Consider the following 57,350-nt stretch of genomic DNA (forward strand, 5'->3'; position numbering starts at 1 on the left):
ACAGATCCAAAAACACCTTCGCGCCGAGCAGAAGCTCCAGGTCCTTGCGAGCCTCGGTGCCGATGCGCTTGATGGCCGCCCCGCGCTTGCCGATGATGATGCCCTTCTGGCTGTCGCGCTCCACGTAGATGACCGCGTAGATGCGGTACAGGTTCGGCTTCTCGAATTCCATCTCCTCCACAGCCACGCCGATGGCATGGGGCACCTCGTCGAAAAAGTTACGCAGGATCTTCTCGCGGATGAACTCCGCCACCATGACCTCCAGCGGCTGGTCGGTCTCCATGTCGGCCGGGAACCACGCCGGGCCCTCGGGTAGAAGAAACTGCACCTCCTCCACGAAGACGTCCACGTTGCGGCCCGTCTCGGCCGAGAGCGCCACCATGGCGTCCCAGTCGCAGAGCTTCTCGGCCGCCTCGCGCTGGGCGCTGATCTCGGCATCGCTCGCCAGGTCGGTCTTGGAAAGCACGCAGATCTTCGCCGAACCCTTGGCAGCGCGCACCTGGGCGGCCACCCACTCGTCGCCGCGCCCAATGGGCTTGGACGCATCGATGAGCATGGCCACGACGTCCACGTCCTCCAAAGCCTTGATGGCGCTCGTGTTCAGCTCCTCGCCGAGGGCGTCCTGGGGCTTGTGCAAGCCGGGAGTGTCCACGATGATCATCTGCACGGCGTCGGTGGTGTGCACGGCACGGAAGCGGTGGCGCGTCGTCTGGGCCGTGTTCGAGGTGATGGCGATCTTCTTGCCCATGATGGCGTTCAGAAGCGTCGACTTCCCGGCGTTGGGGCGCCCGACCAGCGTCACGAATCCGCTCTTGAAGTCAGGATTGGTGGGAAACGAGCCCCCCATGGGGTTTTCAGCGAAGTAGGCGTCGAGATCCATGAAATTCCTTTCGAAGAGGTGGGGCGTCGTGCGTTAGAGGAGGTCGAGCACATAGGGCGCGAAGACGATGAGCCCGACAATCACCGAGCCCGCTGAAGCCAAAAGCACGGCCCCGGCCGCCGCGTCCTTGGCCGCGCGGGCCAACTCGTGCCATTCGGGCGAGGCGAGATCAACCGCCGACTCGATGGCGGTGTTCACCACCTCGGCCACGGACACGACGATGATGCAGAGCACGATGGCGAGCCAATCGACGCGGCTGATGCCCAAGGCGAATCCGGCTGCGACGGCGGCAAGGCCCAGAACCACCTGGATCTTCAGGTTGCGTTGGGAGCGGAAGGCGTAGGCGATGCCGGCGGCCGCGCAGCGGAAGGCGCACGCGAGCGGGAAGCGCCCCTCCCCGCAACGGCGGCTCTCCCCCGCTCTGCGCACGAGCGATCTCATCTTATCGTCGTCGGCCAACGGGCTGCCCCTCAAGCGCTCAGCGGTTCTCGGAGACAGCGGGCAGGTCGCGCTCGGTCCAGGCCGTGAGCAGCTCGCGCTCGCGGGCCTCCATGACCTCGGCCTCCTCGTCCACGATGTGATCGTAGCCGCACAGGTGCAGAAGCCCGTGCACGATGAGCAGCGACACTTCCTGCTCGAAGGAGTTGCCGAACTCGGTGCTCTGACGCGCGGCCACGTCGGGCGCGATGATGATGTCGCCCAGCTCGTAGACCGGGCAGCTCGGCCCATCGGCGGCGGTGATGTCGTCGTCGATGTTGTCGCATTCGAAGGAGAGCACGTCGGTGGGTCCTTCCATGCCGCGGAAGCGCTCGTTCAGCTCGGCCATGGCCGTATCGTCCACAAAGCTGATGGAGACCTCCGTGTTGATGGGCTTCCCCTCGCGCTCGAGCACGAACAGGGCCAGGTCGCGAATGGGAAGGGAGGCGAGATCCTCCTCGCGATGTCCGTAGGTGATGAGGATTTCCATGGGCTATCTTGCCTTTCCCGCCGCGCGCTCGTAGGCGGCCACGATGGTCGCCACCAGGGAGTGGCGCACGACGTCTTTGCCGGAAAGATCGCAGAACGCGATGTCGTCGATGCCCTCGAGGACGGAGCGCACCTGCACAAGGCCGCTCTCCCCGCGGGGCAGATCGATTTGAGAGATGTCGCCGGTGACGACGATTTTCGAGCCGAACCCCAAGCGCGTGAGCGCCATCTTCATCTGCTCGGGCGTGGTGTTCTGGGCCTCGTCCAAGATAATGAAGGCGTCATTTAACGTGCGCCCGCGCATGAAGGCGAGAGGAGCGATCTCGATGGTGCCGTTCTCGATGAGGGCATTCGTCCGCTCCTGATCGAACATGGAGTACAGCGCGTCGTAGAGCGGCCGGATGTAGGGATCCACCTTCTCGAAGAGCGTGCCCGGCAGAAAGCCGAGGTTTTCGCCGGCCTCGACGATCGGGCGCGACAGCACGATGCGGCCGACCTCCTTGCGCTTCAGGGCCGCCACCGCCATGGCCATGGCCAGGTAGGTCTTTCCCGTGCCGGCCGGCCCTATGGCGAAGGTGACCGTGTTGTCGCGGATGGCGTCGACGTAGTGCTTCTGGCCGGCGGTCTTCGGTCGGATGGCCCGGCCCCTGAAGGTGAGCAGCACATCGTCGCGCAGGGCGGCGGGGGCGAACTCCGCCTGGCGGAGCAGCTCGACGGAACGGCGCACCGAGTCGGTATCGGGGGCCTGCCCTTCCTCCACCGTTTTGAACAGGTCGGCGAACAGCGCGGTGAGCTGCTGCACCTCCACGGCGTTCCCCTCGATGACGATGCGATCGCCCCGCACGGTGAGCCGAGCGTCGAAGGACTCCTCCAGCACGTGGAGGATCTCGTCGGAGGCGCCGACGACGAGGGCCATATCCACCCCGCCGGGCGCCGTGAGCGTTGTCTGCATCAAATCAGTCATGGTAGCCATTGTACCCTATGTTGCGCGCCGTGTTGTGCGCCTGCTCCAAAACTTCTCTTGGCGTTCCCTCTCAAACAAACTTGACGCTTTGGGCGAACACCGTAGAACTTCCCAGCTATGCTTCGGTCGACGAACCCCTTCGGTTTGCATGAGATTGACGGTTATGAGCGTCTCGGGGGTGCGGATTTCGCGAAGTTGCGCACGTACTGAAGTAAGTCAAAGCACTGATCAGGCATTTCCCAAAGCTTGAGACACGACCGTGAAGCACCGCATTCCGCCGAGACGCTCATAGCCGTAAATCTCATGCAGAAACAGCGATGTCAGTTAGCAGAGAAGAGCGCAACGACATAATGCTTCACCCTCTCCCCTTGTCGCACAACAACTTCCGAAGATCCAGCAATTACCGTAAATGTACTGGCACAAGCGATCCCGCGTCTGCGCCCGCAGGGGCAGCTACCTCGTGGTAGCTTTCGGTGGTGGCTACTTCGGGGGTTTCCACGAGGGCCAGCTCGATGGTGCCGGCGCGGGAGGCGCGGTCGGCGGCGGCGAGCTCATCGGAAAGCGCACGCAAGCAGGCGGCCCGGGCGGACTTCGCCTCCGGGGGCACCTGGTCGGCGCGGGCGGCCGCGGGCGTTCCCTCGCGCTTGGAATAGGGAAACACGTGGATCTTCGAGAAGCCGACGTGGCGGACGAGCTCGCAGGTGTCCTGGAAGTCCTCATCGGTCTCGCCGGGGAAACCCACGATGATGTCGGTGGTCAGCGCGATGGAGGGGACGCTGGCGCGCAGGTAGTCGGCCAGCTGGCGGAACTCGTGAGCGTCGTAGGGGCGCGCCATCTCGCGCAGGACCCGGGAGGATCCAGACTGCAAAGGAAGGTGCAGATGGCGGCAGATGCGGCCGTCGGCCTCGGCAAGGAGCGAGACGAACTCGCCGGTCACGTCCATGGGCTCAATGGAGCCGATGCGGAAGCGACAGGGAGGCTCGTCCGGCCCGTGCAGGTCGGCCGTAGCCGCAAGCAGGCGGCGGCAAAGGTCGGCCAGATCTGCTCCACCATCGTCGTAGGAGCCCAGGTTGATGCCGGTGAGCACGATCTCGCGGACGCCGGATTCCGCGAGCGCCACGGCCTCGGCCACCACTTCGTCGGCCGGCCGACTCGTCGCGCGGCCGCGAGCCACGTGCACGATGCAGTAAGTGCAGGCGTTGTCGCAGCCGTCCTGCACTTTAACGCCGATGCGCGTGCGGCCCCCAAATGCCGCGAGATCCTTCGACTTAGCACCTGCGACGCTGCGCTCAGGATGACACGAGGAGGGGTCGTCGGCGTCGCGGCCGAGGTGACGCGGAGCATCCTGAAGCGCAGGCAGCGCTTCTTCTAGGAAGAGGGTCATCTCCGCTTTGGGGACGACGCGCACGCGGGAATCGATAGCTTGGAACCAATCGGGGTCAATGGCGGCGGCGCAACCGGTGACGATGACCTGCGCGCCCTCGTTAGCAGAGAGTGCACGACGGACGGCCTTGCGGGTCTTCTTCTCGGCTTCGCCGGTGACCGTGCAGGTGTTTACGATGATGAGGTCAGCCGCAGATTCTGCCACAGGAGCACCCCCGCGCTCGCCGAGCAGCCGCTCGAAGCCGTCGGCCTCCACGCGGTTCACTTTGCAGCCCAGATTGATGATGGAGAACTTCATGCGTTGCCCATGCCGCCCAGCTCGTAGAGCACGAGGGCCGGGGCCACGATGCCGGCTGTTTCGGTACGCAGGATGGACGGGCCCAGCGTCACGAGGCGCGCGCGGCCGTTGCAGCCGAGAAGAAGCTGCACCTCCTCCTCGGCGAGGCCCCCCTCAGGGCCCACGACCACGGCGATGCGGGCGTCGGCTGCCGGCGTGCACGTCGCGAGGAGCGCGTCCTGCACGGCCTCGCGCAGGCTCGCCGTCCCGGGCGCCTCTTCCCAGCACACGAGCACGGCCGTCGCCTGGTCGAGCATCGCGGCCGCCTCGCGCACGGAGACGGGCTCGGCGACCTCCGGCACCCGGGCCTGCCCCGATTGCATGGCCGCGCTTTTGGCGATGGCCCGCCACCGCTCCGTCTTCGCAGCCGCCTTCTTTGCGTCCAGCTTCACGATGGAGCGGGCGCAGGTAAGGGGAACGAAGGCCGCCACGCCTACCTCGGTGGCATGGCGGATGACAGTCTCCATCTTGTCGCCCTTGGCCAGGCCCTGCAGCAGAATCACCTGCGGGCCGGCCTCGCTCGCGTCTTCATGGCGCGCAATGGAAACGAGGGGCAACTCGTCCGCAAAATCGACGATCTCGCATTCGAAGTAATCCTGGTCGGCGTCGATCACCGCGATGTGCTCCCCCGTCGTCAGCCGGAGCACCCGCGCGTGCTTCGCGTCGTCGGCCTCAAGGCGCAGCGGGAACACTGCCTCCGTTTCGGCAGCGAGCACTTGGTTTTCCAGGAAGAAGCGCGGCAGCGACATGATCGGCGGCCTTATTCGAAAATGTCGCGGAGCTTCTGCAAGGGCGAACGCTTCTCCTCGTTCACGTCCTCGCCCATCTCCGCCGCCAGCTCTTCCAGAAGTTCACGCTCGCGCTTGGAGAGCTTCCTCGGCACCTCCACGGCGATATGCGCGAACAAGTCGCCACGGGCATCGCTTTTCAGGCGCGGCATGCCGAAGCTCTTCACGCGCACGATCTGGTCGTTCTGGCAGCCCTCGGGGATGGCAACCGTGACCTTCTCGTCCTCGTAGATGCCGTCGATTTCGATATCGGCGCCGAGCGCCGCCTGCACCATGGGAACCACGAGCTTGCAGTGCAGGTTGTCGCCGTCGCGCTCGAAGAACTCGTCGGGGGCGATGCGCACGGTGACGATGAGGTCGCCGGCCGGCGCACCCTGCATGCCCGCCTCGCCGAAGCCGTGGATGCGCAGCTGCTGGCCGTCGCGAATGCCCTTGGGAATCTCCACCGAGACGCGCTGGCGGTCGGGCACGCGGCCCTGACCCTCGCACTCGGGACACGGGTTGTCGATGACCGTGCCGGTGCCGTGGCAGGCGGGACAGGTGCTCGCCGATTGCATGTCGCCCAAGAAGGTGTGCTGCACGGTGACGACGCGCCCGGTGCCGTGGCACTCCTCGCAGGTCACTTCCTTGCCGTCCTCGCCCAGACCCGTGCCGTCGCAATCGGGGCACGGCGCCAGGCGGTCGTAAACGATCTCCTTCTTCTCGCCGGTCGCCGCCTCTTTCAGCGTGATGCGGATGCCCACGCCCATGTCGCGGCCGTCCTTGCGCACCTGGCGTCCGCCTGCGGCCGCGCCGCCGAAGAAGGTGGAGAAGATGTCGCCCATGCCGCCGAAGCCGCCACCGAACAGGTCCTCGAAATCGATGCCGACGCCGCCGTAGGGGCCGCCGCCGCTCGCCGCGCCGGGAATCGTGCCAAAGCGGTCGTACTGGGCCTTCTTCTGGGGGTCGGACAGCACGTCGTAGGCCTCGTTCAGCTCCTTGAACTGGTCTTCGGCATCCGGTGCCTTGTTCACGTCCGGGTGCAGCTCCCGCGCCCTGTGGCGAAATGCTTTCTTGATCTCGGCTTCGGAGGCGTCGCGGGAGACGCCGAGGATTTCGTAGAGGTCCTTAGTTGCGGCCATGATAGGTGAATCTTGCCTTTCTTCGTTCGCTCTTCTGTGTTCTTGGTAACGCGCGGCTACTCGCCGTGCAGCGCGCACTGGGCGGCGCGGACGGCGCGGATGGCGCGCTCGTAGTTCATGCGGGTGGGACCGATGACGGCGACGACGCCCTCGGACTCGCCGCGACCGTAGGGGCAGGCCACGATGGAGACGCCGGCCAGCTCCGAGGCGGGGTTCTCGTGCCCGATGCGCACCATGACCGGGCCCCCTTCCGCGGCGGCCTCGTCGAAGGTGCTCAGCAGCACGCGGTCGTCCTCCAGCACTTCTATGACCGGCAGCAGGGCCTTCGAATCGCTGAACTCCGGCTGGCGCAGAAGCGCCGAGACGCCAAGGCTGTGGGCGCGAGCGCTTTCGGACTCGCCCAAGCATTCTATGACCTCGTCGATGATGAGCTGCACGAGCGGGTCGCTGAGGGCCTCCACCGTGCCGGCGTCCATGGAGCGGCGCACGTCGCGGGCCGAGTGTCCGGCGAGCACCCGGTTCAGCAGGTTCTGGGCACTTGCCAGCTCGTCGGCGGAGACCTCGTCGGCGAAGGTGACCGTGCGGTTGACCACCTGGCCGTCCTCGGCCACCACGATGACGATGGCCTGCCAGGACGAAAGCGACACCAGCGTGATCTGGCGAATGCGGCCCGCGAGCACCGAGGGCGCCATGACAATGGACAGGCAGTTGGTGAGCCGCGCGAGGGCCGCCGAGGTGCGCTCCATGAGCGCGTCCAGCTCCGAGGCCGAGGCGCGCAGCTCGTCGACCATGGCCTGGTGTGGGCGCTCCTCCTCGGCCAATCCCGACGAGAGCAGCTCGTCGACGAAGGTGCGGTAACCGGCGTCGGTGGGCACGCGCCCGGCTGAGGTGTGCGGCTGCTGGATGAAGCCGGCGTCTTCCAGGGCAGAGAGGTCGTTGCGCACCGTGGCGGGGCTCACGCCTAGGCGGTGCCGCTCGGTCAGGGTGCGCGAACCGACGGGCAGCGCGTACTCGATGTAGTCCTCGATCAGCGCGCGCAGCACTCTCTGGCGTCGCTCCGACAGCATATCCGCTCCTCTCGCCTTCCCGTACCGTCCCGCGCGCCGGGCGCGGAACCTTCCGTTGTTGACGCCATTTTAGCAACCGCAAGGCGAGAGTGCTAATGGAAGCGCCCATCTCGACGCAAGCGACACACAAGCACAGGTGGAAGGCGGCCCTTCGGGAGCGATTCCGTAGGGGCGGTGCTTGCGCCGCCCTCCCGAGCAAGAAAGATTTTCGGCGTTGAAGAGGGGCGACCAAGGTCGCCCCCTACGAAGGTGGTGGTATGCGAAGCAGGGATGATGGGTTGGCTTACGGGGCAAGGTCGAGGAGGCGGCCGTAGAGCTCGTTGCCGCAGAGCCAGCCGGCGTCGGTGGGGCGCCAACGGCCGTCCGCGTGTTCGACGAGGCCCAGGTCGGACAGCTCGTCGAAGGCGACGAGGACCGAGCTGCTCGCCGCATCGCCGTCGATAATCGCCGCCGCCCGGGACAGGTGCTCGTCGGAGACGCCGCGGGCCATGCGCATGCCTAGCATGAGGTCCTCGGCGGCCATCTGCCGCGCGTCCAGATCGTCCACCACCTGTCCGTCCTGCACCCGCATGCGACGCTCGGCGTTCTGGGTCATGGTGACGGCCGAGCGCCCCAGCCCCAGGTAGGGCTTCCCCGTCCAGTAGGCGGTGTTGTGGCGGCTCTCGAAGCCGGGCCTCGCGTAGCTCGCCACCTCGTAGCGGTGAAAACCCGCGTCCTCGAGGATGAGTCGCGCCTCTTCCATGGCCGCTGCTTCCACGTCCTCGTCGGGCTCGGGCATCTCTCCCCGCATGATAGCGGCATCGAAGGGGGTGTGCGGCTCGATGGTCAGCGGGTACACCGACACATGGTTCGCGCCGAGCGCCACCGCCTCCCGCACGCTTTCCGCGAAGGACTCAGCGCTCTGCCCGGGAATGCCGCACATCAGATCCACCGATACGTTCTTGAAGCGCTCCTGGGCCGCGCGCACCGCCGCCCGGGCAGCCTCGGCGTCGTGGGCGCGGCCCAGGATGCGCAGCACCTCATCGTCGAAGGACTGCACCCCGATGGAAAGCCGGTTCACCCCGAGCGCCCAAATATCCCGCACCATGGGTGCCGTGAGACTTTCGGGGTTCGCCTCCATGGTGCACTCGATTTCAGGCTCAAGATGCATTGACATCGATAGCGCATAAAGGAGCATCGAAAGCCGCCCCATCCCGATATGGCTCGGCGTCCCCCCGCCCAGATACACCGTCTCGATGGCCCCGAGCTTTCCCTCCCTCGAGGCCCGGCGGATATCCATCACGAGCGATTCCACGTACTCGTCGATAATCGGCGAGTCCCGCTCCACCGCCGAAGTGGCGAAATCGCAGTACCCGCACCGTCTCACGCAGAACGGAATGTGCAGGTAGAGTGCCTTATAGGGATTGTAAGCCATGAGGGTCCTCTCTTTCCGACCGAGTAGTCCGACGCTAGGAGGCATTGCAACCGAGCGAGTTCCGCAGATGGTATCGAAGGCGCAGCGATGCGCGGAAAGACTGACCATGGCGCCTTCGATACCAGCGAGGACTGTCTGAGCGAATTGCGATGCCTCCTAGCGTTGGACGGACAACCCTGATGCGAGATGGACAGCAGGAAATCGGAGCGATATTGGTGCGAGACGGACAAATCACGAATGCTCCCGGGCAATCTCCAAAAGCTCGTCGAACACTGCATCGAAGTCGGCCAGGGTCGTGCAGTAGTTGATGCGCCCGCGGGCAGCGGCGGCGCCGGGCAGCCCCGCCATGTACCACATGGCGTGCTTGCGCATGCGCACGATATTGCGCCCCTCGCGATGGGTGAGCAGCTCCGCATGGCGACGCGCCATGGCGATACGTTCCTCAACCGTAGGCGGTGCAGGTTCCGCCTCCCCGACAAGTGCGGCCTGCACCTGGGAGAACAGCCACGGGTTGCCCTCGGCGCCCCGGGCGATCATCACCGCGTCGCAGCCGGTCTCGGCCGCCATGCGCACGGCATCGGCACCGCTGCGGATGTCGCCGTTGCCCACGACGGGCACGGACACCGCCTCGCGCACGCGCCCGATGACGCCCCAGTCGGCACTTCCCCGGTACAGCTGCTCGGCGAACCGCCCGTGCACCGTGACCCCGTCGGCTCCGGCCTCTTCCATGAGGCACGCGAAAGCGGGCGCCGTCTCGTCGCCTTCCGCCCAGCCCCGCCGGAACTTCACCGTGACCGGATGCTCCACGGCCCTCTTCACGGCCCGCACGATGGAGGCGGCCAGCGCGGGATCCTTCATGAGCGCCGAGCCGTCCCCCTTCGACACGATCTTGCGGGCGGGACATCCCATGTTGATGTCCAGATAGGCCAGTCCCTCCCCCATCTCCTGCTCGATCCAGGCGGCCTGGGAGGCCATGACGTCCGGCTCGTGGCCGAACAGCTGCACGGCCACCTGGGACTCGCCGTCGGCCAGGGCCAGCAAGTGGCGCGTCTTCTCGTTGGCGAAGGAGAGCCCCTTGGCCGAGACCATCTCCGTGAAGGCCATATCCGCCCCGGCCTCGCGGCACAAGGTGCGGAAGGCGATGTCGGACACGCCGGCCATGGGCGCGAGCAGCACCCGGTATTTCCCGAAGAGCCCTTCCACGACTAAAGAATCCCGAACAGCAAAAGCCCGATGAGCACGATGAAGCCCAGCACGAACAGAAGGCAGCCGATGCCCACGAAGGTCTTGGACGTGCCGCTCATGCCCATGCGCTCCCGCTCCTCGGCGATCTTCTTCTCGTCGAAGGGATCGTTGATCCAATCGTAGTCTTCTTTTGGTTCCCTGCTCATCGGTGCTTCTTTCGACTGCTGCGTTTAACGGTGTAGAATGAGCATAGTTTAATGGATGCGCGCCGAGGACGCGTCGAGATCACAAGAAGAGGAGACGATCGTGAAGGTACTGCTCATCAACGGGAGCCCGCGCTGGAAGGGCAACACGAGCCGGGCGCTGGAGGAGGCTGCGGCCGCCCTTCAGGCCGAGGGCGTGGAGACCGAGCTTGTCTGGATCGGCAACAAGGAAATCCGCGGGTGCATCGCCTGCGGCATTTGCGGCAAGACCGGCGAGAAGCGCTGCGTGTTCGGAGAGGACTGCTGCAACGATCTCATCGCCAAGGGCGCCGAGTGCGACGGCTTCATCGTGGGGTCGCCGGTGTACTACGCCGGCATGGCCGGATCGCTGCGGGCGCTCATGGACCGCATGTTCTACGCCGGCGGGGCGAACTTCCGCTTCAAGCCCGCCGCCGGCATCGCCGTGGCGCGGCGGGCCGGGGCCATCGAGGCGGCCGACCAGATCAACAAGTACTTCCAGATCAACTGCCAGCCCCTCGTCTCCAGCTCCTACTGGAACCTCGCCTACGGACGCACCCCCGGCGAGGCGGAAGGCGACGGCGAGGGCTTGCACACCATGCGCGTGCTGGGCCGTAACATGGCCTGGATGCTCAAGTGCATCGAGGCCGGCCGCGCCGCGGGCATTAATGCGCCGGAGATGGAGCCCAAAGTCATGACCAACGTGGTACGCGAGGATCTGCTGGGCGAATAGCCCTCTTGCACCGCACGCAACCCGTAGAGGGGCGACCTTGGTCGCCCCTCATCAAGTGAGGTACTCATACGTGAAGAGGGCTGACCAAGGTCAGCCCCTACGGAGAATATCCCGGCAGAGAGGCAGCTCCTACTCGTCCACCTTCAGGATCGCCATGAAGGCCTCTTGGGGCACCTCCACGTTGCCGATGGCCTTCATGCGCTTCTTGCCGGCCTTCTGCTTCTCCAGAAGCTTGCGTTTGCGGGTGATATCGCCGCCGTAGCACTTGGCGAGCACGTCCTTGCGCTTGGCCTTCACGGTCTGGCGCGCGAGCACCCGGCCACCGATGGCCGCCTGGATGGGCACCTCGAACATCTGGCGCGGGATGATCTCCTTCAGCTTGTCGCAGAGCACGCGCCCGCGGTCGTAGGCCTTGTCCTTGTGCACGATGAACGACAGCGCGTCGATGGGCTTGCCCGAAAGCAGGATGTCCAGCTTCACGAGCTGCGAGGGCTTGTAGCCGTCCATCTCGTAGTCGAGGGACGCGTAGCCCTTCGTGTTCGACTTCAGCTTGTCGAAGAAGTCCAGGATGAGCTCGGACAGAGGGATCTCCCAGAGCATTTCGACGGTGGTCTGAGAGAGGTAGTTCATGGTGACGAAGTTGCCGCGCCGGCCCACGGCCAGATCCATCACGGCGCCCACGTAGTCGGGCGGGATGAGGATCTTCGCCTTCAGGTAGGGCTCTTCCACGTGATCGATGGAGCCGGGATCGGGCATCTCCTGGGGCGAGTGCAAAGACACCATCTCGCCGCCCTTGAGGTACACGTGGTACTCCACCGAGGGCGCCGTGGCCAGAAGATCCAGCCCGAACTCGCGCTCGAGCCGCTCCTTGATGACCTCCATGTGCAGAAGGCCCAGGAAGCCCACGCGGAAGCCGAAGCCGAGGGCATGGGAGGTCTCGGGCTCCCACACGAGCGCCGGGTCGTTCAGCGACAGCTTCTCCAGCGCCTCCTTCAAGGGCTCGTACTGGTCGCCGTCGATGGGAAACAGGCCCGTGAACACCATGGGCTTCGCCTCGCGGTAGCCGGGAAGCGGATCGTTCACGCCGCCGTCGGCCACGGTGATCGTGTCGCCCACCTTCACCTGGCTCACATCCTTGAGGCCCGTGACGAGATAGCCCACCTCGCCCACGTAGAGCGCCTCCTCGGGCACTTCCTGGGGGTGCCGAGCGCCCACCTCTTCTACGAGCGTCTCCGTGCCCGTGGCCATCATGCGGATCTTGTCGCCCTTCTTGATGCGACCGTCGACCACGCGGATGAGGGCCACCACGCCGCGGTAGGCGTCGAAGTAGCTGTCGAAGATGAGGGCGCGCAAGGGGGCCGCGCCGTCGCCCTCGGGGGCCGGGATGTTGTAGACCACGGCTTCAAGAAGATCGTGGACACCCTCGCCGGTCTTGCCCGAGGCGAGCACCGCGTCGTCGGCGGGAATGGCCAGGCCGTCCTCGATCTCGGCCTTCACGCGCTCGGGCTCTGCGGCCGGCAGGTCGATCTTGTTGATGAGCGGGATGATCTCCAAATCGGCGTTCATGGCGAGCATCGCGTTGGCCACGGTCTGCGCCTCCACGCCCTGGGTGGCGTCCACCACGAGCACGGCTCCGTCGCAGGCGGCCAGGCTGCGGGAGACCTCGTAGGTGAAGTCCACGTGGCCCGGCGTGTCGATGAGGTTCAGCTGGTAGGTCTCGCCGTCGTCGGCGGTGTAGCTCACGCGCACGGCCTGGCTCTTGATGGTGATGCCGCGCTCGCGCTCGATGTCCATGGAGTCGAGCAGCTGGGCCTGCATGTCGCGCTTGGCCACCGTGCCCGTGAGCTCCAGGATGCGGTCCGAGAGCGTCGACTTGCCGTGGTCGATGTGCGCGATGATCGAGAAGTTGCGGATATGGGAAAGCTCGTGGGTCATAATGTCTTTCTTATCGGCGGCGGTCTTACCGGGCGAGCGGGCCCGCGAGGCCCCTCTCCCCTCCCAATGTGTGCGTCTCGCGAAGATTCGGGGCCGCAAGACCACTTTCTTCGCCGCGCTCACGGGAATCTTTGGTATTCTACCGCATTGTGTATCCAGCGATACGTGCACGCGGTGATTCCACCGCCAAATCTGCAGACGTGGCTGCGCTTTAAGATTACGGTTGCTGGCGGCTTTCCGAGGCATTCGGCCTCGGGGCTGAGGAAGCGGAGAAATCCCGCCGCTTTCCGATCCGCACGATGGCCCGCAGCGGGGTATACCGCCGCGCGTTCGTGTCGTTGGATACCACCGAAGATGGGAAACGACCGAATCAGAAAGGGCTAGCATTCATGGCTAACATCAAGTCCCAGAAGAAGCGCATCATCACCAACGAGAAGCGCCGCATGCGCAACCGCGCCGTCAAGAGCGAGCTGAAGACCGCCGTCCGTCACGTCAAGGACGCCGTGGCCGAGGGCAACGGCAAGGACGCCTACGCCTTCGCCTGCGAGGCCTGCCGCCTGATGGACAAGGCCGCCTCCAAGGGCGTCATCCACAAGAACCAGGCCGCCAACCGCAAGAGCGGCATCATGCGCCTGGCCAACACCGTGGTGACCGCCGAGGATATCGCCGCCTACGAGAAGCCGGCGCCGAAGCCGCAGAAGACCGGCTCCAAGAAGGCCGAGGCCAAGGCCGCCCGCAAGGCCGCCATGGCCGCCGCTTCCGAGGAGAAGGCGAAGCGCCGCGAGAAGCAGCTGAAGGAGGAGAAGAAGGCCGCCGAGCGCAAGGCCAAGGAGGCCGAGGAGGCCGCCAAGGCCGAGGCTGAGGCCGCTGCCGCCGAGGCTGAGGAGGCTTCGGCCGAGGAGGCCGCCGAGTAGCCTGCGCGATTTGCCGCGATTCATGGCGCCGCTCCTTCGGGGCGGCGCTTTTTCTTCCAGGAACGGAGCTATCATGGACGAGAAGCTCGAACGAAAAGACGCGCCGTGCCGCGAGCGTGGGCGCATTACGCCCGACGAGGGCGCGGTGCTGGCGGCGGAGACGGCCCGCAATGCCGATTTCGGCAAGCCGGTGCTCATCTACCCCAATCTCTACCTGGTGCGCGTGCCCCTTCCCCACAATCCGCTGCGCGCCCTCAACTCCTACTTCATTCTGGACGACGACGGCACCACCACCATCGTGGACGTGGGTTTCAACCACCCTGACTGCGAGCAGGCGCTCGACGACGCCCTGGCCGCCCTCGGCCGCTCTTGGGACAAGGTGCAAGTGGTGCTCACCCATTCGCACCCCGATCACACGGGCAACCTCGACCGCATTTGGCGCGAGGGCATGCCGGTGCTCGCGAACCTTCACTCGTTCCAGGAGGTGAAGAACCTCATGGAGATAGAGGACAATGTCTACGGCCCGCTGCTCTTGCAGGCGGCCACCTTGGAGCAGCAGCGCGACCTGACCTTCGACGAGAAGGGGCCGCGGCTGCACGTGTCGGCGGAGCTTCTGCCACTTTCCACCTATCCGGTCATGACTTATCTGGCCAACGGCGACTGCCTCAAGGTCGGCGAGTTCGAGTTCGAGGTGATCGAGACGCCGGGCCACGACCCTTGGCACATCTGCCTCTACGAGGCGGCGCACAAAATCCTCCTCTCGGGCGATCATGTGCTGGAGCGCATCACACCGTCGGTTTCCTCGTGGTTTCCGGCCTACAACGCCTTGGCGGAGTTTCTTGAGAGCCTCGAGAAGGTAGGCGGCTACGATGTGGACCTGGTGCTCCCGGCCCACGGCAAGCCGTTCACCGGCATGCGCGAGCGGGTCGACTTCCTCATCGAGCACCACCACAAGCGCCTGGAGGAGATCTACGAGCTGGTGGCCGGCGGCCACGACGACATTGTTCAGATTTCCCAGCATGCCACGTGGCGCTACCCCGATTGGAAGAGCTGGCCGCTCGATCAGAAGTACTTCTCCATGGGCGAGACGCTGGCGCACCTCATCTACCTCGTGCGCGAGGGCCGCGTGTTGCAGGGCATCTGCGGCCACGAGTACTACTTCCGCATGCCCTACGACCGCAAGAACCTGGCCTTGGCGCCGGGGGCGGCTAGCTAGCGCTTGAGGGTTTCCACGAGCCAGCGGTAGAAGACCTCATCGGGATCGCTGCCGCTCTTCATGGCCTGCTCGGCGTCGCGGGAGGAGGCGAGCGCCCGGCGCAGCTCCTCGGGACGCCATTGGCGCGCCCACGCGCCGTGGTTCTTCACGCGCCAGTCGGGCGCGCCGAGGGCTTTGGCGAGGCCGCGCGGGTTGCCGCGACGGGCCATTGACTGGGCCGCCATGAGCTCGCGAAGGCGCGTGGTGCACAGGGCGATGAGCACATGGGGCGAGGTGCTCTCCATCTTCGCTCTGAGGGCGAGGCATTTACCGAGGTTGCGCTCGGCGAAGGCCGCCGTGAAATCCCATGGCTTCACCTCGGAGGTGCGGGCCACGAGCGCGCGCACCTCGCGCTCCCCCACCCCATCGGCCGTGCCGTGAGCCAGGGCGATCTTCTTCAGCTCGTTGTCAAGGTGCACGGTGTTCTCGCCCACGAGCTCCACCAGAGCCGAGGCCGCTCCCTCGGTAAGCGTGATGCCGTGGGTGCAAGCCATGGCACGGACGCGCTTGGGCAGCTCCCAACTCTTGGGCGGGGCGCAGTCGATGACGGCCTTGGGGCCCGCGGCGGCGAGCGCCTTGTACAGCCGCGTGTTCTTAGCGAGCTTCTCCGCCTCGCAGGCGAGCACCGTGGTGGCGCTGGGAGCCTTGAGGTAGTTGACGAGCTCCTCGGCGTCGGCCTTTTTCAGCTTGTCGGCGTTGCGCACGTAGACGAGGCGCACGGGACTTGCGAAGGGCATGGTGTTGCAGGCGGCTGCGATGGCGGCGCCCTCGGCCACCTCCCCATCGAACTCGTCGGAGTTGAAAGACAAATCGCCCATCGTGGCCAAGCGCGCCTTGAGGCGGGCGATGACCGCCTCGCGCTTGAGGGCGTCCTCGCCCACGGCCAAATAGGCGGGAAGGAGATCGGTATGTTGGCTGTCGCTCATGGCCTCATTGTACCCCATCGCTACTGCATCCCCTACCTTTGGGTGGAGACCGTGAGCGTATCTTCGGAAAACGCCACGACCACATCTCCCGACTCGTCGCTGCAGTAGGTGGCGCACCCGGTTTTCTCAAGGAAGTCCAGCGTGTTTTGCGAAGGGTGACCGTAGCGATTGGCCTCGCCGACGCCGATGAGCGCCACCTTGGGAGACAGGAGCTCCGCCAAAGAAGCATCGAGGCTCTTTTTCGAGCCGTGGTGGCCCACCTTCAGCACCTCCACCCCGCTTGCGGGCAGCTTGTTGGTCAGCTGATCCAGCTGCTCGGCCTCGGCATCGCCGGTGAACAGGGCCGTCCACTTCGCTGCCCCGTCGCCATCGCCGTCCCAGGCGGCGAGCAGGCAGAGGCTGTCGGCGTTGCCGCCGCCGTCGGCCAATCGCTCGGGCCAGAGCACCGTTATCGAGAATTTGCCGCAGCGCACCGTATCGCCCGGCGACAGCTCGACGAGGGCGTCGGCGAGTCCCTCTGTCCGCGCTGCGGCCATGAGCTCCGAGCATGCTTTGCAAGAGCAGTCGGGAAGTCCCTCGGGCACCAGCAGCGCCGATGCGGGAGCCACATCCCCGAGCACGGAAAGCGATCCGCAGTGGTCGTCGTCGCTGTGGGTGACGGCCACAGCGTCGAGGCGGCCCACTCGCTGGCGCGCCAGGGCGGCCTTGAGCAGGGAATCCTGGTTGCCGGTGTCGATGAGCAGCGCGCTCGCGCCGCTTCGCACGAGAAACGCGTCCCCCTGGCCCACGTCCAGCATGACGATGGCATCGGTGGGCATGCCGAGGGGAAGGCGCAGCACGAAAAGCGCCAAAACGGCCGCGGCCGCCGTCCCCGACAGCCCCCCGATGCTCACTCGCGGCCACCAGGCCCACAACCCGATGCAGAGTGCGCCGGAAAGCACGGCCGCCGCCAGAGGCGCGGCATCGATGGGCACGCAGGAGCCCTGCAGCGAAGCGAGGGCGTTAACGACGGCCGAGAGCGGGACGCATGCCAGGGCCGCTGCGCCGATGAGCCCCGGTGCCGCAGCGGGGGCAAGGCATGCGAGCAGTACGGCGACGAACCCGACGAGGCACGCCAAGGAAAACAGCGGCCCCGCTACCAGGTTGGCCAACGGCGACAGGAGCGGCAGTTGAGAGAAGAGCGCCGCCGCATAGGGCTGCGTCGCCAGGGCCGAGGAGCCGGTGAGGGCGAGAGGATCGCCCACGACCTTCTTCAATCGAGGGAGCCCCGCGAAGGCCGAGGACAGCAGCGGTGCGAATAGAACGATTCCCAGGGTGGATCCCGCCGACAAGGCGAAGGAGGCCGAAAGGGCGCAGGCTGGATCCGCCCCCACGAAAAGCAGAAGGCACAGCCCCAACGCGCTGAGCGCCGAATTACGGCGGTTGGCCCAGAGCGCGAACAGTCCCGTCGCGGCCATGACCGCCGCCCGCAGTGCCGATACCGGCATCCCGGTGAAGGCGACGTAGCCGACAAGAAACAGGGCGCTGGCCACCGTCGTCGCTTTGCGGCCGAGCCGCAGCAGCTTCAATCCTCCCGCAACGAACAGAACCACAATGGAGAGGTGCGCCCCCGATACCGCCACGAGATGGGCCAGCCCCACGGCCTTGAAGCAATCGTAGAGCCCCGATTCCTCGATGGCCGGCCGCCAACCGCACACAAGAGCCTGTAGAAGTGGCGCATTGTCTCCCCCGCACGCGGCGATGAGATCCAGGGCGCATCGCCGCAGATGGACAAAGGGGCCGCTATCGAGCGCTGCTTCTTCCGAGACAAACGCGCTTTCGCTCGCGGTGAGAGAGCCGGCCAGCCCGGCGTCCCAGTAGTATGCTGCCACTGCCTCTGCGGGCGGCTTGAGCGTTCCGGATACCGTCATAGACTGCCCTTGCAGCAGCGCCGCATCCTCGGGCAGGTTAAGCCGCATCCGTAGCACGCGGCCATCTGCGCCACGAAGCCGCGCCTCGGCGTGCCATCCGAAATCTCCGCGACGGGCATCCTCGGTGAGCTCGGCGTGCCAGGTCGCCGGCGCCGAATCGCCTCCCTGCGCCTCTGCGTAGGCCATAGAGCCGCGAAGAGCGCCGCACCAAAAGGAGCAGAGAGCCACGGCAGCGGCGAGGGAGAGCACCGCCAGAGCGCCGAGCGAGAAACCGCCGCCTCGGGCCGCGCGCAAGGCATGGGATGCCAGCCACACGGCAGCGCCCAGCGCAAGCATCCCCAGTACGGGAAGGGCCGCGGTGGGCGCAAGGCGCAGGGTCGGCCAAATCAGCGCCGTTGCAGCCCACAGGACGAGCCCTGCCACCAGCAAGGGCGGCAGAAAGGGGCGCGGCGGCCTGCTGTCGAGATCGCCCGTCACAGGCAGAGCCGATCCCGCATAGCCGCGAGCTTCTTCTCGCCGATGCCGGAGACCCGCGTCAAATCGTCGATGGACGAAAACGGCCCGTTCGCCTCGCGGTCGGCCACGATCTTCTCCGCCGTCGCCGCGCCGATGCCCTTGAGCGTTTCGAATTCCTCGGCCGTGGCCGTGTTGATGTTGACCATCCCGTCAGCCCCTGAGGAGGACGCGCCTTCCCCAGAGCCCTGCGCGCCGCCGGAAGCTGCCACGGCGCCCCCATCGGAGGGAGTCGCCTGGCTCTCGCTGCGGGAGGGGATGACGATCTGCTGGCCGTCCTGCAGCTCCTGGGCCAAGTTCACCGCATCGGTCCGCGCCTTTTCGGTGGCGCCGCCGGCCGCCGTCACCGCATCGATCACCCGGCTGCCTGCGGGCAGATAGTAGACGCCGGGCGATGCCACGCACCCGTCAACGTGAATGCAAAGCTGCCCCGTCTCATCGCCGCTCGAGGGGAGCACCACGTTCTCGACGCTTTGGCCCGACGCGGCCTTCTCGGCGTCACCCTCCTCGCCTTCGACGGCTTGCACCGCTTCGTTGCCAGCGTCCCCCGATACGCTCGCCGAGGCCGCATCCTGCGCCCTCACCTCGAATCCGCCGCCGAGCGAAGCGCAGAAGGCGTACCCTGCGAGTACGATCATGAGCACCAGCGCCAATGCCACAGCGACGAAGACCGACCGGGGCACGCGACCCAGATGCAATCTCTCCGCGAGCGATTCCGCACGATCTTGAAAGGCCATGATCTCCTCCTTCTCCCGAATTGAAAAAAGGATACGAGCACACGACCGTATTTATGACGCGGGAATGTCTCGATCCGTTCCCCGCGCCGACCGTGGTCGCGTCCCGCCTCTGTCCCAATCCTCATCCCTTGGTACCATCCGTAGGGACAGACCTTGGTCTGTCCTCGCGAGTGGAACAGAGGCGCGTGACAAAAAAGGGGCGACCAAGGTCGCCCCCTACGGAGAAGCGCGATTGAGACACGGAAATCCGAAGCTCTCTATCGTCGGGATTTGCTGGGCGGCTTGTAGGCCGGGCAGGCGTAGTCATGGGGCTCGGCCGCATCGGCGAGGGCGGTCACCCATTCCTCCACAGGGAAAGCGACCTCGGCCTCGCGCACCGCCTCCAGTTTCGCGTGGGTCTCGGGGTTGCGCGGCATGAACAGCGTGCAGCAGTCCGGCGCGTCCATGGACGAGATCTCGAAGGTGCCCAGCTCCTGGGCCGCCTCGATGATCTCCAGCTTGTCCGAGCCAATGAGCGGCCGCAACACCGGCAGTTCTACCGCGTCGTTCGTGGCGCGGATGTTGTCGAGGGTCTGCGAGGCCACCTGCCCTAGGCTCTCCCCGGTCACCAGCGCTCCGGCCCCTTCCCGCCGCGCAAGCTCCTCGGCCACGCAGAACATGAGGCGCCGGTACAGGATGACCCGCAGAGAGGGTGGGCAGGAGAGAGATATCTCGCGTTGGTAGTCGCCGAAGGGCACCACGTAGACGCGCCCGATGCAGCCGGTGCGCTCGAGCACGTGCGCGATGTCGTCCACGAGGTACTCCGAGGCGTCGGAGGTCTGGGGGCGTCCCGAGAAGTGCACGCCGATGGGCACGGCCCCGCGGCGAGCCATGCGCCAGGTGGCCACGGGCGAGTCGATGCCCGAGGACAGAAGGCACACCACCTTGCCCGACGAACCCACGGGCAGGCCGCCGATCCCGCGGACGGACCGCGCGTACACGTAGGCGGTGCCCTCCACGGCCTCGACGCCCACGGTGACGTCCTGGCCCTTCATCTGCACCCGCTTCTCGGGGAACCGCTCGCAGAGCACCTCCCCGATGTCTCGGTTCATCTGCATGGAGTCGATGGGGAACACCGTGTGGTTGCGCCGCGCGGACACCTTGAAGGTGGAGAAGGGCTCCGCCTCGGCCAGGGCGATGCAAGCGGCGCGCCCCATGACCTTGATGTCCAGATCGCACTTGAAGCCACAGGATGCGCGGGCCACGCCGGGCACGCCCAGAATGGCATCGGTGCACTGGTTCGCTACCTCAAGCGTGGTTCCCTCCCGCAAGAAGACGAGCAGGCGCCCGGAGATGCGGTGGATGGTGACAACGGGATACGCGCCAAGAAGCGCCTCCAGGTTCTTCTGAAGGCGCTTCTCGAATACTCCGCGGTTGCGTCCCTTGAGCCCGATCTCGTGATAATGCACGAGAATGATTCTCTGGAACTCTTCCATTTAGTGGTTTTTCACGTCGATCGACTCAGGATCGTACGAAACCTCGCCACGGGCGATCTCGTTGAAGGCCATGGACAAGGGCTTCGTATCGGCGGCACGGGCGATTTCCACGGCCGTCTGCAGCTGGATGGCGCGATCGCGCTGGCCGCGCATCATGTCGTTGATGTCGTGCGCACGCTTGGAAGCCAGCGCGCACAGAAGAAAACGGTCGTTGTCGGTGCGGTCAAGCAGGACGTCGATCTTCGGTTCGATAATGCTCATAGGGCGGATATCCTCTTACTGTTGCTCGGCGATTTCGTTGACGTAAGCGACGAGCTGGCGAGTGGCCTCGTCCAAATCGTCGTTCACAAGCCGATAATCATACTCCATTTTCTGGGAAAGTTCCACCAGAGCGGTGCGCATGCGCATATCCACCACGTCATCGGTCTCGGTGCCGCGCCCGCGCAGGCGCCGCTCCAGCTCCTCGAGCGAGGGGGGCTCGATGAACACGAGGTGCGCCTCGGGCATCTTCTCGCGCACCTGGAGTGCCCCTTGAACCTCGATCTCGAGGATGACCTGGCGTCCCGCCGCCATCTCGCGCTCCACCGAGGCGCGCGGGGTGCCGTAGCAGTTGCCGGAGTACTCGGCCCATTCCAGAAACCCGCCCTCCTCCGCCAGGCTTAAGAACTCCTCCTTCGTGAGGAAGTAATAGCTGACGCCCTCCTCCTCACCGGGACGAGGGCGCCTTGTGGTGGCGGAGACGGACAACCAAGCGTCGGGCACTTCCTCGAGAAGACGCGCGATGAGAGTTCCCTTGCCGGTCCCGGACGGACCGCTTACGACGAAGAGGTTTCCGTGTCTCATGAATTCCTTTGTGACGTTGACGTTCTACTTGGACAGGCGCGCAAGCAGAGCCTCGCGCTGACGCTCGCCGATACCGCGGATGCGGCGGCTCTCGGCGATCTGCAGCTCCTTCATGATGCGCTCTGCCTTGGCCTTGCCGTACCCGGGCAGCGTCTCGATGAGCGTGGAAATCTTCATACGGCCCACGACAGGGTCGTCGCGCATATCGAGAACCTGAGCGACGGTGAGCTTGCCCGTCTTCAGCTCTTCTCGTACCTCCGCCCGCTTGATGCGTGCGGCCTTTGCCTTTTCAAGCGCTTCAGCGCGGGCCTCGGGGCTGAGTTGGGGAATTGCCATTTCTGTTCTCCTTCCAGTTCGGGCTGAGGGCATAGTACCACGCATTGATGAGGAATCAACACCTAATTTACTCGGAATCAATAAATGCGGCATTTTTCCCCAATTATCGGCTATACACGGGCCTTATTCAGGGATAAAACGCTTTGGAGCTACTCCAATTCCGCGGCGATGGCCTCGAAGGCCGCCACGGGATCGTCCGCCTCAGTGATGGGCCGGCCCACCACGATGTGTGACGCTCCGTTCGCGAAGGCCTGGGCGGGCGTGGCCACGCGGCTCTGGTCTCCCAGGGCGGCGCCGGCCGGGCGCACGCCGGGGGTGACGATGAAGGCGTCGGGGCCCAAGATCTCGCGCAGGGCGGCCGCCTCCTGGGGCGAGGCCACCACGCCGGAGATGCCCGCCTCCTTGGCCTGGGCCGCGAGGGCCGCCACCTGTTCGGGCAGGGGTCGGGCGACGCCGGTGGCCGCAAGCGCCTCGGGACTCATGGAGGTGAGCACCGTGATGCCGAGGGTCGCCGGCACGTCCCCGCCGTACTCCGCCGCGCCCTCCTCGGCGCCGCGCTGGCCCGCCTCCATCATGGCGGTGCCGCCCACGGTGTGCATGGTGAGCATGTCGGCCCCGCTGGCCGCCGCCGAGCGCGCCGCGCCCTGCACCTGGTGCGGGATGTCGTGGAACTTCAGGTCGAGGAACACGTTGAAACCGCGGCGCTTGAACATCTTCACGATGGCCGGGCCCTCGGCGTAGTACAGCGTCATGCCGATCTTGAGCCACTTCGCGTGGCTCTCCAGCTTGTCGGCAAGGGCTATGGCCTCCCAGGCGTCGCAGTCGAGCGCCACGATGACGCGGTCGCGAGCAGGAATGGAATCGAAGGCGGTTAGCATTGCAGGGCTCCTATCAGCTCGTTGACGTCTTTGACGCCCTGGGATTCGCAGTAGTCGATGATGCCGTCGATGACGTCGACGGTGGCGGTGGGATTGACGAAGTTCGCCGTGCCCACGGCCACCGCGGTGGCGCCGGCCAGCATGAACTCCACGGCGTCCTCGCCGGTGGATATGCCGCCCATGCCGAGCACCGGCACGGAAACGGCCTGGGCTACCTGCCACACCATGCGCAGGGCCACGGGCTTCACGGCCGGTCCCGAGTAGCCGCCCACCACGCGCGCCAGCTTCGGGCGGCGGGTGCGGGCGTCCACGGCCATGCCGAGCAGCGTGTTGATGAGCGAGATGCCGTCGGCTCCGGCGGCCTCGGCGGCCTTCGCGATCTCGGTGATATCGGTGACGTTCGGCGTGAGCTTCACGATGAGCGGGCGCTTCGTAGCGGCGCGGCAGAGCGACACCACCTTCTCCACGCTGGGCACATGGCAGCCCATGGTCATGCCGCCGGCGTCCACGTTGGGGCACGAGATGTTCACCTCGTAGGCGGCCACGGGGGCTTCCTCCAAGGCCTCGATGACAGCCACGTACTCGTCGAAGCTGTGGCCGGAGACGTTCACCATGGCCGTGGCGCCGATCTCGGCGAGCCACGGCAGCTCGATGTCCTTCAAGTGCTGCACACCGGGGTTCTGAAGGCCGATGGAGTTCAACATGCCCGAAGCCGTCTCGGCAATGCGGGGGCTCGCGTTGCCCTCCCAGCCGTTCAAAGACACGCCCTTGGTGGTGACGGCGCCCAGGGCCGCCACGTCCACGAAGTCGTGGTACTCCATGCCGGCGCCGAAGGTGCCCGAGGCCACGGTGACCGGGTTCTTCATGGCCATGCCGCCGAGGTTCACGGACAGGTTGACGCTCGTCTCTTTCGGTTTGCGCTGCATTACCACACCACCTCGCTCGCACAGAACACCGGGCCGTCCACGCAGGCGCGGCGCTTGCCGGCCGTCGTATCGACCACGCAGGACAGACAGGCCCCCACGCCGCAGGCCATGCGCCTCTCCATGGACACCTCGCAGAACACGCCGGCCGCATCCGCCATGCCGGCCACGATCTTCATGAGGGGCTCCGGGCCGCAGCAGGCCACGTAGTCGTAGGGCGCGCCTTCCGCAGCGGCCGCCGCCAGGGCCTCTTCCACAAGCGGCGTGCAGAAGCCGGCGCGGCCGTAGGTGCCGTCGTCGGTGGAGCAGGCAGGCTCGCACCCGAGCACGGCCCCGTAGCGCTCGCGGGCCACCAACGCATCGATGGTGGAGGCGCCGAGGATGGCGTCGGTGGCAACGCCCGCCGCCGTCAGCTCCTCGGCCAAGGGGTACAACGGCGCGCTTCCCACGCCGCCGGCCACGATGAGCGCGCGCTTGCAGCCCTCGGGCGGCTGCCATCCGCGACCGATGGGGCCGATCATCTCCACAGCGTCGCCGACCGCGAGCTCTGTCATGTGCTCAGTGCCGAAGCCGAGCACCTGGTACATCATGTCCACCGTGCCCGCCTCCGCATCGGCCGCGTACACGCCGAAGGGGCGGCGCAGGATGTGGGCCTCCATGCCCGGCACCTTCACGTGCACGAACTGCCCCGGCCGCGCCGTCGTCGCGATTTCCGGCGCGCGCACGGTCATGAGCCAGATGTTGCACCCCATCTCCTCGTTCACCAGAATGGGCGCGTTCTCGTTGCAAAGCGTCATAGGCTCTCCTGTCGCGTCAGCGGAAAAATGCATTTGATGATATTCTAACGCATGGCATATTAGTTATCGAATTCGCCATGCCACAAAGAGCAGAAATCCTAGGAGATTTGCATGGAGGAGTAGCCTCTTGCTTTGCTGCTCCTCCGATAAGCTTAGAACTACAGCTCCTGCAAGGGGGCGACGTCGAGCTCGCCGGCGCGGGCGGCTTGCATGCCGGCTATGAGGGCCTGGGCGGCGGCCAGGGTGGTGGCATAGGTGATGCCGTGGCGGACGGCGGCGCGGCGCAGCTCGTAGCCGTCGTCGCGGGTGGCCACGCCGAGCGGCGTGTTGATCATGAGCGAGATCTCGCCGGCGGCGATGGCGTCCACCACCGAGCTTGCCCCCTCGTGGATCTTGCCCGTCACCTCGCAGGGCACGCCCGATGCGCGCAGCACGGCCGCGGTGCCCTCGGTGGCCAGAAGCGAGAAGCCGAGGCGCACAAGCTCTCGGGCGATGAAGGCCACGGCGCGCTTGTCCTGGTCGTTCACGGAGATGAAGGCCACGCCACCCTCCGGTTCGGCGTAGTCGATGGCCATCTGGGTCTTCATATAGGCCGCCGGGAAACTTTCCGCGATGCCCATGACCTCGCCGGTGGAGCGCATCTCCGGCCCCAGTAGCGCGTCGGCCCCCGGGAACCGCCCGAAGGGCATGACGGCCTCCTTCACGAAGTAGCGGCCCGGCTTCGCGAAATGCTCCGAAAGGTTGAGCACGGCCAGCTTCTCCCCCGCCATGATGCGGCTCGCGAGCTTCGCCAAGGGCACGCCTGTGGCCTTCGAGATGAAGGGCACCGTGCGGCTCGCCCGAGGGTTGGCCTCAATGACGTAGACGACCCCGTCTTTCACGGCGAACTGGATGTTCACCAGGCCGCGCACGCCCAAGGCCAGCGCGATCCGACGGGCGACGCTCGCCATCTCGTCCTGCACCTTCGCCGACAGCGAGAAGGGCGGCAGGCAGCAGGCCGAGTCGCCCGAGTGGATGCCGGCCATCTCGATGTGCTCCAGAATGCCGCCGATGTACACGTCCTCGCCGTCGCACAGGGCGTCCAGGTCGCATTCTACGGCACCTTCGAGGAACTTATCCAGGTAGACCGGGTGATCTGGAGAAACGGCGGTCGCCTCGGCCACGTAGCGCGCGAGCCCCGCGTCATCGTAGACGATGCCCATCCCTCGGCCGCCGAGCACGTAACTGGGACGCACGAGCAGCGGGTAGCCGATCTCGCGGGCGGCGGCGCGGGCCTCATCGAGCCCTGCGGCCATGGCCGAGCGCGGATAGGCGATGTCGAGGGAATCGAGCAGCGCGGCGAACCGGTCGCGGTCCTCGGCCAGATCGATGGCGTCCGGGCTCGTGCCCATGATGGGCACCCCGGCCTCCTCCAAAGCACGGGCCAGCTTCAGCGGCGTCTGACCGCCGAGGGTGACCACGACGCCGTCGGGATCGGTCGCGTCGATGACGTCCATGACGTCATCGTAGGTGAGCGGCTCGAAGAACAGCATGTCGGAGGTGTCATAGTCGGTGGAGACCGTCTCGGGGTTGCAGTTCACCATGATGGTCTCGTACCCGGCGTCGGCCAGCGCGTAGCTGGCGTGCACGCAGCAGTAGTCGAACTCGATGCCCTGGCCGATGCGGTTGGGGCCCGCGCCCAGGATGAGGGCGCGCGGGCGCTCCTTGGCCGCCACCTCGGACTCGTCGGCGTCGTAGGTCTTGTAGTGGTAGGCGGTTTTCGTGGGGAACTCTGCCGCGCAGGTGTCCACGGTTTTGAAGGCCGGGCGCACGCCGAGGATCTTGCGGCACGCGCGCACCGTGCGCTCGTCGGACCCCGTGAGCACGGCGATCTCGGCGTCGGAGAGCCCGTAGCGCTTCGCCATTTGGAAGGCCTCGGCGTCCATGTCCTCCAAGGCGCACCCGCGCAGGGCCTCCTGCACGGCCACCATATCGGCCATGCGCGCGCAGAAGAACGGGTCGATGGCCGTGCGCTCGTGCAGCTCTTTCGCGCTCATGCCCCGGCGCAGGGCCTCGGCTGCCAAGAAGATGCGCTCGGCCGTGGGGCGCGAGAGCGCGGCGAAGAGCTCCTCGTCGGAAAGCGCCGCCTCTTCCCCGCGCCCGTCGGCCCCGAAACCGGCGCGGCCCGTCTCCAGGGAGCGCAGAGCCTTCCCCAGCGCCTCCTCGAAAGTGCGCCCGACGGCCATGACCTCGCCGACGGCCTTCATGCGGGTGGTCAGCGTGTCGTCGGCCCCCTGGAACTTCTCGAAGGCGAAGCGCGGGGCCTTCACGACACAATAGTCGATAGAGGGCTCGAAGCAGGCCGGCGTGGTGCCGGTCATATCGTTCACGATGTCGTCGAGCGTGTAGCCCACGGCCAGGCGCGCCGCCGCCTTCGCGATGGGAAAGCCCGTGGCCTTCGACGCCAAGGCCGAGGAGCGCGACACGCGGGGGTTCATCTCGATGATGACCATGCGGCCCGTCTCGGGGTGCACGGCGAACTGCACGTTGGAGCCGCCCGTGGCCACGCCCACGCGCTCGAGCACCGCCAGCGACGCGGCGCGCATGCGCTGGTACTCCAGGTCGGTGAGGGTTTGGGCCGGGGCCACGGTGATGGAGTCGCCGGTGTGCACGCCCATGGGATCCAGGTTCTCGATGGAGCAAACGATGATGCCGTTGCCGGCCGCGTCGCGCATGACCTCCATCTCGTATTCCTTCCAGCCCTCGATGGACTCCTCCACGAGCACCTCGCCGGCCGGGGAAAGCTCCAGCCCCTGGGAGACGATGCGGACGAGCTCGTCCTCGTCGCGCGCGATGCCGCCGCCGGCGCCGCCCATGGTGAACGACGGGCGCAGTACCACGGGGAACCCGAGCTCGCCGGCGATGCGCAGGGCGTCTTCCACGGAGTAGGCGTAGCCGGCCCGCGAGACCTCGATGCCGAGGTCGGCCATGCATTCGTTGAAGAGTTTGCGGTCCTCGCCGCGCTCGATGACGTCCACGTCGCAGCCGATGAGCTCCACGCCATAGCGCTCGAGCACGCCGGACTTGGCCAGTTCCACGGCCGTGTTCAGGCCCGTCTGGCCGCCGAGGGTGGGCAGGCACGCATCGGGCCGCTCCTTCGCGATGACCTTTTCCACGAAGGCCGGTGTGATGGGCTCCACGTAGGTGGCGTCGGCCAGCTCCGGGTCGGTCATGATGGTGGCCGGGTTCGAGTTTACGAGAACGACCCGGTATCCCTCCTCGCGCAGCACCTTGCAGGCCTGGGCGCCGGAGTAGTCGAACTCGCAGGCCTGGCCGATGACGATGGGGCCGCTCCCGATAACGAGAATGCTCTTGATGTCCTCGCGCTTGGGCATTTACGCCACCTCCCCTTCCGTGTCAGCTCCGAACTTCCAACCGGACAGGCGGTCGGTCGCGATGTCGATGTCCAGGTAGTCCTCGCGTCCCTCCATAAGGCGCGCGAAGGCGGTGAACAGGTAGTGGGCGTCGGTGGGACCGGGGGCCGCCTCCGGGTGGTACTGCACGCTGAAGGCCGGCACATCCAGGAAGGCGAAGCCCTCGGCGGTGCCGTCGTCGAGGTTCACATGGGTGAGCCGAATGCGCCCGAAGCGCTCGTTGGCCACGACGGGGGCGACGCCCTTGCGGCCCCACTCGCGCAGATCCTCCACATGCTCGGTCGCGCCGCCGGAAAGCTCGGGGATCAGCGCGCCCAAGCTTTGGAAGCGGGGGCAGAAGCCGTGGTTCTGGGCCGTCACCTCTACCCGTCCCGTGAGCAGGTTCTGTACCGGATGGTTGCCGCCGTGATGGCCGAACTTCAGCTTGTCGATTTCCGCGCTCGCAGCCTTGGCCATCATCTGGTGCCCGAGGCAGATGCCGAACAGCGGCACCTTCCCCAGCAGCTTCTCCGCCTGTCGGTAGGTCTCCCCCACCGCCTCCGGGTCGCCCGGGCCGTTGGAAAGGAACACGCCGTCGGGATTCATCGCCAGCACCTCTTCGGCCGGGGTGTCCCAGGGCACCACCGTAAGCTCGCAGCCCGAGGCCACCAGACCGTCCAGGATGGAGCGCTTCACGCCGCAGTGGTAGACGACCACTTTGAAGAGGGGCTCGACGGGAGCGGAAAGGGCGAAGCTATGGGAGACGGGCAGGTTCGCGGCGGTGTAGGAGTAGGCGCCGTCGCAAGATACGCCAACGACCTGGTTCTCGCCCACCAGTGACGGGCTCTGGCGCACCTTCGCGAGCAGCGCGGCGACATCGGTGTCCTCGGTGGAAACGACGGCCCGCTGGGCGCCATGGTCGCGGATATGGCGCACGAGCGCGCGGGTGTCGACGCCCTCGATGGCCACGACGCCCTCGCGCGCCAGATAATCGCCGAGGCTCTCCTGGCTGCGCCAGCTGGAGGGCGTGGGGCACATGTCGCGCACCACGAGCGCCCGCAGGGCCGGATGCTCCGCCTGGGCGTCGTCGGCGTTCACGCCGTAGTTGCCCACCTGCGGATAGGTGAGCACCACGATCTGCCCCGCATAGGAGGGATCGGTGACGATTTCCAAATAGCCTTCCATCGAGGTGTTGAAGCAGATCTCTCCGAAGGCCTCGCCGGGCGCCCCGCAGGAGGTGCCGACGAACACCGCGCCGTCCTCCAATACGAGCACCGCCGGCGCTCCCGCAGGCTTCGAGGTGGCCGCCCGCATCTTTTCCGCAATCTTGCTCAAAGGTTCCGTCCTTTCCGCGACTCGCTCGCCTTCGCCTCATGTGCTTCGCTGGTGCCCCGCCGCGCATCCCTGCGCCTTCGCACTCACGTGAAAGCGCGGCCCGTTCCACAGCGGCGGCCGCAAAAAGCGCCCCCGCCTTGGACGGGGGCGCTCGCAAGCACACAAGATGAAGTTCGCTCATCGCACCTTGCCGGTCTCTCGGTACCGTCCGTTAAAGGTCATTTTTGAGCATAAGACACCCCGACAGGTATGCATCTGCACAAAAATAAGCGGCCGAAGACGGCAGCCGAATGGCGATCTAGCACTCCTCCCCCGCCAGGCGGTAGCTCACGAGGCTGGGGCGGCCGGTCCAGGGGTCGGGCTCGATGAGGGCGTCCAGGCCGAAGACCTCGCGCAAAAGAGCCGGGGTCATGACCTCCTTAGGCGTGCCCGCGCCGCGGATGGCGCCGGATTTCAGGGCGATCATCCAGTCGGAGAAGCGGGCGGCCAGGTTCAGCTCGTGGATGACGAGCGCGATGGTCTTGCCCTCGTCGCGGTTGAGCGTTTGCAGCAGTTCCAGCACCTCCAGCTGGTGGGCCATGTCCAGATAGGTGGTGGGCTCGTCCAGAAGGATGAGGCCCGTGTCCTGGGCGAGCGCCATGGCGATCCAGGCCCGCTGGCGCTGGCCGCCGGAAAGCGCGTCGATGGGGCGCTCGGCCAGGCCGTCCAAGTGCGTGATGGAAAGGGCCCAGTCGATGATGCGCCTATCGTCGTCGGTCAGGCGCCCGAAGCCCCTCTGGTGCGGGTAGCGGCCAAGGGCTACCAGCTCGCCCACGGTGAGCCCAGCCGGTGCCTGGGGCGACTGGGGAAGCAGGGCCATCTGACGGGCGACCTCGGCCGTGGGCATCGTCGCGATGGCCGTCCCGTTCAGATACACCGCGCCGCCGCGCAGGGGCATGGTGCGCGAGAGCGCCTTCAGAAGCGTGGATTTCCCGCAGCCGTTCGGCCCGATGATGGAGGTGATCTCCCCAGCGGGCACGGCCACGTTCATGGGCTTGATGATGACGCGATCGCCGTAGCCCACCGACACGGCCTCGCCGCGCAGGGCCGCGCCGGCGAAGCGCTCGCAAGTGCGGTCGCAGGTCTCGCAGAACAGGGACTCGCCGCCAACTTCGGATGCCCTGGGAGCATCCTCGCAGGAGGAATCGCGGAAATCCGCTGCGTTCTTCTTCACAAGCGTCACCTTCTCCTAGGATTTCGCCAGCAGGTACAGGAAATAGGGCGCGCCGATGACCGCCGCCACGATGCCGACGGGAATCTCGTTGGGGGCGAGCAGCGTGCGCGAGATGATGTCGGCCAGAAGCATGAGCACCGCGCCCACGAGCACCGTTGCGGGCACGAGCACCCGGAAGTTCGGCCCCACGAGGCGCCGCGCTATGTGCGGGCACACGAGCCCCACGAAGGTGAGACCACCGCCCACGGCGCAGGCGAGCCCCGAGGCCCCCACGGCCACGGCAGTGAGGGCAGCGCGGGCCCGGGGCACATTCACGCCGAGTCCCGTGGCGGCCGCCTCGCCGAGCCCCAGCACGTTCAGTGTGCGCGAGGCATAGAGGGCACCGGCCACGAGCAACGCCAGCCCCACGGCGAGAATGGCCACGTTTTCCCAACTGGCACCCCAGATGCTGCCGGCGATCCAATTCTGCACGAAGGCGTAGTCGCCATCGGACATGCGCAGCATGAGCAGCGACGTGGCGCTGGAGAGCCCCGTGGCCAAAGCGACGCCGATGAGCAGCAGCCTCCGCGGGCTGGAGGCCCCGCGCACCACCGAAAGCCGCCAGCCGAGGAAGGCCACGGCCGCCGAGCCCGCGAAGGCGAGCACCGGCAGGGCCACCGCGGAGGGGAAGAGCCCCGCGGGCACGAAGACGATGAAGGCGGCCACGAGCAGCCCAGCGCCGGCGTTGATGCCGAGTACGCCCGGGTCGGCCATGTCGTTGCGGGAGATGCCTTGCAGAAGGCATCCGGAAAGCGACAGCCCCACGCCCACCAAAAGCGAGGTGAGCACCCGGGGCAGGCGCAAGTCCACCAGGGTGTAGGTGAGGCTCTGGCTCGCCGTGCCGGAAAGGATCTGCCCCAGCTCCTCCAACGAGATGCTGCGGTAGCCGGCGTTGATGTCGCACCACAGGGCCACCAGCGCCAGTGCGGCTAGGATCACCAGCACCGCACTCGTGCGCAGCCGTTTTCTCCGCTCAGTCAAGGCCGCTCGCCTCCCTCCGCGCGCACCAGATGAAGAACGGCACGCCGACGATGGCGAAGATGATGCCGATGGGAATTTCGCTCGGCGCCATGAGCGTGCGGGCGAGCACATCGGCCAAAAGCATAAACAGCGCCCCGCCCACCATGGAGGCGGGAATGACGGCCCGGTAGTCCGATCCCACGAAACGGCGCACCATGTGCGGCACCATGAGGCCCACGAAGGCCACCGGCCCCGCGAGCGCCACGGCCGCGCCCGCCAGCACGAGTACCACGAGCAGGCACAACGTACGGGATTTCCCCACGTTCACGCCGAGCCCTGAGGCGGCCTCCTCGCCCAGCGAGAGCACCGTCACGCGCCGCGCCAGCACCCAGGAGGCCGCCAGCGCCGCCACGATGAAGGGCGCCGTCATGGCCAGCGTGTCGGCACGGATGCCGGCCACGCCGCCGGCGGTCCAGAAGGTAAGCGAGTAGCCGATGTTGAAGAAGATGGCCACGCCCTGGGCGAGCGCCGTGAGGAAGAGCCCCACGGCGCAGCCCGCCAGCACCAGCAGCACCGGATCCACGTTGCGCCGCCGGAAGCTCACGGCCCCGAAGACCACGGCCAAAGCGAAGGCGGCACCTACAAACGAGCACCCCACCACCCCGGCGAAGCTCATGCCCGGCAGAAGCGCAAGGCACAGTGCCAGCGCGAAGGCGCCCCCGGCGTTGATGCCGAGAAGCCCCGAGTCGGCCAGGGGGTTGCGGGTGACGCCCTGCATGATGGCGCCAGCCACGGCAAAGGCCGCTCCCACGAGGATGCAGCCCACTGTGCGCGGGCCGCGCAGCTCGAGGATGGCCACGTGCTCCTGATTCGCCATGTCCGGCGAGAAGAGCGCACCCAGCACCTGGTCGGGCGGGATGGGCGTGCTGCCGAAGAACAGGGAGAGCCCCGCAGCCAGCGCGACCGCGATCACTCCCCCGATCAGGAAGACCGATGTTCTCAAGCGCGACACGAAAAGCTCCCGCTAGGCCGCCGTGTCCGCATGGGCGCGGAAGAAGTCGGTGAAGGTCTCGAGCTGGTTGGTCAGCGTAATGGGATCGCGGTGCATGAAGGCCACCTGCTCGTAGGGCATGAGGCGCCCGGCCTTGACGGCGGGCAGGTTCTTCCACAGCTGCGAGTCATCCACATAGGCCGAGTCGGCGCCGTCCAGCACGCCGTAGCAAATGAAGTCGCCGGCGTAGTCGGGCAGCGCCTCCACGGAGATCACCTTGTAGGCCTCGTCGCCCTCCACCATGGGGCCCTGGATGGCCTCGGGCGCCTTCAGCCCCCACATATCGTAGAGGATGGAACCACCGCGGGCGAAGTGGCTGCCCATGGCGTAGATATCCTGGGGCCACACCTCCAAGATGGACACGGTACGATCGCCCACGATACCCACGATCTCGTCTTTCACCGTGGCCACCTTGTCGTTGAACTCGGCGATATAGGCCTCGGCGGCGTCCTTCTTGCCCACCAAATCGGCGATGTAGCGGAACAGGTCCTCGTCCGTGCGCGTGCCGTCGGCGATGTAGACCGTCGGCGCGATCTTGGCGTACTTGTCGTAGTCGGCCTCGGTAATGGTGACGATGAGGTCCGGCTGCTTCTCGGCGATCATCTCGAGCGAGGTCTCAGCCGAGGTGGTGTTCAGGGCTTCGATGCCGTCGCACAGTCCCGCAAGGAACGGGTTGTTCAGGGCATAGGGGCTCGCGATGACCGGTTTCACGTCCACAGCCAGAAACTCGCCGAGGTAGTAGTCGCTCACGATGGTCTGGGGATTGGCGGGAATCTCCACCGGCCCCTTGTCGGTGTCCACCGTGCGCGTGGCTGCGCCTGCGGCCGCATCGGCGCCGGAAGCGCCGCCGTCGGTCGTAGCGGCGCCCTCCCCTCCTGCGGAGGAACCGGTAGAAGAGGAGCAGCCGCCGAGCACGGGAGTCAGGACGGCAGTAGCGAGGAAGGCCGCGAAAGTGCGGCGGGAAATCGGGGCCATGGGCAGATCCTTTCTGAAAGCTGAGCAAAGAAGTTAGTTATAGTAAACTCACAGCGCCGGATGTTATTACGGGTTTACTTTTATGCAAGCGCTTCGGAAAACATTCACAAACGGCGCTGATCCATTCTAGGCAACGACAGTCGGTTTCCCCCAAGGCATCTCCCCTGTTGTTTCTCAGCCGAAGCCCTCTCGTTGCCCAAGGTGTTAGCCGAAATGTGCAAAAGAGGGTACTTCTCGTAACTTTTCATGTCCGAAGAGAGCGCAGGCGTTCCTGATTTCGGGTATTTCCGCAGGTGAATACCTTCAACTAGAGCCTCAACGCGAAAACTGACTACGAGAAGTACCCTCTTTTGCACATTTCGCGCAGGCCGTCTCCTTCAAGGTAAACGAAATACAAAAAAGGAGCCGTCCTCGGACGGCTCCTTCCGGGTGAAACGCTATTTGGCGGCAGGCGCTACTCGACGATCTTGCTGTCCTCCATGGTGGCGTAGCCGCCGACGTAGACGTCGGTGGCACGGCCGACAAGCTCGGCTCCGATGAAGCCGGAGTTGTTGGCCTTGGAGCAGAAGTCGCCCACCTCCACGGTCCAGGCGGCCTCAGGGTCGATGACCGTGAGGTCGGCCACGCTGCCGGCCTCGATCTTCACCGGCTCCTGGCGCAGGATCTCGCGCGGGGCGACGGCCATGGCCTCAACCATGCGGCCGTAGTCGATGACGCCGGCGCGCACGAGATGCGTGAGCACCAGGGAGAGCGAGGTCTCAAGGCCCGTCATGCCGAAGGGCGCCAGCTCGAACTCGCGATCCTTCTCCCAATCGGTGTGGGGCGCGTGATCGGTGACGATGGCGTCGATGGTGCCGTTCGCGAGGCCCTCGATGAGCGCGGCGGCATCCTCGGCGGTGCGCAGCGGCGGGTTCACCTTCAGCGCAGTCTGGTACTCGGCAGTGATGGCGTCCTCGGTGAGGAACATGTGGTGCGGCGTCACCTCGCAAGTCACCGGCAGCCCCTCGGCCTTCGCGGCGGCCACCAGATCGAGCCCGCGCTTGGTGGTGATGTGCTGGATGTGCAAAGGGCACCCGGTCAGACGGCAGAGCGCGATGTCGCGGGCGATCTCGAGCTCCTCGCCCTCGGCCGGCCAGCCCACCATGCCGAGGCGCGTGCTCGCCACGCCCTCGTTCACCTGGCCGTCGGCCACAAGCGAGTCGTCCTGGCAGTGAGCCATGACGACGGTGTCGAACTGGTTGGCGTAGTCCATGACGCGGCGCATCATGCCGGCGTCCTGGATGCCGTGGCCGTCGTCGGTGAACACGGGCGCGCCGTGGGCGTACATATCGCCCATGTCGGAGAGCACCTCGCCCTTCAAGTCCTTGGAGCAGGCGCCGGCCACCACGACGCGGCACTTCCCCACGGCCGCGGCGCGGGCCTTCACGTATTCCACGGTCACGGCGTCGTCGATCACCGGGCTCGTGTTCGGCATGGTGCACACCGCGGTGAAACCACCGTGGGCCGCCGCGCGGGAACCAGAGGCGATGTCCTCCTTCTGCTCCTGGCCCGGATCGCGGAAGTGCACGTGCATGTCCACGAGGCCGGGAGTGACGATCTTGCCGGCAAGATCGCGCTCGACGCCCTTCTCCATGGCGAGGTCGTGTCCCACCTCCACGATCTTGCCGTCGCGGATGAGGATGTCGGCCACTTCGTCCAGGCCGATCTGGGGGTCGATCAGACGAGCGTTCTTAAGCATCAATGCCATCGTTGCTACCTCCTAGGAGCAGGTACAGGGCGGCCATGCGCACGAGGACGCCGGCGTAAACTTGGTCGAGGATGATGGAGCGCTTGGGGTGGTCGGCCATGAAGCTGTCCAGTTCCACGCCGCGGTTGATGGGGCCCGGGTGGCACACGCAGGCATCGGGCTTCAGAAGCTTGTCGCGCTCCTCGGTGAGTCCGTAGAGCAGGTTGTACTCGCGCAGGTTCGGGTACGGCGCGCCCTCGAAGCGCTCGCGCTGGATGCGCAGCATGTACACCACGTCCAGCTCCGGCAGCGCCTCGTCCAGGTTGCTCGTCACGTGGTCGGCGCCGAGGATGTCGGGGCGCGCGGGCAGCAGCGTCGGCGGCGCGATGACCGTCACCTCGCAGCCCATGATCTTGAGCGCCGGGATAAGCGAGCCGCACACGCGGGAGTGGGAGATGTCGCCCACGACGCCCACGTGCAGGTTGTCGAAGGAGCCCTTCTCCTCCCAGATGGAGTACAGATCGAGCAGCGCCTGGGTGGGATGCTGGTGCTTGCCGTCGCCGGCGTCGATGACCGACACGCCGGACACATCGGCGATCTTGCGGGGCACGCCGGCCCAGCGGTCGCGCACCACGATGCAGTCGATCTTGTAGGAGCACAGCGTCTTCACGGTGTCCACGAGGCTCTCGCCCTTCACCGTGGCCGTAGAGGAGCCGCCGAAGTTCAGCGAGTCGGCCGACAGGCGCTTCTCGGCGATCTCGAAGGAGGAGCGGGTGCGGGTGGAGGGCTCGTTGAACATGTTCACGACGGTGAAGCCCTTCAGCGTCGGCACCTTCTTGATGCGGCGCTCGTTGACCTGCTTGAAGGTCTTAGCCGTCTCCAGGATGGTCATGATGTCATCGGCGGAGTACTCCGTGATGTCGATGAGGTGCTTGTGATCGAAGGCCATGGACCTACTCACCTTCCTTTTTCGTCAGGGCCGCGGCGCCTGCTCGCTTGCCCGGCTCGATGTCCAGAATCTCCACGGCCGAGATGCCGTCGACTTCCTCCAGGAACAGGCGCACGTTCTCGCTGGAGGACGAGGGCACGTTCTTGCCCACGAAGTCGGCGCGGATGGGCAGCTCGCGGTGGCCGCGGTCGACGAGGACCGCCAGCTCCACGGCGGCGGGGCGACCGATGTCCATGAGCGCGTCGAGCGCCGCGCGGATGGTGCGGCCCGTGTACAGCACGTCGTCCACGAGCACGATGGTCATGCCGTCGATGCTAAACGGGATGTCGGTGGAATGAACCTCAGGAGACATATGGGTCGCGAAGTCGTCGCGATAGAAGCTGATGTCCAGCTTGCCCAGGGGAACCTTGACCCCCTCGATCTCCTCGATTTTGTGAACGAGCATCTTCGCGAGAAGATCGCCTCGCGTGACGATGCCCACGAGCGCGATGTTGTCCGCGCCCTTGTTGGCCTCGAGGATCTGGTGCGCCATGCGCGTCACCGCTCGCTCGATGTCGTCTGCATCCATGCAGACCGACTTGACCATGCTCTCGTCGTTCATACACACTCCCTTCGTAAGGTCAGTGCGTACAGACGAGTCCGCGAAGCCCCGCGTCCGAGTTTTCCGCGAGCTTCGTGCCGCCTCGCGGGCAAAAGAAAAAGCCCGTCTGGCGACTAGGCTTCCTGCGTCGTTGCGCTTGCTTCCCGCTTGCCGGGCGCTGCGCTGATTGGGGTTACCTTGTCGGCCTCTCTGTACCGCATTTAAAGGACGGTTGCACCATACACCGCAGAAAGATGACTTGCAAGCATTGTATTGAATTTTTTCAAAAAAGGCGAAAATGGGATGGCCACAGGTTCGCCCAAGGAAGTCAGCGAGGCTCCGACAGGTGCCTGCAATTCGCTTGAAGCGCGGCCGAGCGGCCTTGGGGCCGTGAGGGAAAGTGCTGAATGCGAAGGGCAGATGCCTGTCGGAGCCGCAGCATCAGCAGTGCCGTTCGCCCCGTCAGGGCGAACGGAACCTAGAAGTTCTCGGCCTTGATCTCGAAGTAGCCTTGCGGGTGCTCGCAGACGGGGCACTTCTCGGGGGGCTCGGTGCCGATCTCGATGTGGCCGCAGACGGTGCAGTACCACACCTTCACTTCCTTGCGGCGGAACACCTCGTCGTTCTCGATGCGCTCGATGAGCAGCTGATAGCGGTTCTCATGGCTCTTCTCGATGGCGGCCAGGCCCTCGAAGAAATCGGCCAGATCGGCGAAGCCCTCCTCGCGAGCGGTCTTGGCATAGCCGGTGTAAATCTCGACTTCTTCATCCTCGCTGGCGGCAGCGGCCTTCAGGTTGTCGAGCGTGCCCGGCACCTTGCCGCCGTGCATCTTCTTGTAGTGCAGCTTCGCGTGATGCAGCTCGTTGCCGGCGGTCTCGTTGAAGATGTCGGAGATCTGCTTGTAGCCGTCCTTGGCGGCCTGCTGGCCGTAGAACGTGTACTCGCAATAGGCCACGGCCTCCTGCGAGAGCGAGCTCTCCAAGTTCTTCCATGTCTGGGATTTCTCAAGTTCCATGGGTTCCAACTCCTTTCTGCGCGGTGCCGCTTGTGCTGGCGCCGTATCGTCTTGTCTATAGTGAGACTCGGCGGCTCGCGCAGCGACAGCTAACCTTAAGGAGTTGGGTAATCGTAACTTCCCTATTGAATCGGCGACACAAAAAAGAAGGCCGCTCGATCGAGCGGCCTTCCGGTGCGCACTGATTCGTGCTTTGGCTTAGGCGGCCTTGTTCAGGCTGTCCAGCTCCTTCTCCAGAGCGGTGTTGTCCGCAGCGGAGATCCAGCCCTCGGGGATGGGGGCGTCGTTGTGGCACTGCGAGCAGGCGTTCACGGAAGCGCGGTGCGCCTTGTGGCAGTCGCTGCACTGGTTCTCGCCGTGCTGGGCCACGTGCGGGTTGCGCTCCAGATCCTTCGTAGCCTGAATCAGGTCGTCGCGAGTCATGTTGTGGCAGGACTCGTTCAGGCAGAACTGATCGGGCTCGATGCCGCGAGCAGCCACGAGATCCTCCAGCGACTTCTCGGGCACGACCTGCTGGCCGGTCTGGGTGTTCAGAACCTCGTAGCTGCCGGTGATCCAGCTCATGCCCTCGCCGATCTGCTCGGACAGGGTGGGAACATGGCAACCGAGGCAGGTGGTGCCGTTCTCGGCGCGATGCACAGCGGCCATCATGCCGGAGGCGTTGGCGACCTCGTTGCCCCACACGTCAGTGGCGGCCTGGCCGGGCTCGGCCTCATAGGTGGGCAGGTAGGCGTCCATCGGTGTGTGGCAGATGGCGTTGCAGAAGCTCGGCTGCTCGTGCCATACCCAGAAGCCGGCGCCGGCCACGACGAGCACAGCGACGACGACGCCCACGACGATGGGCCACTTCTTCTTTTTCTTCTGGGCGGCAGGCTCGGCAGTCTGCCCGTCCACCTTTTTCTCTTCTTCTGTCATGCCTCTTCCTTCCAGTTGGGGATCCTCGAGATGCCCTTATGGCATCTCCTTCCTTCGAAGCGAGCGATCTGCCCTCCCCAGCTGACCTCTGAACCTCGAGGGGCAAGGGCGGCGCCATTCGAAGCGCGACGCCATCGCCCCTTGGGGTTTCGCTTCGCTGTGCATGATACCTGAACTTGACTGCAATTGACGACGCCGATCACCGCGAAATTTTTGCCAATGGCGCCCTGAACAAGAGTAGAGGGACGACCTCGGCCGTCCCTCTACGGATTTGAACCATGCTAGCGCGAGTGCCCCCTCCCTGCAGTGGTCGCGGAAGGAAGCGAGAGGCGACCTCGGTCGCCCCCTACGGATTCTCTCCGAGAGGCGTCACTCGCTTGAATCTCTTCTATTCCTGAATGCCGTCGGTCTGGCGGATGAGCTTGCGCTTGATCTTGCCGCCGATGGTCTTGGGCAGCTCGTCCACGTACTCGATGATGCGCGGGTACTTGTAGGGAGCCGTGGTCTTCTTCACATGATCCTGCAGCTCGCGGGTGAGCGCGTCGGTGCCCTCGTAGCCCTTCGCGAGCACAATGGTGGCCTTCACCACTTTGCCGCGGATGGGATCCGGCGCCGCCGTGACGGCGCACTCCACCACGGCCGGGTGCTCCACCAGCGCGCTTTCCACCTCGAAGGGGCCGATGCGGTAGCCGGAGCACTTGATAACGTCGTCGTTGCGGCCCACGAAGTAGCAGTAGCCGTCGGAGTCGCGCCAGGCCATGTCGTGGAGGTTGTAATACTCCCCTCCCACGGCCTCCTCCGTGCGCTCCGGGTTGCCGTAGTAGCCCACGAACAGTCCCGGAGGATAGGCCTCTTTCAGGCCCGTCACGCAGATGGCGCCCTCCTCGCCGTCATCGACCTCGCGGCCGTCGTCGTCGAGCAGCTTCACGTTGAGCAGGGGCGACGGCTTGCCCATGGAACCGGGCCTCGGCTCGATCCACGGGAAGGTGGCCAGAAGCACCGGGCCCTCGGTCTGGCCGAAGCCCTCGCGGATCTTCTTGCCGGTGAGGCGCTCCCACTGGATGGTCACCTCCGCGTTCAGCGGCTCACCCGCCGTGGCGAAGTTCTCCACGCTGGACAAGTCGTAGGCGGCCACGTCCTCCTGCAGCATAAAGCGGTACATGGTGGGCGGCGCGCAGAAGGTGGTGAGCTTGTAGTCCTGAATCTTCTGCAGAAGCTTGGTGGGCACGAACTTGTCCATGTCGTAGGCGAAGATGGTGGCACCGGCGATCCACTGGCCGTAGATCTTGCCCCAGCCGAACTTGGCCCAGCCGGAGTCGGTCACCGACATGTGCAGCTTGTTCTCCTGCACCTGCTGCCAGTACTTCGCCGTGATGATGTGGCCGAGAGGATGGGCGAAGTTGTGCTCCACGGCCTTGGGGTTGCCCGTCGTGCCGCTCGTGAAGTACATGAGCATGATGTCCTTGGAGGTGACGCCCGCATCTCCTGTGGGGCGCTCGAAGGTGTCGGGGTAGCCCGCAATGAGCTCGTCGAAATCGACCCAGCCCTCGCGGGAGCCGTCCACGATGAACTTCTCGCGCACCGTGGGGCAATCGGGCATGGCCTCTTCCACCTGCGTGCAGACGTACTCGTCGTTCACCGCCACAATGGCCTTCACGTCGGCGCTGTTGGCGCGGTAGACCACGTCCTTTCGCGTGAGCTGCAGCGACGCGGGGATGATGGTGGCGCCCAGCTTGCAGAGGGCCACGGCGCACACCCAGTACTCCCAGCGGCGGCGCAGGATGCACATGACCACGTCGCCCTTGCCGATGCCGAGCTCTTTGAAGGCGTTGGCCGCCTGGTTCGAGAGGTGCTTGATGTCGGTGAACGTGAAAGCGCGCTCCTCGCCGGCGTCGTTGGTCCACAGAAGCGCCCGCTTGTCGGGCTCCACGGCAGCCCACTCGTCGACGACGTCGAAACCGAAGTTGAAGGCCTCGGGAACCTCGATGGTGAAGTTCTCGGCGAAGTCCTCGTAGGAATCGAATTCAATTCTCGGGCAGTACTTCTTCAGAACATGATCCATAGTGGTGCTTCTCTCTGCTCTCCTATTTCGCTTTGTCCGCGATTCCGCTTTGTCCGCGAAGCGCCTCGCGGTATTCCAATTCGCTCAAACAGTCCTCGCTTTGTGGAAATGCCCACTGGGCATTTCCAGTCGCTGCGGAACTCGCTCGGTTGGAACACCCCGAGTCGCTTCGCTACTCTTCCAAAAATGAGATGGTACTATTCGGCGATGATGGTGATGAACTTGCAGGGGACGTCGCCGTTGCAGCGCTGGCCGTGGGGGTAGGTGGGGTTGAAGTAGATGCTGTCGCCGGCGTTCAGCTGGATGTCGCGATCCCCGAAGGTGAGAATGAGCGACCCTTCCAGCACGTAGTTGAACTCCTGGCCGTCGTGGCACACCAGCTCGGCCGGCTCGTCGCACGGATCCAAGATGACCAGCAGCGGCTGCATGATCTTGCGGGCGTAGCGGCTGGCCATGTCCTCGTAGTGATACCCGGGGAAACGCTCGACCTCCTCGGTCTCGCCGCGACGCACCAAGTGGTAGGTGTCCAGCTTCGGCGCGGTGCCCGTGAGGATCTCGGTGAGGTCGACGTTGAACTTGCGGGCCATGTGGTAGATGGCCGAGATGGGGATGTCCTCGCCGGTCTCCTCCCAGCCGCGGTAGGTGTCGATATCGACGCCGAGCTCCTCGGCCATGGTGTGGCGCGACACGTCGCAGGCCTCGCGCAGGCCCTGCAGGCGCTCGCCCAAATCTTTCAGGTTCTCTTCTTCCATGTTCGTCCTTCTATCTTGTCCCGCCCCTGACTGGACGGTGCCTGATTCAATCCCCGACCGCTTCCAGCCCGCCCGGCTGCGGTAAGAGGCTACGCGTTGATGCCGAGCTTGATGGCTTGGCGGTTCTGCTCCAGCTTCTCGGGCTTCTTGCCGGCCACCTTCGCGATGGCGCCGTCGAGCGCCTCCTCGGAGCAAAAGCCGGTCTCGGCCCAGAGCTTGCCGATAAGCACGATGTTGCCGAGGCCTTTGAGATCGGCCTCCTCGCACATCTTGGTCGCGGGGATGCCGATGACCGTCACGCCCTCGGGCTCGGTGAGACTCGGCACCATGGCCGTGTCCACCACCACGATGCCGCCCTCTTCCACGTTGTCGATGAACTTGTCGAAGGAGGGCTGGTTCAGAGCGATGAGCGCGCTCGGGCGCGTGATCAGCGGGCTGCCGATGGGCTTATCGGACAGCGTCACCGAGCAGTTGGCGGTGCCGCCGCGCATTTCGGGGCCGTAGGAGGGCATCCACGAAACCTCGCGGTCCTCGATGAGGCCGGCCGTAGCGATGACCTTGCCGGCGAACAGCGACCCTTGGCCGCCGAAGCCGGCGACGACGCAGGTGAGATCCTTGCCCATTAGTTGCCTCCTTCTGACACGGCCTCGGGATGGGCGATGGGGCAGGCCGCATTGCGGGCGCTCGCCGCCTCGGCGGCATTGGCGAAGCCGTCGGCGGTCACATCGCGCACCACCCCGAGCGGGTAGTACGGCAGCATGTTCACGCGCATCCACTCGAAGGCGTCCTTCGGCGTCATGCCCCAGTTGGTGGGGCAGGTGGAAACCACCTCGATGAACGAGTAGCCCACACCGTCGATCTGGTTCTGGAAGGCCTTCTTGATGGCCTTTTTAGCCTTGCGCACGTTCTTCGGCGTATCGACGCAGACGCGCTCGATGTAGGCCGGGCCGTCCAGCGCGTTCAGAAGCTCGCTCACGCGGATGGGGTTGCCGGCCGTGGACACATCGCGCCCGTAGGGACTCGTCTGGGTCACCTGGTTCGGCAGCGAGGTGGGGGCCATCTGGCCGCCGGTCATGCCGTAGATGGCGTTGTTGATGAAGATGATGGTGATGTTCTCGCCGCGAGTGGCCGCATGGACCGTCTCGGCCATGCCGATGGAGGCCAAGTCACCGTCGCCCTGGTAGGCGAAGACCACCTTGTCGGGATGCACGCGCTTCACCGCCGTGGCCACCGCGGGCGCCCGGCCGTGGGCGGCCTCGATCATGTCGCAGCCGAAGAAGTCGTAGGAGATGACCGAGCAGCCCACGGGCGCCACGCCGATCGTCTCGCCCTCGATGTCCAGCTCGTCCATGACCTCGCACACCAGACGCTCCACGATGCCGTGGGGGCAGCCGGGGCAGAAGTTCGTGACCACGGGCAACAGGGAGTGGGGTCGCTCGAAGACCACTTTCATTTCCTTCTCAGTCGTCTCGACCATGCTACTCACCTACCTTCTCGTTCAAAGCGACAATGGCCGCCAGCACCTCGTCGGGCGTCGGGATGACGCCACCAGTGCGGCCGAAGAACTCCACCGGCACGCGCCCCGCCACCGCCAGGCGCACATCTTCCACCATCTGGCCCATGTTCATCTCCACGTCGAGGAACGCCTTGGCCGTGGGCACGAGCGCCTCGATGGCCCGCATCGGGAAGGGCCACAGCGTGATGGGGCGCACAAGACCCGCCTTGATGCCCTGCTCGCGCGCGGCGTTCACCGCCGAGCGGGCCACGCGGGCCGCGCCGCCGAAGGCCACGAGCACGATGTCGGCGTCCTCGGTGAGATAGCTCTCGGCCTCCTGCTCGGTCTCCTCGATGACCGCGTAGCGCTCATAGCGCTCGCGGACGAGGTCCTCCAGATCGGACGCGGTCAGGTACAGCGAGTTCGCCACGTTGTGGGGTCGCTTATGCCCGTGGCCGCAGGTGGCCCAGGGCTTCTCGGGCAGATCCTCCGGGGCGAGCGCCTCGGGCAGGACCACCGGCTCCATCATCTGGCCGAGCATGCCGTCGGCCATGATCATGACCGGCACGCGGTACTTGTCGGCTGTATCGAACGCCTTGAAGGCGTAGTCGGCCATCTCCTGCACCGTGGAGGGCGCGTACACGACGATGTGGAAGTCGCCGTGCCCGGTGGCCTTGGTGGCCTGCCAGTAGTCGGCCTGGGAGGGCTGGATGGAACCGAGGCCCGGACCGCCGCGCTGCACGTTGACGATGACGCCGGGCAGATCGGCGCCGGCCATATACGAGATGCCCTCGCTCTTCAGCGAGATTCCCGGCGACGACGAGGAGGTCATCACGCGGGCGCCGGCTGCCGAGGCACCGTAGACCATGTTGATGGCCGCCACCTCGGACTCCGCCTGAAGATAGGTGCCCCCCACCTTCGGCATCATCTTCGCCATGTAGGCGGCCACCTCGGTCTGGGGCGTGATGGGGTAACCGAAGAAGAAGCGGCAACCGGCACGCATGGCCGCCTCGGCCATGGCCTCGTTGCCCTTCATGAGTACTTTCTCAGCCATTGAACTACCTTTCAACCGTGATGGCCACATCGGGGCACATGGTCGCGCAGGTGGCGCAACCAGTGCACTTGTCCTCGTCGGTGCAATGGGCCGGGTGATAGCCCTTGGCCGTGATGACGTCCGGGTCGAGCTCGAGAATGCCCACCGGGCAGACATCGGTGCACAGCCCGCATCCCTTGCAGAAGAAATCGTCGATAGTGACTCGCGCCATGGAAACCTCCCTTGCTTACTCGCGCGCGGGCCTCGCCGCCCGCGCCTCTCTCTCATCTTGAATGGGCCGCCCTTAGGACCAGGGAGGCTTGACGTACACGTTCACAGCATAGCCATTGGGAATGTCGTCCAGGGCGCATGGCCCCGTGTTTTCCCGCTGAATGGCCTGAATGGGGGCGGTAATGCAGGCAATGGGAAGGCCCGCCATCGAGGCCACTGCCTGGGTATACGGGACACTTTCGACGATGTGTCCCAAAGCAGTCTCGCCCTGCAAGTGGGAGTTGCCCACCACGGCCGTGGCCGCCAAATGGCTCTTGGCCTCGATCTCGCGCAGCACCGCCACCGCATCGGCAGGTTCCTGCGTGAGGTTGCGGAAGGCGTTCACCACGTAGAGCATGGCATAAGGCCCCGCTGCGAGGGCCGGCGCGAAGCGCGCGAGCGCCGTGGCGCCCACATCGTCGCCGCCGGCATCCACGATGACGACCGTACGCCCCGTCTCGTCGCGATAGGCCTCCGCCGCGGCCACGGCCAGCTCCCCGGTGACCGACGGGACGTCGAGGCTCGTGCCCGCGTGGCCGAACACGGGCGCGATGAGCCGCACCCCGGCCTCTTCCAGAAGATCGCGATACTCGTTCGAGCGGAAGTACGGGTTCACGACGTCCATGTCGGAAAGCGTCACGCGGTACCCGGCCGCGGCGGCATCCAGGGCGAGGTTGAGGGCGAAGTTGGTCTTCCCCACTCCGTAATGCCCCGTCACCACCGTGACCGGCGCCAACGGGAACGGGAGCCTCGCAGCTTGATCTGCCGTCATCAGATGAGCCCCTCGGGGGTCTTCTGGGAGGCGCGATGGGTCTTGTCCTGCTCGCGGATGGCGGCCCGGCGGATCTTGCCGTTGACGGTGCGCGGCAGCTCGTCGACGTACTCGATGATGCGCGGGTACTTGTAGGGGGCCGTCTGGCGCTTCACCCACTTCTGCAGCTCGGCGGTGAGGTCATCGCTTCCCTGCCAGCCGTCGGCGAGCACCACCGTCGCCTTCACGGCGAAGCCGCGCACCGGGTCGGGCACGCCGGTGACGGCCACCTCGCGCACGGCGTCGTGCTCGAGCATCACCGACTCGATCTCGAAAGGGCCGATGCGGTAGCCACTCGACTTGATGACGTCGTCGTTGCGGCCCACGTACCAGTAGTTGCCCTCCTCGTCGCGCCAGGCGGTGTCGCCGGTGTGGTACCAGCCGTCGTGCATGGCCTCGGCGGTCTTCTCGGCGTTGCGGTAGTACTCCATCATGATGCCGGCCGGATGCGGGTCGATGGAGATGCAGATCTCGCCGGTCTCGCCGGTGTCGCACTCGGTGCCGTCGTCGCGCAAGATCCTCATGACGTACATCGGCACCGGCTTGCCCATGGAGCCCGGGCGCGGCGTGGAGTTCGTCAGATTGCCCACGGTGAGCGGGGTTTCCGTTTGGCCGAAGCCCTCGTAGATGGTAAGGCCGGTGTGCTCGCGCCAGAAGTCGAACAGATCGGGGTTCAGCGCCTCGCCGGCCGTGGTGCAGTACTCCAGGCTGGACAGGTCGAAGGCGTCCACGTCCACCTCGGTCATGAGGCGGTACATCGTCGGCGGGCAGCAGAGCGTCGTCACGCCGTAGCGGCCGACGAGGGAGAGGATCTCGGCCGGATCGTAGCGGTCGAAGTCGTAGGTGAGCACGGCGGCCTCCATGAGCCACTGGCCGAAGAACTTGCCCCAGACCGCCTTGCCCCAGCCGGTGTCGGCGATGGTGAAGTGCAGCCCCTCGGGATTCACGTTGTGCCAGTGCTTGGCCGTGATGAGGTGCGCCAGCGCGTAGCCGGAATCGTGGAGCACCATCTTGGGATTGCCCGAAGTGCCCGAGGAGAAGTACATGAGCATGGGATCGGCGCCGGCCGTCTCGCGGCGGGTGAAGTCGGCCGAAGCCGCGCGCACCTCGCTGTTGAAGTCGCGCCAGCCCTCGCGCGCGACGGGGGCCGCGCAGATGCCCGCAGGGCCCGAGAGCGCCTCGCCGACAAGCTCGCCGGCGGGAGCGACCCAGTTCCCGTCCTCGTCGCGCGGGGTGAGCCCGGCGCCGGCGGGATTCACGAGGATGAGCGTCTCCACGCTGGGGCACTCCTTCACCACCGCGTCGATGGTGCCGGCGATGTCCCCGGCCGAAGTGGCGATGATGGCCTTGATGTCGGCCCCGTTCAGGCGATAGGTGAGGTCGTGCTCCTTCAGCATGAAGGTGGCCGGCACCGCCACCGCCCCCAGTTTCTCCAGGGCCAGCATCGTGAACCAGAACTGGTAGTGGCGGCGCAGGATGACCATGACGAAGTCGCCGCGGCCGATGCCGCAGTCCGCCAGGAAGTTCGCCGTCTTGTCCGACCACGTTTTCATGTCGGCGAAGGTGAAGGTGTGCTCCTCCCCTTCCGGGTTGCACCAGACCATGGCCGTGCGCTCGGGATCGTTGATCGCGATGTCGTCCACGACGTCGTAGGCGAAGTTGAAGTTGTCGGGCATGGTGATGTCGAACTTCGTGAGCAGACCGTTCTCGTCGTAGGCCTCGTCCACGTAGCGCAAGTTGATGTTTCTCATGATGATATCCTCGGGTGAAGTCTTGAAAGAGCGAACGATTACCTTGGGTTCGGCGACGCCGGATGCGCGGACGCGCGGCCGGGCCCGGTAGCGCCGGTCGCAAGCCCGCGAGTCGGGCCGCCTAGATAATCTTCTCCCCCTCGGGCTTCATCACAATGGCGAGGAACACGCAGGGCTCCCCTCCCGTGGCGATCATGCCATGGCCGCGACCGGAGTCGTACATGACGACATCGCCCGGACTCAGGATCTCCTCGTGGTCCTCGTAGGCGAATCGCATCTGACCGGAGATGATGAAGTCGAGCTCCTGGCCCTCGTGGCGGGACAGGTGCACGGGCACGTCCTGCTCCTCTTCCAAATAGGGAGCGGTGACCACGAAGGGCTCGGCCAGCTTGTGGCGGAAATGCGGCGCCTTGTGCAGGTACTCGAAGCCAGCGCGGCGTTTGATGGAAAGGCCCGCGCCCTCGCGCGTGAGCGAGTAGCCCGTTAGGTGCGGGTTCTCGCCGGTGAGCAGCTCGATGACGTCGACGCCGAACTTCTCGGCGCACTTGTACAGGAAGGTAAAGGAGAGGTCCTCCTCGCCGGACTCTTGTGCGGCGTACTCCGCCGTCGACCGGCCCGTGGCCTCGGCCATCTCCTGCAACGTGAGGTCCATGTCCTCCCGCAGAGCGCGAATACGCCCCGCCACCTCTTTGATATTCGGCTCCACGACCTGCGACCTCCTTATCGGTTCTCGAAAATGACTGTAGCACGCTATTTTACTGGCATCTCGGCGGTCAGCATTTCCAATCGGTTAAAAAGTCGGCGATGCGCCTATAGTTTTTCCCGCAGCCTCGCCATCGCCAGATGCGAAGACGAAATGGAGAAATCTTTTTGTCGAAGACAATTTCTGCTCGATGCAAAGAGGGCGGCCCAGGATTTGGAAATTGTGCTATTTTGGCCTGCTGAAGGCCTTCAAGAAAAACGAAGGTACAGAAAAGCACATTTTCCAAGAGCGCGTGACCAAATAATCATATTTTCCAAACATGAGACTCAGCAATACAAACGTCTTTGAAGCAATCAAGACGCATCAAGCTTCTGAACTGGTGTTTTACTGACACTGAGCTCTCTACTCAAGCGACAATATCATCGTGCAAACCATATACGCTTTCTAAAAATTGGAAAATGTGCTTTTTTTGAAATAGCACTCCATGGGAAATGGAAAAAACTGACCAAATAGTCACATTTTCCATTTCCCATTTCGCTCTATCGGGGAAAGAGAAGCGAGAGTTTAGGCTTTGCGACGCAAAAGGGCGAGGAAGTGGGCGTCGGGGCCGCCGGGCTCTAAAACGGTGGAGAAGAACGGCAGCTCGATGTCGAGGTCGGGATTTCGGCAGGGCACCACCTCGAAGGCGGCACCGGCCTCGGTGGCCAGGAAGGCCTCCACAGCATCGGCGTTCTCCTCGTGGGTGACGGTGCAGGTGGCGTAGGCCAGAATGCCGCCGGGAGCCACATGGGATGCCGCCGATTCCAAGAGACGTGCGTCCAGCTCGGCCGATTCGGCAATGGTTTCGGGGCGCAGGCGCCAGCGGATGTCCGCATGACGCCGGAGCGTGCCCAGCCCCGTGCACGGGGAGTCGATGAACACGCGATCGAAAGTGCGCTCGCCCACCAGGGCGTCCAAGTCGGTGGCGTCGCCGATGATGGCCTCGCTCACGTGCGCCCCGTACTGCTCGGCGCGCTCTTGGAGCAGCTTGGTCTTGAAGGCGTGCACGTCAACGGTGACGTACTCGGGGATCTGCTTGCCGTATCGCCGGTAGGCGATGCTCTGGTCGAGGATGGTCTTCGTGGCGCGGCCGGCGCCGATCTCCAAGAACGACTCCGGTGCCGTATCTCCCACCACCAGATCCGCCACCGCCTGGGAGGTGGCGTCGGACACGAGAAGCAAGCCCTGGTTTATCATGCGGCGCACACGGCCATCGAGCAGGGGCACGCCCGACGCCACTTTGTAGCAGCCGGGTACGGCACAGCCGCCCAGCGCCATGGCTTCAGGCTCAGCGTGAGCCGCCGCGAGAACCGAGACGACCTCCTCGTCAGTGGCGGCCTTCAGCGCGTTGACGGCGATGTAGACCGGAGCCGGCTCGTTCGAGGCCACCATGAAGTCGCGGGCGCCCTCGGGCCCGAGCTCTGCGATGAGCCGCTTGGCGAGCCACACCGGGAAACCGTGCAGCCGCGCATAGGCGGCGATATCAGTGCGCGGGTCGCCGAAGGGGAAGGCCTCCTTGGCGCGCACCACGCGGCGCAGCACCGCATTGGCGAGACCGCCCGCGCGCGGCGCCACCGACTTCACCAGCTCGACGCCCTGATCGACGGCGGCATGGGGGCTCTTCTGCAAAAAGACGATCTCGTAGGCCGACAGGCACAGCGCGTCGCGCACTGCCGGGGCCGCATCGTCGGGCGAGTCCATGCAGCCCGTGATGATGTCCTCCAGGGTGCCGCGCGTGCTGACCACGCCCAGCACGAGCCGGGTGGCGAAGGCCCGATCCTCCCGCGACAGGGGCGAGATATCGATGGTCTTGGCGATGATGTCCTGGGCGAACGCGTCGCGCTCCCTCAGCTGGTGGATGGCCGCCAGGGCAAGCTCGCGGGCCGTCGTGGCCTTGTGGGCCTTCTGCCGGCGCACCTGGTCGCGGCGCGGCGCGCCTCCGCGGCCGCCGTCGCGAGGCCCATCGAAGCGCGGGCCACGATCCTGCGGGGCGTCTTGGTCGGGGGCCGCCATGAGCTTGCCGTCGATGAACACCTCGCGCGGGTGGCCCGCCTCGCGTGAATCGCGCCGAGGGCCGCGGTCTGCGCGCGGGCCGAAATCCTTGCGGGGGGCGCTCCCACCAGTTGGCTTGCCATCGCGGGCACGGAAGTCCTTCCGGTCGGCGCCGGATCGCTGCTCGTCACGCGGGCCTCGGTCGTCCTTGCGGAATCCGCCGGGCTTGCCGTCCTTGCGGTAGCCGCCGGGCTTCCCGTCGCGGGGGCCGCGATCATCCTTGCGGAAGCTACCCGGCTTCCCGTCTTTGCGGAACCCGCCGGGCTTGCCCCCTTTGCGGAAGTCGCTCGGCTTCCCGTCACGAGGCCCCCGGTCATCCTTGCGGTAGCCACCCGGCTTGCTGTCCTTGCGGAACCCGCCGGGCTTGCCTCCCTTGCGGAAGTCGCCGGACTTGCCGCCGGGGCGCGGCCCGCGGTTCTGCCGCGCGCCGCCCTGGGCGTTGCGATCGCCCTGGCTCGCTCGGTCGTAGGATCGTCTCTGGTTGTGGGATCGATGATCGTTATGCACGGGACCATGTTCCTTCCTCGCCCCGCAGCGCGGGGACGCCGGCGGCAAACGAGCGCGCGTCCATGGCGCGCTTGCCGTCCGGTTTTACTTCGGTTACTTCCAAGACCCCCTCGGCGCAGCCGAGAAGCAGTCGGTTCGCGATAAGGGCCGCCGCGCCGGAGCCCAGGCGGTCGGCGGGAGCATCGTCGGCCACGCGGGCCGCCAGCACCGTCAGCGGCCGGCCGGCGACGACGGCCCGGGCGGGATGGGCGGCGCCCGAGGCACGCACGCGGCGATCGTTCGCAACGGCGCTCTCGGCAGGATCGAGGTTCAGCTCGCCTTTGGCGATCTTCTCGGCGTAGGTGACCAGCGCCTCGTCCTGGGCCACCCAGCGCAGGTTGCCGCCCTCGGCCTGGGCCAGCGCCGTGAGCAGCGCGCTGGCGCCCAGGGCTGCCAGCTCCTCGGTGAGCTCGGCGGCTGTGCGCGAACCTGCGGGCAGCGAGCGGCACACGCAGTAGTCGCCGGTGTCGAGCCCCTCCTCCATGGCCATGATGCACACGCCGATCTCCTCGTCGCCGGCGAGGATGGCCCGCTCGATGGGGGCCGCCCCGCGCCAGCGCGGAAGCAGGGACCCGTGCACGTTCAGGCAGCCGAAGGGCGGCAGGTCGAGCACGTCCTTGGGGAGAATCGCCCCGTAGGCCGCCACGCAGATGACATCGGGCGCAAACGCGGCGAGCTCCGAGAGCACCGCAGCGTCGCGCAGCGTGCGCGGCGTTCGCACGGGAAAACCGCGACGTTCGGCCACCTCCTTCACCGGAGAGGGCACAAGCGCCTTTCCACGGCCGCGCACGGCGTCGGGACGCGTGTAGACGGCCGCGATCTCGTGGAACTCCGCCAACTCGTCCAAGATTTCCGCTGCGAAGCGGGGCGTTCCCATGAAGACGACGCGCACGCTACTTCACCTCGATATCGGTGTCGCCCGGGCGGGCGCCGGCGGCCTTGGCCTCCTCGTAGGCGCGCAGGGCCTCGATACGGGTCACCGGATCGCAGCTCTCGAAGAGCGTCTTGCCGTTCAAGTGGTCGATCTCGTGCTGCAGGCAGCGGCCGAGCAGGCCGTCGCCCTCGATCTCCCACAACTCGCCGTCCAAATCGTAGTACTGGACGCGGGCCCACGGCTGGCGCTTCACCGGCACGGTGACGCCGGGGCACGAAAGGCAGCCCTCGCCGCCCTCCTCCGGCTCGCCGGCCAATTCCACGATCTCGGGGTTCACGAGCACGATGGGGTTCTTCTCCCCCTTCTCGCCGTCCCAGTCGACGTCGATGACGACCAGGCGCTTGGTGACGCCCACCTGGGGGGCGGCGATGCCGCAACCGTAGTTCTTGTACATGGCGTGGGCCATCTGCTTGGAGAGACGCTTAAGCGACTTGTCGCCGGGCTCGCACGGCTCGCAGACCGTGGCGAGAATGGGATCGGGGGAAATAACAATGGGAAGCACGGTATTCCTTACTCTGTATAGTGAAGTGTCAATGCGCTGCGGCAACCCCGGGCAGCTCTGAAATGGCCCGGGATCGTATCAGTTGCTTGGGACATTGTGAAGCGCGAGGCCCCTCCTGTCCAGATGACCCGCGAAATCTACGGACGGACGGCGCTCCCTCCGTAGGGGCCGACCTTGGTCGGCCCTGGCGAGCGGAACAATCGCGCTCCCTTTCCGTAGGGGCCGACCCTGGTCGGCCCTGGCGAGCGGAACGATCATGCGCGACAAAACAGGGGCGACCAAGGTCGCCCCCTACGGGAGGGGTGGAACGCGGAGAGGGAGCGCCGCGGCGGGTGCCCTAGCTGGCGGGCAGCGCTCGGTGGGCGACGCGACGGGCGGCCACGTCCATCTGCAAGGTGGTAACGGCCGCGTGCAGCAGCTCGGCCTCCTCGGCGTCGGCCCCGGCGTTCATCTGGGCCGTGAGCGCCCCGATGGCCTCCTCGGCATCCCCCAGGGCCAGCTCCTCGGCCAGGTAGGCGCCGATGGCCTCCGGGGTGCTGGACGGGTAGGACGATCCGGCGGTGAGCACGCGGGCGGCATGGGGCGTGGCGAGCGTCGCCTTCGTGACGATGTCGGCGGGTGCGGCCCCCGGGTTCTCGGAAAGGGTCGCGAGCACGCTCTCGGCCAGCAGGCGGTGCACCTCCTCATGCCACTGCACCTGCGCGAGTGCATCGGCATGGGCGAGCCCCACAAGGGGATGCTGGCAAGCGAGCGCCAGAAACTCCCGCTCGAAGCGCAGGCGGTTGCGCTCGGCCTGGGAAAGCGCGCGGCGCACAGGCTGGGGCGCGGGGGCCTCGGGCCCGGTCTCCTCCTCGGCGGCGCCGCGGGGCGCCTCCAGGGCAGCCAGCCGCTCCAGCACGTCGGCCTCCTCGATGCCGAGGCGCCCGTGGGCCCGCAGGCGCGACCAGGTGCGCACGACGTAGTCCTTCGCCACTAGCGTGTCCTTGATGGGGGCGAGCACCGCCAGGCACGCGTCCAGCGCGCGATCGCGGCCGGGGGCGGTATCCAAGTCGAAGCTGTCGAGGCGCCGTTCGAGGCCGAACTCGATGAGCGGGAGCGCCCCTTCCACCACCGCCTCCAAAGCCTGCGCGCCCTCCGCCTGCACGAACTCGGCCGGATCCTGGTTGTTCGGCAGGGTGACGGCCAGAAGCTCCACGGAGTTGCGGTTCTTGTCGGAGATGCTCTCGCCGATGAAGGCCAGGGCGCGGTCGGCCGCCTTCTGACCCGCCGCGTCGCCGTCGAACAGGTAGACGATCTTCTTGGGCGCGTGCTTGGCGAGCACCCGGATGTGCCGCATGGTGAGCGCCGTGCCCAGGGTGGCCACCACGTTGGTGACGCCCGCCTCGTGCAGCGCAATGACGTCGGTGTAGCCTTCCACTACGATGGCGCAGCCGGTAGAGGCCATGCGCGCCTTCGCCTGGTCGAGCCCGTAGAGCACCTGGGACTTGTGGAACAGCGGCGTTTCCTGGGAGTTCAGGTACTTCGGCTCGCCGGCGCCGATGACGCGGCCGCCGAAGGCCACGCAATCGCCCTGGGCGTCGAAGATGGGGAACATCACGCGCTCGTAGAAGCGGTCGCGCACCGGGCCCCCGCGCCCGTCGAGGGCCACGTTGGCGCGGATCATCTCATCGGGTTTGAAGCCCAAGGCCGAAAGATGCCGAACGAGCGCCCCGCGCCCGGGGGCGTAGCCGAGCATCCACTTCTTCGGCACCTCGCCGCCGAAGCCGCGGGAGGCCAGGTACTTCCGCGCGGCGTCCGGCCCCTCGCCGCGCCCGCGCATGAGCTGGGTGTGGTAGAACTCGGCCGTGCGCGCGCAGATCTCCTTCATACGGCTCTTCACCGAGCGCGACACGCCCCCGCCCCGCGTATCCTCCGCGATGTCGATGTGGGCGCGGTCGGCCAGATAGCGCACGGCTTCGGGGAAGTTGAAGTCCTCGGTTTTCATGATGAACGAGAAGACGTCGCCCCCCTCCCCGCAGCCGAAGCAGTGCCACAGCTGGGTCGCCGGATCGATCTTGAACGAGGGGGTCTTCTCCTGATGCAGCGGGCAGCAGCACCAGAAGTCGCGGCCCTTCTGTTTGACGGGGGTGCGCTCGCCGATGACGGCCACGAGATCGCTCGCGTCGCGAACTTTCTGGATATCCTCGTCGCTGATGCCGGCCACGCGTCCCTCCGCTTTCTTCTCGTCGCTCTTCGTCGTTTTCTGGAAAGTATAGCACCGCCATGTGCAAACAGATGTTCCGCAGCTACAATAGCGGCAAAACTAACGACCAGCGAAAGCGAGCGAGCCATGGCAGAGAACAACGTCCCCTACCTTACCCTGAGCCCCGACGTGGAAGAGGCCATTCGGGCCGATCGGGCCGCCGGCCGCGAGAGCCCCTACCGCACCGACGACGCGGACGTGGTGCGCCGCGAGGACTTCGCCCACGACCGCGCCACGCTCACGCGCCCGGCCTTCGTGCGCGACATCGAGAAGGTGCTGAACCTGCCCGCCTACAACCGCTACGCCGACAAGACCCAGGTGTTCTCCTTCGCCGAGAACGACGAGATCTCGCGGCGCGGCCTGCACGTGCAGCTCGTGAGCCGCGTGGCCCGGGGCATCGGGAGCCTGCTCGGGCTGAATTGCGACCTCATCGAGGCCATCGCGCTCGGCCACGACACGGGCCACACCCCCTTCGGCCACGCCGGCGAGCGGTTCCTCTCGGCCTGCTACCGCGCGCGCACCGGGCGCACCTTCAACCACAACGTGCACTCGGTGCGGGTGCTCGACAACCTGTACCGCCGCAACATCTCGCTACAGACGCTCGATGGGGTGCTCTGCCACAACGGCGAGTTCGCCCAGCAGGTACTGCACCTCGGCGACACAGCCACCTTCGATCAGCTGGATGGCCTCGTGGAGGCCTGCACCGCCGACGAGACCACCATCAAGACCCTGCGCCCGTCCACCCTGGAGGGCTGCGTGGTGCGCGTGGCCGACATGATCGCGTATATCGGCAAGGACCGCCAGGACGCGCTGGCCATGGGGGTCATCGACTCGCTGGCCCCCTTCGATTCCGAGATCATCGGCACGACCAACGCCAAGATCATCAACAACCTCACCGTGGACATCGTGAACAACTCCTACGGCAAGCCGGAGATTGCCATGAGCGAGGAGGTCTTCCGCGACCTGAAGCTGGCGAAGAAGCAGAACTACGAGGTCATCTACTTGAAAGAGGGCATGGTGGACGACACCGAGAACCTCGTGGAGGAGATGTTCGAGGAGATGTACGCGCGCCTTTTGGCCGACCTTCTGGAAGAGCGGCGCGAGAGCCCTATCTTCCAGCACCACGTGCGGCGCCTGGCCGCGGCGTCGCGGTCCATCGTGCCCGAGGAGTACCTGGCCGGCGAGCCGAACCAGATCGTGGTGGACTACATGGCATCCATGACCGACAGCTACTTCATGGCCATCTACCGCCACCTGTTCCCGACAAGCCGCCGCAAGATCCAAACCCGCGGCTATTGCGCGGATCTCATCTAACCCTTACTAATCAGATTCGCTAGCTTGCAAACCCGAACGCACGTCCCACTCTTTGTTTTCTGCACGATTTGGAAAATGTGCTATTTTGGAGCTTCCACAAGATTCCCACGATAACGGACTCCAGAAAAGCACATTTTCCAAATTGCTCTTTCCAAAATTACACATTTTCCAAATCACGGCGATGCAATTATGCGAGTGCTAATTTTTTGCAATCGCTCTACCAGGCTTTTATCGAAGTCTGTAATTCTAACCTTCGCATATTAAACATTCAGATTTGGAAAATGTGCTTTTTTGCTCTTCAGTTTGTCCGGATCTTAGCATACCGTCCATTTAAACACATTTTCCAAATCCTCGCGCTTTATACATGCCTTGATGCGAAATGAGACTCGATCCATAAAGACTACTTTTGCATCTTTCCAAACACAGAGTCTCCCGAGAAGGTCATCTTCACAGATCCCCCCGAAAACCAGTGTCTTGCTGATGGCAGGCGGGGTTGTCGGCGGCGGTGGTGGCGAGCTCGTCGCAGCGCTCGTTCTCGGCGTGCCCGGCGTGGCCCTTCACCCAGACGAACTTCACGGTGTGGGGCTCTTTGGCGGCGAGCAGGCGCTTCCACAGATCGACGTTCTTCACGGGCTGCTTCTGGGAGTTCTTCCAACCGCGCTTGAGCCAGCCCGCCACCCAGTTCTGGTTGAAGGCGTTCACGAGGTACTGCGAATCCGAGTACACCGTCACCGTGCAGGGGCGCTTCAAGGCCTCCAGGCCCACGATGCAGCCGAGCAGCTCCATGCGGTTGTTGGTGGTGCAGGAAAAACCGGCGGAGAACTCCTTCTCGTGTACCGCGCCCGAGGGCGCCGTATAGCGCAGAATGGTGCCGTAGCCGCCCGGCCCGGGGTTGCCTCGGGACGAGCCGTCGGAGTACAGGGTCACTTCCATGGGAGCTCCTTGGTAGTTGGAAGATGCCGCCACGTGGCCCGCGACGGCGAAGTCGTTGAAAGAGAAGCCGGATTGCGCGGTCATGGGCTACAGCTCCGCTTCCGTGCGCTCGCCCAGGTCGATGAGCTCCTGGCGGGTGTGCACGCCACACTTGGCGTAGATGCGGCGCAGGTGCGTGTCCACGGTGTTCTTCGAGATGAAGAACTCGCCGGCGATGCGCTCGGCGGTGCGGCCGCGCAGGGCGAGCGGCAAGATCTCGGCCTCGCGCTTCGAGAGCTTCGCCGTGCGCGCGATGAGATCGCAGGCCTCCTCGAAACGGTCGCTCTGGGCGATGACCACCGAGAGCGCTGCCATGTCGCGGTCAGTGAACAGGAACAGATACGCGTACAGCACCGCCACGCCGGCCAGGGCCACGAGCGCCGCCGACACGTCGAAGGCGCCGGGAAGCGCCCCGAGCACGCCGCCGACGAGCACGCCGGTGATCTCGCCCGCGAACAGCGCCGCGAAGCCCCGGGCGAAGGAGCGCGCCGCGTCCCCGCCGCCAATGCGGCCCATGATGAGGAACAGCGAGACGAGCACCGAGAAGACCCCCAGATAGCCGGCGAGCACCACGGCCACGCCGGAGACGTTCACGCTCTCCAGCAGCGGCACCGCCACGAAACCGCCCACCATGAGCAGGATGGCGAGCCGGTACGCGCCGCCGAGCGGCCCCACCTCCTGATCGGGCCCCGTGGGCAGCACGGCGCGCACGCCCACCGAGAGCGGACGACCCCCGTAGAGCTGCAGCGCAGCGGCGCAATACAGCACGAAGAGCACGAAGGTGACGGAAAGCGATGACGCGGCTCCCCCCTCGGCGCTGGTGGCAAGGGCCTCCACGGCACCGGTGGCCAGGCCGTAGACCACCGTGCCGGCGATAATGCGACCGGAGAGCTTGGTGGCCTCCTCGGTTGGATCGTCGGCCGCCGCGGGCTCGGCGTCGCGGTCATCAGGCTCGCCGAGCGCACGCAGGGCCCAGGCACTTCCCACGGGCAGCACGTACAGCAGGATGTAGGCGCCCTCTACCGGAATGGCGACGACGAAGAAGCAGACGGCCGCGCCCAGGGCGCTCCCGATGAACACCTCGGGCACGGACTGGTCGATGGAAGCCTCCCCCAATACCCGGCCCCACCGACATAGAAGCAGCGCGAGCGGAACGCCGGCGGCCAGCCCCTCCACGGCGGCAAGCGCGAGCCACGGAATGCCGGGCGCAAGGCTGTGCAG

Annotated in this window: 52 protein-coding genes (2 of these 52 running past the window's edge); 4 read left to right on the forward strand and 48 right to left on the reverse strand. The window is 65.9% G+C overall.

Translation table 11 applies throughout. The annotated features are described in order from the left end of the window. The 11 genes from era to AEQU_RS05520 all read right to left on the reverse strand — a co-directional run. On the reverse strand, positions 1-847 hold the 5' portion of the coding sequence (gene era, locus AEQU_RS05470; protein ID WP_041715127.1) for a GTPase Era. It extends 74 nt beyond the left edge of the window; 847 of the gene's 921 nt are visible here — the first part of the coding sequence; it begins with the start codon at positions 845-847; its stop codon lies off the left edge, out of view. Positions 848-913: 66 nt separating this feature from the next. After that, the gene (locus AEQU_RS05475) at positions 914-1,339 is read right to left on the reverse strand and encodes a diacylglycerol kinase family protein (RefSeq protein WP_022739933.1); all 426 of its coding nucleotides are present in this window, start codon (positions 1,337-1,339) and stop codon (positions 914-916) included. A gap of 19 nt (positions 1,340-1,358) precedes the next feature. Next, positions 1,359-1,847, reverse strand: coding sequence for an rRNA maturation RNase YbeY (ybeY, locus tag AEQU_RS05480; RefSeq protein WP_022739934.1), 489 nt, complete (start codon positions 1,845-1,847; stop codon positions 1,359-1,361). 3 nt (positions 1,848-1,850) lie between these two features. Beyond that, positions 1,851-2,810 carry a PhoH family protein gene (locus tag AEQU_RS05485; protein WP_041715130.1) on the reverse strand — a complete coding sequence of 320 codons (960 nt, stop codon included), beginning with the start codon at positions 2,808-2,810 and terminating at the stop codon, positions 1,851-1,853. Positions 2,811-3,210: 400 nt separating this feature from the next. After that, on the reverse strand, positions 3,211-4,491 hold the full coding sequence (gene mtaB / locus AEQU_RS05490; protein ID WP_022739936.1) for a tRNA (N(6)-L-threonylcarbamoyladenosine(37)-C(2))-methylthiotransferase MtaB: 1,281 nt from the start codon (positions 4,489-4,491) through the stop codon (positions 3,211-3,213). After that, positions 4,488-5,279 carry an RsmE family RNA methyltransferase gene (locus AEQU_RS05495; protein ID WP_022739937.1) on the reverse strand — a complete coding sequence of 264 codons (792 nt, stop codon included), beginning with the start codon at positions 5,277-5,279 and terminating at the stop codon, positions 4,488-4,490. Before AEQU_RS05495 ends, mtaB begins: the two co-directional genes overlap by 4 nt. An 11-nt stretch (positions 5,280-5,290) precedes the next feature. Continuing rightward, positions 5,291-6,439 (reverse strand): molecular chaperone DnaJ, encoded by a 1,149-nt coding sequence (gene dnaJ / locus AEQU_RS05500; RefSeq protein ID WP_022739938.1) that lies wholly within the window; start codon positions 6,437-6,439, stop codon positions 5,291-5,293. Between the two features lie 56 nt (positions 6,440-6,495). Beyond that, positions 6,496-7,506: a heat-inducible transcriptional repressor HrcA gene (gene hrcA / locus AEQU_RS05505; RefSeq protein ID WP_022739939.1), complete on the reverse strand. Its 1,011-nt coding sequence runs from the start codon at positions 7,504-7,506 to the stop codon at positions 6,496-6,498. Positions 7,507-7,789: 283 nt separating this feature from the next. Then, on the reverse strand, positions 7,790-8,920 hold the full coding sequence (gene hemW / locus AEQU_RS05510; RefSeq protein WP_022739940.1) for a radical SAM family heme chaperone HemW: 1,131 nt from the start codon (positions 8,918-8,920) through the stop codon (positions 7,790-7,792). 231 nt (positions 8,921-9,151) lie between these two features. Beyond that, positions 9,152-10,123: a tRNA dihydrouridine synthase DusB gene (gene dusB / locus AEQU_RS05515; protein ID WP_022739941.1), complete on the reverse strand. Its 972-nt coding sequence runs from the start codon at positions 10,121-10,123 to the stop codon at positions 9,152-9,154. 2 nt (positions 10,124-10,125) lie between these two features. Further along, a complete protein-coding gene (locus AEQU_RS05520) occupies positions 10,126-10,311 on the reverse strand; it encodes a hypothetical protein (protein WP_022739942.1) in 186 nt (61 codons plus the stop codon). A 100-nt stretch (positions 10,312-10,411) separates the two neighbouring features. Between AEQU_RS05520 and AEQU_RS05525 the strand changes: the two genes are divergently transcribed. After that, positions 10,412-11,059: a flavodoxin family protein gene (locus tag AEQU_RS05525; protein WP_041714509.1), complete on the forward strand. Its 648-nt coding sequence runs from the start codon at positions 10,412-10,414 to the stop codon at positions 11,057-11,059. Between the two features lie 129 nt (positions 11,060-11,188). Here AEQU_RS05525 and lepA read toward each other — a convergent pair whose 3' ends face one another. Next, positions 11,189-12,994, reverse strand: a complete 1,806-nt coding sequence (gene lepA, locus AEQU_RS05530; protein ID WP_022739944.1) for a translation elongation factor 4 — start codon at positions 12,992-12,994, stop codon at positions 11,189-11,191. A gap of 389 nt (positions 12,995-13,383) precedes the next feature. Between lepA and rpsT the strand changes: the two genes are divergently transcribed. Both rpsT and AEQU_RS05540 read left to right on the forward strand, forming a co-directional pair. Next, on the forward strand, positions 13,384-13,908 hold the full coding sequence (rpsT, locus tag AEQU_RS05535; protein ID WP_022739946.1) for a 30S ribosomal protein S20: 525 nt from the start codon (positions 13,384-13,386) through the stop codon (positions 13,906-13,908). A gap of 73 nt (positions 13,909-13,981) precedes the next feature. After that, entirely contained in the window at positions 13,982-15,124 is a 1,143-nt protein-coding gene (locus tag AEQU_RS05540; RefSeq protein ID WP_022739947.1) for an MBL fold metallo-hydrolase, read from the forward strand. On the opposite strand, the gene holA is transcribed toward AEQU_RS05540, so the two are convergent. From holA to dnaG, 34 genes are all read right to left on the reverse strand, one after another. After that, positions 15,121-16,089: a DNA polymerase III subunit delta gene (holA, locus tag AEQU_RS05545; RefSeq protein WP_041715133.1), complete on the reverse strand. Its 969-nt coding sequence runs from the start codon at positions 16,087-16,089 to the stop codon at positions 15,121-15,123. The two genes, AEQU_RS05540 and holA, sit on opposite strands and share 4 nt — an antisense overlap. Before the next feature lie 32 nt (positions 16,090-16,121). After that, positions 16,122-18,476 (reverse strand): ComEC/Rec2 family competence protein, encoded by a 2,355-nt coding sequence (locus tag AEQU_RS05550; RefSeq protein ID WP_051353398.1) that lies wholly within the window; start codon positions 18,474-18,476, stop codon positions 16,122-16,124. Further along, on the reverse strand, positions 18,473-19,249 hold the full coding sequence (locus tag AEQU_RS05555; RefSeq protein ID WP_022739950.1) for a ComEA family DNA-binding protein: 777 nt from the start codon (positions 19,247-19,249) through the stop codon (positions 18,473-18,475). Before AEQU_RS05555 ends, AEQU_RS05550 begins: the two co-directional genes overlap by 4 nt. A 257-nt stretch (positions 19,250-19,506) precedes the next feature. Next, positions 19,507-20,724, reverse strand: coding sequence for a tRNA uracil 4-sulfurtransferase ThiI (thiI, locus tag AEQU_RS05560; protein ID WP_022739951.1), 1,218 nt, complete (start codon positions 20,722-20,724; stop codon positions 19,507-19,509). Further along, entirely contained in the window at positions 20,725-20,985 is a 261-nt protein-coding gene (locus tag AEQU_RS05565; RefSeq protein ID WP_022739952.1) for a DNA-directed RNA polymerase subunit omega, read from the reverse strand. 15 nt (positions 20,986-21,000) lie between these two features. Then, positions 21,001-21,567, reverse strand: coding sequence for a guanylate kinase (gmk, locus tag AEQU_RS05570; RefSeq protein ID WP_022739953.1), 567 nt, complete (start codon positions 21,565-21,567; stop codon positions 21,001-21,003). Between the two features lie 24 nt (positions 21,568-21,591). Beyond that, positions 21,592-21,903, reverse strand: a complete 312-nt coding sequence (mihF, locus tag AEQU_RS05575; RefSeq protein WP_022739954.1) for an integration host factor, actinobacterial type — start codon at positions 21,901-21,903, stop codon at positions 21,592-21,594. 149 nt (positions 21,904-22,052) lie between these two features. Continuing rightward, positions 22,053-22,781, reverse strand: a complete 729-nt coding sequence (gene pyrF / locus AEQU_RS05580; RefSeq protein ID WP_022739955.1) for an orotidine-5'-phosphate decarboxylase — start codon at positions 22,779-22,781, stop codon at positions 22,053-22,055. Next, a complete protein-coding gene (locus AEQU_RS05585; RefSeq protein ID WP_022739956.1) occupies positions 22,775-23,707 on the reverse strand; it encodes a dihydroorotate dehydrogenase in 933 nt (310 codons plus the stop codon). The genes pyrF and AEQU_RS05585 overlap by 7 nt, the downstream gene beginning before the upstream one ends. Further along, positions 23,707-24,501, reverse strand: coding sequence for a dihydroorotate dehydrogenase electron transfer subunit (locus AEQU_RS05590; protein ID WP_022739957.1), 795 nt, complete (start codon positions 24,499-24,501; stop codon positions 23,707-23,709). Before AEQU_RS05590 ends, AEQU_RS05585 begins: the two co-directional genes overlap by 1 nt. 158 nt (positions 24,502-24,659) lie before the next feature. Beyond that, positions 24,660-27,875: a carbamoyl-phosphate synthase large subunit gene (gene carB, locus AEQU_RS05595; protein ID WP_022739958.1), complete on the reverse strand. Its 3,216-nt coding sequence runs from the start codon at positions 27,873-27,875 to the stop codon at positions 24,660-24,662. Then, positions 27,876-29,228 (reverse strand): glutamine-hydrolyzing carbamoyl-phosphate synthase small subunit, encoded by a 1,353-nt coding sequence (gene carA, locus AEQU_RS05600; RefSeq protein ID WP_022739959.1) that lies wholly within the window; start codon positions 29,226-29,228, stop codon positions 27,876-27,878. A 298-nt stretch (positions 29,229-29,526) separates the two neighbouring features. After that, positions 29,527-30,441 (reverse strand): ABC transporter ATP-binding protein, encoded by a 915-nt coding sequence (locus AEQU_RS05605; protein WP_219729207.1) that lies wholly within the window; start codon positions 30,439-30,441, stop codon positions 29,527-29,529. A 15-nt stretch (positions 30,442-30,456) separates the two neighbouring features. Beyond that, positions 30,457-31,461, reverse strand: a complete 1,005-nt coding sequence (locus AEQU_RS05610; RefSeq protein WP_022739961.1) for a FecCD family ABC transporter permease — start codon at positions 31,459-31,461, stop codon at positions 30,457-30,459. Beyond that, entirely contained in the window at positions 31,454-32,452 is a 999-nt protein-coding gene (locus tag AEQU_RS05615) for a FecCD family ABC transporter permease (protein WP_041714513.1), read from the reverse strand. The genes AEQU_RS05610 and AEQU_RS05615 overlap by 8 nt, the downstream gene beginning before the upstream one ends. Before the next feature lie 12 nt (positions 32,453-32,464). Further along, positions 32,465-33,466: an ABC transporter substrate-binding protein gene (locus AEQU_RS05620; protein WP_022739963.1), complete on the reverse strand. Its 1,002-nt coding sequence runs from the start codon at positions 33,464-33,466 to the stop codon at positions 32,465-32,467. Between the two features lie 454 nt (positions 33,467-33,920). Beyond that, positions 33,921-35,213 (reverse strand): dihydroorotase, encoded by a 1,293-nt coding sequence (locus AEQU_RS05625; RefSeq protein WP_022739964.1) that lies wholly within the window; start codon positions 35,211-35,213, stop codon positions 33,921-33,923. Beyond that, entirely contained in the window at positions 35,197-36,141 is a 945-nt protein-coding gene (locus AEQU_RS05630) for an aspartate carbamoyltransferase catalytic subunit (RefSeq protein ID WP_022739965.1), read from the reverse strand. The genes AEQU_RS05625 and AEQU_RS05630 overlap by 17 nt, the downstream gene beginning before the upstream one ends. 4 nt (positions 36,142-36,145) lie before the next feature. Next, a complete protein-coding gene (gene pyrR / locus AEQU_RS05635) occupies positions 36,146-36,742 on the reverse strand; it encodes a bifunctional pyr operon transcriptional regulator/uracil phosphoribosyltransferase PyrR (protein ID WP_022739966.1) in 597 nt (198 codons plus the stop codon). 457 nt (positions 36,743-37,199) lie between these two features. Then, on the reverse strand, positions 37,200-37,736 hold the full coding sequence (locus AEQU_RS05640; RefSeq protein ID WP_022739967.1) for a rubrerythrin family protein: 537 nt from the start codon (positions 37,734-37,736) through the stop codon (positions 37,200-37,202). Between the two features lie 198 nt (positions 37,737-37,934). Then, entirely contained in the window at positions 37,935-38,651 is a 717-nt protein-coding gene (gene cgr1 / locus AEQU_RS05645; RefSeq protein WP_022739968.1) for a cytochrome c-type protein Cgr1, read from the reverse strand. Between the two features lie 388 nt (positions 38,652-39,039). After that, entirely contained in the window at positions 39,040-40,713 is a 1,674-nt protein-coding gene (locus AEQU_RS05650; protein ID WP_022739969.1) for an AMP-binding protein, read from the reverse strand. 197 nt (positions 40,714-40,910) lie between these two features. Continuing rightward, positions 40,911-41,465 carry a helix-turn-helix domain-containing protein gene (locus tag AEQU_RS05655; RefSeq protein ID WP_022739970.1) on the reverse strand — a complete coding sequence of 185 codons (555 nt, stop codon included), beginning with the start codon at positions 41,463-41,465 and terminating at the stop codon, positions 40,911-40,913. Positions 41,466-41,554: 89 nt separating this feature from the next. Further along, positions 41,555-42,088 carry a 2-oxoacid:ferredoxin oxidoreductase subunit gamma family protein gene (locus AEQU_RS05660; protein ID WP_022739971.1) on the reverse strand — a complete coding sequence of 178 codons (534 nt, stop codon included), beginning with the start codon at positions 42,086-42,088 and terminating at the stop codon, positions 41,555-41,557. Then, positions 42,088-42,942 (reverse strand): thiamine pyrophosphate-dependent enzyme, encoded by an 855-nt coding sequence (locus AEQU_RS05665; RefSeq protein WP_022739972.1) that lies wholly within the window; start codon positions 42,940-42,942, stop codon positions 42,088-42,090. Before AEQU_RS05665 ends, AEQU_RS05660 begins: the two co-directional genes overlap by 1 nt. A gap of 1 nt (position 42,943) precedes the next feature. Beyond that, positions 42,944-44,014, reverse strand: a complete 1,071-nt coding sequence (locus AEQU_RS05670; protein ID WP_022739973.1) for a 3-methyl-2-oxobutanoate dehydrogenase subunit VorB — start codon at positions 44,012-44,014, stop codon at positions 42,944-42,946. A 4-nt stretch (positions 44,015-44,018) separates the two neighbouring features. Beyond that, positions 44,019-44,225 (reverse strand): 4Fe-4S binding protein, encoded by a 207-nt coding sequence (locus AEQU_RS05675; protein WP_022739974.1) that lies wholly within the window; start codon positions 44,223-44,225, stop codon positions 44,019-44,021. A 72-nt stretch (positions 44,226-44,297) separates the two neighbouring features. Continuing rightward, entirely contained in the window at positions 44,298-45,035 is a 738-nt protein-coding gene (locus AEQU_RS05680; protein WP_041714516.1) for a nucleotide-binding protein, read from the reverse strand. Further along, complete coding sequence (locus tag AEQU_RS05685) at positions 45,035-46,825, reverse strand: AMP-binding protein (RefSeq protein ID WP_022739976.1); 1,791 nt, start codon at positions 46,823-46,825, stop codon at positions 45,035-45,037. Before AEQU_RS05685 ends, AEQU_RS05680 begins: the two co-directional genes overlap by 1 nt. 121 nt (positions 46,826-46,946) lie before the next feature. Beyond that, positions 46,947-47,531 (reverse strand): helix-turn-helix domain-containing protein, encoded by a 585-nt coding sequence (locus AEQU_RS05690; protein ID WP_022739977.1) that lies wholly within the window; start codon positions 47,529-47,531, stop codon positions 46,947-46,949. A gap of 561 nt (positions 47,532-48,092) precedes the next feature. Continuing rightward, positions 48,093-50,126 carry a transcription antitermination factor NusB gene (locus tag AEQU_RS11870; RefSeq protein WP_022739978.1) on the reverse strand — a complete coding sequence of 678 codons (2,034 nt, stop codon included), beginning with the start codon at positions 50,124-50,126 and terminating at the stop codon, positions 48,093-48,095. Continuing rightward, entirely contained in the window at positions 50,119-51,057 is a 939-nt protein-coding gene (gene fmt / locus AEQU_RS05700) for a methionyl-tRNA formyltransferase (protein ID WP_022739979.1), read from the reverse strand. The genes AEQU_RS11870 and fmt overlap by 8 nt, the downstream gene beginning before the upstream one ends. 1 nt (position 51,058) lies before the next feature. Further along, on the reverse strand, positions 51,059-51,601 hold the full coding sequence (def, locus tag AEQU_RS05705) for a peptide deformylase (RefSeq protein ID WP_022739980.1): 543 nt from the start codon (positions 51,599-51,601) through the stop codon (positions 51,059-51,061). Between the two features lie 337 nt (positions 51,602-51,938). Next, complete coding sequence (gene dnaG, locus AEQU_RS05710) at positions 51,939-53,804, reverse strand: DNA primase (RefSeq protein ID WP_022739981.1); 1,866 nt, start codon at positions 53,802-53,804, stop codon at positions 51,939-51,941. A 126-nt stretch (positions 53,805-53,930) separates the two neighbouring features. Here dnaG and AEQU_RS05715 point away from each other — a divergent pair, with 126 nt between their 5' ends. Beyond that, complete coding sequence (locus tag AEQU_RS05715; protein WP_022739982.1) at positions 53,931-55,157, forward strand: deoxyguanosinetriphosphate triphosphohydrolase family protein; 1,227 nt, start codon at positions 53,931-53,933, stop codon at positions 55,155-55,157. A 447-nt stretch (positions 55,158-55,604) separates the two neighbouring features. Here AEQU_RS05715 and rnhA read toward each other — a convergent pair whose 3' ends face one another. Both rnhA and AEQU_RS05725 read right to left on the reverse strand, forming a co-directional pair. Next, on the reverse strand, positions 55,605-56,090 hold the full coding sequence (rnhA, locus tag AEQU_RS05720) for a ribonuclease HI (protein WP_041715138.1): 486 nt from the start codon (positions 56,088-56,090) through the stop codon (positions 55,605-55,607). An 87-nt stretch (positions 56,091-56,177) separates the two neighbouring features. Further along, positions 56,178-57,350 carry the 3' portion of a helix-turn-helix transcriptional regulator gene (locus AEQU_RS05725; RefSeq protein WP_022739984.1) on the reverse strand. 291 nt of this gene lie beyond the right edge of the window, so 1,173 of the gene's 1,464 nt are visible here — the last part of the coding sequence; the start codon falls outside the window, past its right edge; its stop codon occupies positions 56,178-56,180.

The sequence above is a fragment of the Adlercreutzia equolifaciens DSM 19450 genome (genome assembly GCF_000478885.1).
Classification (GTDB): Bacteria; Actinomycetota; Coriobacteriia; order Coriobacteriales; family Eggerthellaceae; genus Adlercreutzia; species Adlercreutzia equolifaciens.

What these genes read in the sequence shown, in the direction of transcription:
- ybeY (WP_022739934.1), bottom strand. Translation starts at nt 1,847, where the DNA reads ATGGAAATCCTCATCACCTACGGACATCGCGAGGAGGATCTCGCCTCC.
- AEQU_RS05485 (WP_041715130.1), bottom strand. Translation starts at nt 2,810, where the DNA reads ATGACTGATTTGATGCAGACAACGCTCACGGCGCCCGGCGGGGTGGAT.
- mtaB (WP_022739936.1), bottom strand. Translation starts at nt 4,491, where the DNA reads ATGAAGTTCTCCATCATCAATCTGGGCTGCAAAGTGAACCGCGTGGAG.
- AEQU_RS05495 (WP_022739937.1), bottom strand. Translation starts at nt 5,279, where the DNA reads ATGTCGCTGCCGCGCTTCTTCCTGGAAAACCAAGTGCTCGCTGCCGAA.
- dnaJ (WP_022739938.1), bottom strand. Translation starts at nt 6,439, where the DNA reads ATGGCCGCAACTAAGGACCTCTACGAAATCCTCGGCGTCTCCCGCGAC.
- hrcA (WP_022739939.1), bottom strand. Translation starts at nt 7,506, where the DNA reads ATGCTGTCGGAGCGACGCCAGAGAGTGCTGCGCGCGCTGATCGAGGAC.
- hemW (WP_022739940.1), bottom strand. Translation starts at nt 8,920, where the DNA reads ATGGCTTACAATCCCTATAAGGCACTCTACCTGCACATTCCGTTCTGC.
- AEQU_RS05520 (WP_022739942.1), bottom strand. Translation starts at nt 10,311, where the DNA reads ATGAGCAGGGAACCAAAAGAAGACTACGATTGGATCAACGATCCCTTC.
- lepA (WP_022739944.1), bottom strand. Translation starts at nt 12,994, where the DNA reads ATGACCCACGAGCTTTCCCATATCCGCAACTTCTCGATCATCGCGCAC.
- rpsT (WP_022739946.1), top strand. Translation starts at nt 13,384, where the DNA reads ATGGCTAACATCAAGTCCCAGAAGAAGCGCATCATCACCAACGAGAAG.
- AEQU_RS05540 (WP_022739947.1), top strand. Translation starts at nt 13,982, where the DNA reads ATGGACGAGAAGCTCGAACGAAAAGACGCGCCGTGCCGCGAGCGTGGG.
- holA (WP_041715133.1), bottom strand. Translation starts at nt 16,089, where the DNA reads ATGAGCGACAGCCAACATACCGATCTCCTTCCCGCCTATTTGGCCGTG.
- AEQU_RS05555 (WP_022739950.1), bottom strand. Translation starts at nt 19,249, where the DNA reads ATGGCCTTTCAAGATCGTGCGGAATCGCTCGCGGAGAGATTGCATCTG.
- thiI (WP_022739951.1), bottom strand. Translation starts at nt 20,724, where the DNA reads ATGGAAGAGTTCCAGAGAATCATTCTCGTGCATTATCACGAGATCGGG.
- AEQU_RS05565 (WP_022739952.1), bottom strand. Translation starts at nt 20,985, where the DNA reads ATGAGCATTATCGAACCGAAGATCGACGTCCTGCTTGACCGCACCGAC.
- gmk (WP_022739953.1), bottom strand. Translation starts at nt 21,567, where the DNA reads ATGAGACACGGAAACCTCTTCGTCGTAAGCGGTCCGTCCGGGACCGGC.
- mihF (WP_022739954.1), bottom strand. Translation starts at nt 21,903, where the DNA reads ATGGCAATTCCCCAACTCAGCCCCGAGGCCCGCGCTGAAGCGCTTGAA.
- pyrF (WP_022739955.1), bottom strand. Translation starts at nt 22,781, where the DNA reads ATGCTAACCGCCTTCGATTCCATTCCTGCTCGCGACCGCGTCATCGTG.
- AEQU_RS05585 (WP_022739956.1), bottom strand. Translation starts at nt 23,707, where the DNA reads ATGCAGCGCAAACCGAAAGAGACGAGCGTCAACCTGTCCGTGAACCTC.
- AEQU_RS05590 (WP_022739957.1), bottom strand. Translation starts at nt 24,501, where the DNA reads ATGACGCTTTGCAACGAGAACGCGCCCATTCTGGTGAACGAGGAGATG.
- carB (WP_022739958.1), bottom strand. Translation starts at nt 27,875, where the DNA reads ATGCCCAAGCGCGAGGACATCAAGAGCATTCTCGTTATCGGGAGCGGC.
- AEQU_RS05620 (WP_022739963.1), bottom strand. Translation starts at nt 33,466, where the DNA reads ATGGCCCCGATTTCCCGCCGCACTTTCGCGGCCTTCCTCGCTACTGCC.
- AEQU_RS05625 (WP_022739964.1), bottom strand. Translation starts at nt 35,213, where the DNA reads ATGGCATTGATGCTTAAGAACGCTCGTCTGATCGACCCCCAGATCGGC.
- AEQU_RS05630 (WP_022739965.1), bottom strand. Translation starts at nt 36,141, where the DNA reads ATGGCCTTCGATCACAAGCACCTCATCGACATCACGGAGTACTCCGCC.
- pyrR (WP_022739966.1), bottom strand. Translation starts at nt 36,742, where the DNA reads ATGAACGACGAGAGCATGGTCAAGTCGGTCTGCATGGATGCAGACGAC.
- AEQU_RS05640 (WP_022739967.1), bottom strand. Translation starts at nt 37,736, where the DNA reads ATGGAACTTGAGAAATCCCAGACATGGAAGAACTTGGAGAGCTCGCTC.
- cgr1 (WP_022739968.1), bottom strand. Translation starts at nt 38,651, where the DNA reads ATGACAGAAGAAGAGAAAAAGGTGGACGGGCAGACTGCCGAGCCTGCC.
- AEQU_RS05650 (WP_022739969.1), bottom strand. Translation starts at nt 40,713, where the DNA reads ATGGATCATGTTCTGAAGAAGTACTGCCCGAGAATTGAATTCGATTCC.
- AEQU_RS05655 (WP_022739970.1), bottom strand. Translation starts at nt 41,465, where the DNA reads ATGGAAGAAGAGAACCTGAAAGATTTGGGCGAGCGCCTGCAGGGCCTG.
- AEQU_RS05660 (WP_022739971.1), bottom strand. Translation starts at nt 42,088, where the DNA reads ATGGGCAAGGATCTCACCTGCGTCGTCGCCGGCTTCGGCGGCCAAGGG.
- AEQU_RS05665 (WP_022739972.1), bottom strand. Translation starts at nt 42,942, where the DNA reads ATGGTCGAGACGACTGAGAAGGAAATGAAAGTGGTCTTCGAGCGACCC.
- AEQU_RS05670 (WP_022739973.1), bottom strand. Translation starts at nt 44,014, where the DNA reads ATGGCTGAGAAAGTACTCATGAAGGGCAACGAGGCCATGGCCGAGGCG.
- AEQU_RS05675 (WP_022739974.1), bottom strand. Translation starts at nt 44,225, where the DNA reads ATGGCGCGAGTCACTATCGACGATTTCTTCTGCAAGGGATGCGGGCTG.
- AEQU_RS05680 (WP_041714516.1), bottom strand. Translation starts at nt 45,035, where the DNA reads ATGACGGCAGATCAAGCTGCGAGGCTCCCGTTCCCGTTGGCGCCGGTC.
- AEQU_RS05685 (WP_022739976.1), bottom strand. Translation starts at nt 46,825, where the DNA reads ATGAGAAACATCAACTTGCGCTACGTGGACGAGGCCTACGACGAGAAC.
- AEQU_RS05715 (WP_022739982.1), top strand. Translation starts at nt 53,931, where the DNA reads ATGGCAGAGAACAACGTCCCCTACCTTACCCTGAGCCCCGACGTGGAA.
- rnhA (WP_041715138.1), bottom strand. Translation starts at nt 56,090, where the DNA reads ATGGAAGTGACCCTGTACTCCGACGGCTCGTCCCGAGGCAACCCCGGG.